The organism is Pseudomonas caricapapayae, from assembly GCF_001400735.1.
GTDB lineage: Bacteria > Pseudomonadota > Gammaproteobacteria > Pseudomonadales > Pseudomonadaceae > Aquipseudomonas > Aquipseudomonas caricapapayae.
Genome location: NZ_LJPW01000058.1, coordinates 1 through 43098, shown reverse-complemented (window position 1 = coordinate 43098; position 43098 = coordinate 1). Strand labels below are relative to the sequence as shown.

General features: G+C 58.0%; 51 protein-coding genes and 1 tRNA gene. 22 read left to right on the top strand and 30 right to left on the bottom strand.

What is annotated here, in order from left to right; genetic code table 11:
• Positions 1–1071 (top strand): DNA-methyltransferase (locus ALO80_RS08645; protein WP_055008676.1); only part of this gene is annotated, 1071 nt, incomplete at its 5' end.
• Positions 1072–1078: 7 nt separating this feature from the next.
• On the opposite strand, the gene ALO80_RS08640 is transcribed toward ALO80_RS08645, so the two are convergent.
• The gene (locus ALO80_RS08640; protein WP_055008674.1) at positions 1079–1726 is read right to left on the bottom strand and encodes a DUF2971 domain-containing protein; all 648 of its coding nucleotides are present in this window, start codon (positions 1724–1726) and stop codon (positions 1079–1081) included.
• A gap of 85 nt (positions 1727–1811) precedes the next feature.
• Here ALO80_RS08640 and ALO80_RS08635 point away from each other — a divergent pair, with 85 nt between their 5' ends.
• The 8 genes from ALO80_RS08635 to ALO80_RS08610 all read left to right on the top strand — a co-directional run bounded on the left by ALO80_RS08635 (position 1812) and on the right by ALO80_RS08610 (position 7149).
• Positions 1812–2669: a phosphoadenosine phosphosulfate reductase domain-containing protein gene (locus tag ALO80_RS08635; protein WP_055008673.1), complete on the top strand. Its 858-nt coding sequence runs from the start codon at positions 1812–1814 to the stop codon at positions 2667–2669.
• A 43-nt stretch (positions 2670–2712) separates the two neighbouring features.
• A complete protein-coding gene (locus ALO80_RS08630; RefSeq protein ID WP_055008672.1) occupies positions 2713–3270 on the top strand; it encodes a hypothetical protein in 558 nt (185 codons plus the stop codon).
• Positions 3271–3484: 214 nt separating this feature from the next.
• Positions 3485–4273 (top strand): hypothetical protein, encoded by a 789-nt coding sequence (locus ALO80_RS08625; RefSeq protein ID WP_055008675.1) that lies wholly within the window; start codon positions 3485–3487, stop codon positions 4271–4273.
• On the top strand, positions 4270–4458 hold the full coding sequence (locus tag ALO80_RS29270; protein WP_162491670.1) for a hypothetical protein: 189 nt from the start codon (positions 4270–4272) through the stop codon (positions 4456–4458). The genes ALO80_RS08625 and ALO80_RS29270 overlap by 4 nt, the downstream gene beginning before the upstream one ends.
• A 49-nt stretch (positions 4459–4507) precedes the next feature.
• On the top strand, positions 4508–4858 hold the full coding sequence (locus tag ALO80_RS08620; RefSeq protein WP_235812461.1) for a hypothetical protein: 351 nt from the start codon (positions 4508–4510) through the stop codon (positions 4856–4858).
• A gap of 48 nt (positions 4859–4906) precedes the next feature.
• Entirely contained in the window at positions 4907–5641 is a 735-nt protein-coding gene (locus tag ALO80_RS08615; protein ID WP_055008670.1) for a metallophosphoesterase, read from the top strand.
• A 39-nt stretch (positions 5642–5680) separates the two neighbouring features.
• On the top strand, positions 5681–6097 hold the full coding sequence (locus ALO80_RS31965) for a hypothetical protein (protein WP_235812460.1): 417 nt from the start codon (positions 5681–5683) through the stop codon (positions 6095–6097).
• A complete protein-coding gene (locus tag ALO80_RS08610; RefSeq protein ID WP_225231685.1) occupies positions 5998–7149 on the top strand; it encodes a tyrosine-type recombinase/integrase in 1152 nt (383 codons plus the stop codon). Before ALO80_RS31965 ends, ALO80_RS08610 begins: the two co-directional genes overlap by 100 nt.
• 82 nt (positions 7150–7231) lie before the next feature.
• On the opposite strand, the gene ALO80_RS08605 is transcribed toward ALO80_RS08610, so the two are convergent.
• The 9 genes from ALO80_RS08605 to thrS all read right to left on the bottom strand — a co-directional run bounded on the left by ALO80_RS08605 (position 7232) and on the right by thrS (position 14682).
• Positions 7232–7308, bottom strand: a tRNA-Pro gene (locus ALO80_RS08605).
• An 89-nt stretch (positions 7309–7397) separates the two neighbouring features.
• On the bottom strand, positions 7398–7754 hold the full coding sequence (locus ALO80_RS08600) for a MerR family transcriptional regulator (protein WP_055008669.1): 357 nt from the start codon (positions 7752–7754) through the stop codon (positions 7398–7400).
• The gene (gene ihfA, locus ALO80_RS08595; protein ID WP_002553164.1) at positions 7735–8037 is read right to left on the bottom strand and encodes an integration host factor subunit alpha; all 303 of its coding nucleotides are present in this window, start codon (positions 8035–8037) and stop codon (positions 7735–7737) included. Before ihfA ends, ALO80_RS08600 begins: the two co-directional genes overlap by 20 nt.
• Positions 8038–8040: 3 nt before the next feature.
• Complete coding sequence (pheT, locus tag ALO80_RS08590) at positions 8041–10419, bottom strand: phenylalanine--tRNA ligase subunit beta (RefSeq protein ID WP_055008668.1); 2379 nt, start codon at positions 10417–10419, stop codon at positions 8041–8043.
• A 27-nt stretch (positions 10420–10446) separates the two neighbouring features.
• Positions 10447–11463 carry a phenylalanine--tRNA ligase subunit alpha gene (gene pheS / locus ALO80_RS08585; protein WP_055008667.1) on the bottom strand — a complete coding sequence of 339 codons (1017 nt, stop codon included), beginning with the start codon at positions 11461–11463 and terminating at the stop codon, positions 10447–10449.
• Between the two features lie 104 nt (positions 11464–11567).
• A complete protein-coding gene (gene rplT / locus ALO80_RS08580; protein WP_002553161.1) occupies positions 11568–11924 on the bottom strand; it encodes a 50S ribosomal protein L20 in 357 nt (118 codons plus the stop codon).
• Between the two features lie 29 nt (positions 11925–11953).
• Positions 11954–12148, bottom strand: coding sequence for a 50S ribosomal protein L35 (gene rpmI, locus ALO80_RS08575; RefSeq protein ID WP_002553160.1), 195 nt, complete (start codon positions 12146–12148; stop codon positions 11954–11956).
• 60 nt (positions 12149–12208) lie between these two features.
• Positions 12209–12760 carry a translation initiation factor IF-3 gene (gene infC / locus ALO80_RS08570; RefSeq protein ID WP_170846037.1) on the bottom strand — a complete coding sequence of 184 codons (552 nt, stop codon included), beginning with the start codon at positions 12758–12760 and terminating at the stop codon, positions 12209–12211.
• Positions 12760–14682, bottom strand: a complete 1923-nt coding sequence (gene thrS, locus ALO80_RS08565; RefSeq protein ID WP_010433481.1) for a threonine--tRNA ligase — start codon at positions 14680–14682, stop codon at positions 12760–12762. The genes infC and thrS overlap by 1 nt, the downstream gene beginning before the upstream one ends.
• 350 nt (positions 14683–15032) lie before the next feature.
• Here thrS and ALO80_RS08560 point away from each other — a divergent pair, with 350 nt between their 5' ends.
• Positions 15033–15341: a hypothetical protein gene (locus ALO80_RS08560; RefSeq protein WP_055008666.1), complete on the top strand. Its 309-nt coding sequence runs from the start codon at positions 15033–15035 to the stop codon at positions 15339–15341.
• A gap of 295 nt (positions 15342–15636) precedes the next feature.
• Positions 15637–15849: a cold-shock protein gene (locus tag ALO80_RS08555; RefSeq protein WP_002553156.1), complete on the top strand. Its 213-nt coding sequence runs from the start codon at positions 15637–15639 to the stop codon at positions 15847–15849.
• Positions 15850–15914: 65 nt separating this feature from the next.
• On the opposite strand, the gene ALO80_RS08550 is transcribed toward ALO80_RS08555, so the two are convergent.
• Positions 15915–16250 (bottom strand): I78 family peptidase inhibitor, encoded by a 336-nt coding sequence (locus ALO80_RS08550; protein ID WP_055008665.1) that lies wholly within the window; start codon positions 16248–16250, stop codon positions 15915–15917.
• A gap of 292 nt (positions 16251–16542) precedes the next feature.
• Here ALO80_RS08550 and ALO80_RS08545 point away from each other — a divergent pair, with 292 nt between their 5' ends.
• Positions 16543–16737 carry a hypothetical protein gene (locus ALO80_RS08545; protein WP_055008664.1) on the top strand — a complete coding sequence of 65 codons (195 nt, stop codon included), beginning with the start codon at positions 16543–16545 and terminating at the stop codon, positions 16735–16737.
• A gap of 27 nt (positions 16738–16764) precedes the next feature.
• On the opposite strand, the gene ALO80_RS08540 is transcribed toward ALO80_RS08545, so the two are convergent.
• The 8 genes from ALO80_RS08540 to ALO80_RS08505 all read right to left on the bottom strand — a co-directional run bounded on the left by ALO80_RS08540 (position 16765) and on the right by ALO80_RS08505 (position 24159).
• Positions 16765–17790, bottom strand: coding sequence for a nucleoside hydrolase (locus tag ALO80_RS08540; RefSeq protein WP_054985118.1), 1026 nt, complete (start codon positions 17788–17790; stop codon positions 16765–16767).
• Between the two features lie 23 nt (positions 17791–17813).
• Complete coding sequence (gene rbsD, locus ALO80_RS08535) at positions 17814–18218, bottom strand: D-ribose pyranase (protein ID WP_055008663.1); 405 nt, start codon at positions 18216–18218, stop codon at positions 17814–17816.
• Positions 18215–19135 carry a ribokinase gene (rbsK, locus tag ALO80_RS08530; RefSeq protein WP_055008662.1) on the bottom strand — a complete coding sequence of 307 codons (921 nt, stop codon included), beginning with the start codon at positions 19133–19135 and terminating at the stop codon, positions 18215–18217. Before rbsK ends, rbsD begins: the two co-directional genes overlap by 4 nt.
• Positions 19136–19165: 30 nt before the next feature.
• Positions 19166–20182, bottom strand: coding sequence for a LacI family DNA-binding transcriptional regulator (locus ALO80_RS08525; RefSeq protein ID WP_055008661.1), 1017 nt, complete (start codon positions 20180–20182; stop codon positions 19166–19168).
• Between the two features lies 1 nt (position 20183).
• Positions 20184–21176 carry an ABC transporter permease gene (locus tag ALO80_RS08520; RefSeq protein WP_055008660.1) on the bottom strand — a complete coding sequence of 331 codons (993 nt, stop codon included), beginning with the start codon at positions 21174–21176 and terminating at the stop codon, positions 20184–20186.
• Positions 21173–22726: a sugar ABC transporter ATP-binding protein gene (locus ALO80_RS08515; protein ID WP_055008659.1), complete on the bottom strand. Its 1554-nt coding sequence runs from the start codon at positions 22724–22726 to the stop codon at positions 21173–21175. The genes ALO80_RS08520 and ALO80_RS08515 overlap by 4 nt, the downstream gene beginning before the upstream one ends.
• Positions 22727–22779: 53 nt before the next feature.
• Positions 22780–23700, bottom strand: a complete 921-nt coding sequence (locus tag ALO80_RS08510; protein WP_375233046.1) for a sugar ABC transporter substrate-binding protein — start codon at positions 23698–23700, stop codon at positions 22780–22782.
• Positions 23701–23934: 234 nt separating this feature from the next.
• Positions 23935–24159: a YgdI/YgdR family lipoprotein gene (locus ALO80_RS08505; protein WP_054984056.1), complete on the bottom strand. Its 225-nt coding sequence runs from the start codon at positions 24157–24159 to the stop codon at positions 23935–23937.
• A 132-nt stretch (positions 24160–24291) separates the two neighbouring features.
• Here ALO80_RS08505 and ALO80_RS08500 point away from each other — a divergent pair, with 132 nt between their 5' ends.
• The 3 genes from ALO80_RS08500 to ALO80_RS31575 all read left to right on the top strand — a co-directional run bounded on the left by ALO80_RS08500 (position 24292) and on the right by ALO80_RS31575 (position 25718).
• Positions 24292–24543: a DUF1654 domain-containing protein gene (locus ALO80_RS08500; protein ID WP_082427560.1), complete on the top strand. Its 252-nt coding sequence runs from the start codon at positions 24292–24294 to the stop codon at positions 24541–24543.
• Between the two features lie 4 nt (positions 24544–24547).
• Positions 24548–25249 (top strand): endonuclease, encoded by a 702-nt coding sequence (locus ALO80_RS08495; protein ID WP_055008657.1) that lies wholly within the window; start codon positions 24548–24550, stop codon positions 25247–25249.
• 232 nt (positions 25250–25481) lie between these two features.
• Positions 25482–25718, top strand: coding sequence for a DUF6555 family protein (locus ALO80_RS31575; protein ID WP_061447412.1), 237 nt, complete (start codon positions 25482–25484; stop codon positions 25716–25718).
• Between the two features lie 75 nt (positions 25719–25793).
• Here the strand turns inward: ALO80_RS31575 and map are convergent, their stop codons facing one another.
• The 4 genes from map to ALO80_RS08470 all read right to left on the bottom strand — a co-directional run bounded on the left by map (position 25794) and on the right by ALO80_RS08470 (position 28271).
• Positions 25794–26585 carry a type I methionyl aminopeptidase gene (map, locus tag ALO80_RS08485; protein WP_055008655.1) on the bottom strand — a complete coding sequence of 264 codons (792 nt, stop codon included), beginning with the start codon at positions 26583–26585 and terminating at the stop codon, positions 25794–25796.
• Entirely contained in the window at positions 26582–26839 is a 258-nt protein-coding gene (locus ALO80_RS08480) for a ParD-like family protein (protein WP_055008654.1), read from the bottom strand. Before ALO80_RS08480 ends, map begins: the two co-directional genes overlap by 4 nt.
• 88 nt (positions 26840–26927) lie before the next feature.
• A complete protein-coding gene (locus ALO80_RS08475; RefSeq protein WP_054984061.1) occupies positions 26928–27137 on the bottom strand; it encodes a hypothetical protein in 210 nt (69 codons plus the stop codon).
• Positions 27138–27239: 102 nt separating this feature from the next.
• Complete coding sequence (locus ALO80_RS08470; RefSeq protein WP_055008653.1) at positions 27240–28271, bottom strand: Ldh family oxidoreductase; 1032 nt, start codon at positions 28269–28271, stop codon at positions 27240–27242.
• Between the two features lie 239 nt (positions 28272–28510).
• On the opposite strand from ALO80_RS08470, the gene ALO80_RS08465 reads away from it, so the two are divergent.
• Both ALO80_RS08465 and ALO80_RS08460 read left to right on the top strand, forming a co-directional pair.
• A complete protein-coding gene (locus ALO80_RS08465; protein ID WP_055008652.1) occupies positions 28511–29539 on the top strand; it encodes a FecR family protein in 1029 nt (342 codons plus the stop codon).
• Between the two features lie 227 nt (positions 29540–29766).
• Entirely contained in the window at positions 29767–30159 is a 393-nt protein-coding gene (locus tag ALO80_RS08460) for a hypothetical protein (RefSeq protein ID WP_055006733.1), read from the top strand.
• A gap of 34 nt (positions 30160–30193) precedes the next feature.
• Here ALO80_RS08460 and ALO80_RS08455 read toward each other — a convergent pair whose 3' ends face one another.
• Positions 30194–30382, bottom strand: a complete 189-nt coding sequence (locus ALO80_RS08455; RefSeq protein WP_003393013.1) for a hypothetical protein — start codon at positions 30380–30382, stop codon at positions 30194–30196.
• 245 nt (positions 30383–30627) lie between these two features.
• Between ALO80_RS08455 and ALO80_RS08450 the strand changes: the two genes are divergently transcribed.
• Complete coding sequence (locus tag ALO80_RS08450; RefSeq protein ID WP_055008651.1) at positions 30628–32436, top strand: monovalent cation:proton antiporter-2 (CPA2) family protein; 1809 nt, start codon at positions 30628–30630, stop codon at positions 32434–32436.
• Between the two features lie 35 nt (positions 32437–32471).
• Here the strand turns inward: ALO80_RS08450 and ALO80_RS08445 are convergent, their stop codons facing one another.
• From ALO80_RS08445 to moaB, 3 genes are all read right to left on the bottom strand, one after another.
• Positions 32472–33398 (bottom strand): glycosyltransferase, encoded by a 927-nt coding sequence (locus tag ALO80_RS08445; RefSeq protein WP_055008650.1) that lies wholly within the window; start codon positions 33396–33398, stop codon positions 32472–32474.
• 89 nt (positions 33399–33487) lie between these two features.
• Complete coding sequence (locus ALO80_RS08440; protein WP_055008649.1) at positions 33488–34699, bottom strand: molybdopterin molybdotransferase MoeA; 1212 nt, start codon at positions 34697–34699, stop codon at positions 33488–33490.
• 6 nt (positions 34700–34705) lie between these two features.
• Entirely contained in the window at positions 34706–35245 is a 540-nt protein-coding gene (moaB, locus tag ALO80_RS08435) for a molybdenum cofactor biosynthesis protein B (protein WP_055008648.1), read from the bottom strand.
• A 75-nt stretch (positions 35246–35320) separates the two neighbouring features.
• On the opposite strand from moaB, the gene mobA reads away from it, so the two are divergent.
• Both mobA and ALO80_RS08425 read left to right on the top strand, forming a co-directional pair.
• Positions 35321–35920, top strand: coding sequence for a molybdenum cofactor guanylyltransferase MobA (mobA, locus tag ALO80_RS08430; protein WP_055008647.1), 600 nt, complete (start codon positions 35321–35323; stop codon positions 35918–35920).
• Between the two features lie 104 nt (positions 35921–36024).
• Positions 36025–36249 carry a YgdI/YgdR family lipoprotein gene (locus tag ALO80_RS08425; RefSeq protein ID WP_002553129.1) on the top strand — a complete coding sequence of 75 codons (225 nt, stop codon included), beginning with the start codon at positions 36025–36027 and terminating at the stop codon, positions 36247–36249.
• A 77-nt stretch (positions 36250–36326) separates the two neighbouring features.
• On the opposite strand, the gene ALO80_RS08420 is transcribed toward ALO80_RS08425, so the two are convergent.
• Positions 36327–37217: a pseudouridine synthase gene (locus ALO80_RS08420; protein WP_055008646.1), complete on the bottom strand. Its 891-nt coding sequence runs from the start codon at positions 37215–37217 to the stop codon at positions 36327–36329.
• Between the two features lie 184 nt (positions 37218–37401).
• Between ALO80_RS08420 and ALO80_RS08415 the strand changes: the two genes are divergently transcribed.
• Positions 37402–38256, top strand: a complete 855-nt coding sequence (locus ALO80_RS08415) for a shikimate dehydrogenase (protein ID WP_055008645.1) — start codon at positions 37402–37404, stop codon at positions 38254–38256.
• 3 nt (positions 38257–38259) lie between these two features.
• On the opposite strand, the gene ALO80_RS08410 is transcribed toward ALO80_RS08415, so the two are convergent.
• Positions 38260–38943 carry a TetR/AcrR family transcriptional regulator gene (locus tag ALO80_RS08410; protein WP_054984072.1) on the bottom strand — a complete coding sequence of 228 codons (684 nt, stop codon included), beginning with the start codon at positions 38941–38943 and terminating at the stop codon, positions 38260–38262.
• 107 nt (positions 38944–39050) lie between these two features.
• Positions 39051–40958: a 3-dehydroshikimate dehydratase QuiC gene (quiC, locus tag ALO80_RS08405; protein WP_055008644.1), complete on the bottom strand. Its 1908-nt coding sequence runs from the start codon at positions 40956–40958 to the stop codon at positions 39051–39053.
• A 617-nt stretch (positions 40959–41575) separates the two neighbouring features.
• Here quiC and ALO80_RS08400 point away from each other — a divergent pair.
• The gene (locus ALO80_RS08400; RefSeq protein WP_054984075.1) at positions 41576–42904 is read left to right on the top strand and encodes an MFS transporter; all 1329 of its coding nucleotides are present in this window, start codon (positions 41576–41578) and stop codon (positions 42902–42904) included.
• Positions 42905–43098: the final 194 nt, after the last annotated feature.

Genomic DNA, 43098 nt, shown 5'->3' with positions numbered 1-43098 from the left:
GTCGACGTGTTCCGCGAAGTGCGCCGAGTGCTCCGCGCTGACGGCACGATTTGGGTAAACATGGGCGACAGCTACGCCGGCAGCTGGGGCGCGCACGGCCGGGACGACATGGGAGTCGGTGTTTCGACGATCAGCCAGCGCCAGGTGATGGCGAGCCAGCGCAAATCGAAAGCGACAACACATGCCGAGTACAAGCCGAAAGACCTGATGGGCATGCCCTGGCGTCTGGCCTTCGCGCTGCAGGACGACGGCTGGTATCTGAGGCAGGACATCATCTGGCACAAGCCAAACCCCATGCCGGAGTCGACGCGCGACCGCTGCACGAAAGCTCACGAATACCTTTTCCTGCTCAGCAAGTCGCGGCGGTACCACTACGACAGCGACGCAATCAGAGAGCCCGCCAATCTGACCGGTAAGGGAAACGCCAAAGGGTACCGCGGCGGGGCCTACGTGAATGGCTCGACCTTTGACAACGCTGAAGGCGGAAAGCGCACCACCTCTGGCAAAACGGTACCGAATAACGGCGTCGGCTGGGGCCACGGCACAGACAAAGCCTCGCGGAACCGCCCGCGGGTGACCGTACCTACCGGCTGGGACACGTCCACAGGCGAAGTTGGCCACGGCGCCTTCCACAAGGATGGTGCTGAACGGAAGCGGCGGGACAGTTTCAAGCGTGAGGACTCGAAGCGCGAGCAAGCCATTCCCGGCCAGTTAAAAGGCACGCACCGGCCTGACCGGGATGAAAGTACCCACGACACAGCGACGCGCAACAAGCGCAGCGTCTGGACCGTGGCGACCCACGCATTCAAGGAAGCCCACTTCGCGACGTTTCCGCCCGAACTGATCAGGCCATGCATTATTGCAGGCGCGCCGCGCGGCGGTGTGGTCCTGGACCCATTCGGCGGTGCCGGTACCACGTCACTGGTTTCGATGCAGGAAGGTCGCCGGTCGATCATCTGCGAGTTGAACCCAGAATATGCGGCACTCGCCCGCGCCCGGATAGACGCAGCTTGGCTGGATGGCGCTGCTCAGATGGACGTGTTTCGGGACTCGGTACACGGGGCGGGATAGCTGATTGTCACCATTTTCCATCACGGTTTCTAACCATTGCGAAAGATTTGAATGCCGGTCTTACTTTATAGCACTCGATCTTAGATAAGTTGTGGCCCAAAATATCTTGTATTTCCTTGCGACTGATATCTGAAGCAAAACCAACCACGACTTCAGCAAGGCAGATGTCGTCGCTAAATGACTCAAAATAAAGACCTGACTCTGGATCAGGTTTTCCTAGCGAGCCGAACAAACGGACTTCTTCTTCGTATCTCCAGTGGTCAAATTTCGTGAGAAATGCCTCCTCGACCCTCTGGTCTACTTTCTCTGAGTCCCAAGGACGATCTGGTCTGAAGTCAAGACGCTCGGAGACATAGTTTACAGCTGTAACGAACTTGTCGGGAATATCAAATCCCAAGCATATTCCATTGTGCCTATCTGCGTAGTGTGCCCACTGAACCGGGCTGCTCATTGCTCGACTAAAACAGATCATGCCAGCTTCGGCAGCGGTAGACTTTTTGAATGACCCCATGCGTTTACGAAGTTCACGATTATCTAGAGAGTGACAGAACAGCTCAAAGGGATCATTTACCGAGTCAAAAGTGGAAACTTTCAACCTGTTTTTTTCGAGAGCTTCGAGTCCGTATTTTTTGTTGAGAAAGTGATAGCAACGCATTTCGAACTCTCCTGACTAAGAATATTGTCCTTTACAGACTAATACCCCACTTCAACGGCTCACGCCACCCCGGCGAGGAATTCCCATGTCCCCCTACAAAATGTCCGGGACGACGGTTGTCAGCTTTTCCGGTGGCCGGACCAGCGCCTACATGCTGCGCCAGGTGCTGGACGCCAACGATGATCTGGACGATCTGATCGTCGCGTTCGCCAACACCGGCAAGGAACACCCCGCCACCCTCGACTTTGTGAACGAATGCGCGCAGCGCTGGCAGGTGCCCATTGTCTGGCTGGAGTACCGCGATGATGATCGAGGCTTCGCCATCGTCACCTACGAAACCGCCAGCAGGGACGGCGAGCCGTTCGAAGCGCTGATCCGCAAGCGCAGCTATCTGCCCAACCCGGTCACACGGTTCTGCACTATTGACCTCAAAATCAGGGTTATCCACAAATATCTGCGGATGGTTGGATGCTCCACAGAGGAAACCCCGGTCGACATGATGACCGGGATCAGGGCAGACGAGCCACGGCGCGTGGCGAAGATCCGGCACCGCAAGACCACGACAGAGAGCAAGCACGCGACGATGGTGATGCCGCTCGCAGATGCCGGTGTCGGCGTGCAGCAGATCGGAGAGTTCTGGAAGGCTCAGCCGTTTGATCTGGAACTACCGACGATCAATGGCCGCACCCTGGAAGGCAACTGCGACCTGTGTTTTCTCAAAGGTGCAAAGCAGGTCTACTCGATCATTGCCAGCGACCGGAGCAAGGCCGACTGGTGGGCTCGGATGGAACGCACCGCCACCCAGAGCAGCGCCGCCACAACTGACGGCGCGCTGTTCCGTTTCGACCGACCGAGCTATCAGCAGATGCTCGATTACTCGGACACCCAGTTCGATATGTTCGCCGACCACGACGAAGCCATAGCCTGCTTCTGCGGCGACTGACCCCAAATTTCAACGACTCACGCCACCCCGGCGAGGATGAACCATGCTCAATCTCTTCTGGCGACTGCTCGCCAAGGTACTCGCGCGCCCGGCAATCGCTGCCTGGCTCATCACCCGCGCCCAGCGCACCCCATACCTGCACATCCGGTCAGCTGATGGCCAAGAGGTGTACATGGGCCGCTGGTGGCTGTTCAACCCATATGACCGGGAAACGCACCTCGGGCGCATCCGCTGGTGCCCTTGGTCGATCCGGGTACACCACATCATGCGCCCCGACGCCGACCGCGACCTGCACGACCATCCGTGGGATGCGCGCACTGTAATTCTGCGCGGCTGGTACACCGAACAGCGCCTGCTTGAGCACGATGATCCTGTGCTGAGCGGCTTGAACGTACCAGCCAGCGCCCAAGCAACTGAGTACATCGACCGCCGGCCGGGCGACACAGCCCAGCTCAAGCACGGCGAATACCACCGCATCGACGAAGTGTCGCCCGGCGGCGTCTACACCCTCTTCATCACCAGCCGCTGGAAAGGCGACTGGGGCTTTCTGGTCAACGGCGTGAAGGTCGCTTGGCGTGACTACACAGGCGAAAAGTCATGACTGGCAGACCAACCTGCTGGCGTACAGCGGCCCAGGCAGTGCCGAAACAACCGAGTATCACCGCCGAAAGGCCGATACTTGAACTCATAAAGCGCTTCTCCAAGGGTTTGACAGGACCTCACTTTTGCCCGGTGCGCCCGAACACCCCGCAGTAACCACCCCCTCTCAATCAATTCAATGTCAGCCGCGTGTGCGGTATGGCGGAGCTATGCCAATGGAACTTGAAGCCATAACCAGTGAGGCCCAGCTGTGCGCGGTCTTCATGATGGAGTTCAATAGCCTGCCGGGATGGACCTGCCATCCCGAGGCGGCAGGGTTTGATGTGCTTGTTGTCCACGAGGACGGCCGCCAAATAGGCGTCGAAGCGAAGCTGGCTCTGAATGCCAAAGTAGCTGACCAGATTCTGCCCTCGCTTGGGGACGAGTTCTACGGACGTCCCGGTCCCGACCACCGCCTCGTCATTGTCAGCAAGATCACCGACGCCAGCGCGGGAATCAAAAAAATGCTGGAGCACTTGGGCATCCGGGTATTGGTCGCAAGCAAGTACTCCAGGGTGAAAGGTTGCTCCCACGGCTTCAGCATTGACTCGGAGCTGTTCTGGCCAGAGAAGAAACTCCCGAGCTGGGGCTATTACAACCGGATGTTCGACTGGTGGCCTGAACAGCGCTGCAAGGTGCCATCAGTTGTAGAAACCCTGCCCGCCGGTGTCCCCTCGCCCATCCGACTTACCCCATGGAAAGAGTCGGCCCTGCGGGTAATTGCGCAGATGCGGCTTCAAGGCTTTATCACTGCAAAGCAAATTTCATCATTCGGCATTGGCGTGACGGTCTGGACGCAGGCACCCGGAAGTAAGCCTGCATGGCTGGCCCGGGGACCCTCGCGCGGGCAGTGGCTTGAAACAGAGCACATGCCAGCTTTTGACAAACAACACCCTGAAGCTTATGCGCTGGCCGTCGCCGAGGTCGCAGCCAAAGCTAGCGCACCATTGGAGCTGGCGCAGTGATTCCGCGCAAAGGCTGGCTGCGCAGGAGGCTTGAGGCTGGGATGATCCGGATCGCGGCGCGCATCCTCATCGGCCGCAACGTCCAGCGCTCCGCTGTCGTCTCCCGCCGCGACAACAACGACATGTGGTACATGGCCGAGCAATTGGAAGGCATCGCCGAACGAATCTCCTGCCAGTACCCATAACCCCCTTTCCTACAGAGCCTGCCGGTGATCGGCGGGCGGAGCTATGTGCATGAAAATCAGAACAGGCGGATCAAGCGTCACTATCGACGGGCGAACGTTTACAGGCAGTAGCGTAAGCATCGTGGGCGACAAGGTTGTCGTGGATGGTGTCGAGCAAAGCGGCAATCTGGTTGGACCTGTCTTCGTCACGGTAAACGGCAACGCAGAATCAGTGGAGACAGCATCGGGCAAGGTCGAGATTTCAGGCTCTGCAGGTCGAGTGAAGACAATGAGCGGCGACGTTGAATGCGGAGATGTCACCGGCGACGTCGGAACCATGTCCGGCGATGTGAACTGCGGCTCGATTGGCGGCAGCGTCAAGACGATGTCTGGCGATATCAAAGGCAGCGCCAAGCGCTAACCCCCTTCCCTACAGAGCCTGCCGGTGTTCGGCGGGCGAGGAATCCGCATGCTCGAAACAATAGAGGTGGTGCGCATCAAGCGCTTCGCCGAGAACACGGCTGGCCGGGATTTCGCGGTTGGCGACATACACGGGCACTTCACCCGGTTGCAGGCCGCACTGAATGCTGCAGGCTTCAACCCCGCCGTAGATCGGCTATTCAGCGTCGGCGATCTGGTTGACCGCGGCCCAGAGTGCGAAGACGTGATCAAGTGGCTGAACAAGCCGTGGTTTCACCCGGTGCGCGGCAACCATGACGATTACGTCTGCCGGTTCGATACCTGTGACATCGGCAACTGGATGTACAACGGCGGCACCTGGTTCGTTGGCTTGCCGCTGGACGAGCAGAAGAACTATCAGGTCATGTTCGACGAGCTGCCAATCGCGATTGAGGTGGAGACAGCAGGCGGCCTGGTCGGAATCGTCCACGCTGATTGCCCCTTCCCGTCATGGGATGAGCTGCGCGCGGAGCTGGAAAGCCCGTTGACGCGCAAGCGCTTGAAGCAGGTGCACAACAACTGCATGTGGTCGCGCAACCGGATTCAAGATGCTGACGCCTCTGGCGTGTCAGGCATCAAGGCGCTGGTCGTCGGCCATACCCCGCTTCGCCAGCCAGCCATCTTCGGAAACGTTTACCACATCGATACAGCAGGCTGGATGGACGGCCATTTCACGCTGCTGGACCTGGCAACGCTTCAGTGCAACCCGCCGATCAACCCTTTGCTCAGTCACGACTGGGAATAACCCCTTCAGCCGCCCTGCGCGGCCCGGAGCAGTACCTCTATGGCAAACAAATCTGCCGCCCAGGTAGCGCCAATCCTGCCCCGGTTCATCCGGGCAGGTGATGCCTACGGCTATCTGGGCATGTGTCGTGACGAATTTAACAAGACCGTGCGCCCAAACGTTCGGGAATTTCCCATTGGAAAACAAGGCGTCGGCTTTGATCGGCTGGAGCTGGATGCGTGGGCGGATGCCTACGTCGAGAGCAAGGCGATTGAAAAGGCAGTCAATCAGGACAACAATCAGCCTCGCAGCGAGCGTCATGCCGGGGCAACAGGAGCAACGGCATGGCCCAAAAAGCAATCACCGGCCTCCAGAAAATGCCTAACGGCATCTGGAAAATCGACAAAAAATACCGAGGAGAACGAATTCAAGAAAGTACTGGCACTTGTGACCGGGCGGAAGCCGAGCAATACCTGATCCACATGCTGGAAAAACTGAGGCAGCGAAAGGTGTACGGTGTCCGACAGGTTCGGACGTGGAGGGAAGCGTCAATTCGCTTCCTGATGGAAGTCAGGAATCAGCCATCAATCCACATATCAGCCACTTACATGGCGCAGCTCGATCCGTTTATTGGGCACCTGCCGATCACTCATGTTGATGATGATGCGCTGGCACCCTACATCAGATCGAAGCTTGAGCCGGAGAGTGGCAAGCCGGTCACGAATAGAACCGTGAACATCGCGCTGCAACGCGTTATCAGGGTTCTGAATTTGTGCGCAAGGAAATGGCGGGACGAGGAGCGGCGTCCGTGGCTGGACGTTGTTCCGATGATTTCGCTGCTGGACGAGAAGACGAACTGCCGCAAGCCATACCCGCTTTCGTGGGAGGAGCAGTCGATCCTTTTTGCTGAGCTGCCATCACACCTGCAGACAATGGCGATGTTCAAAGTGAACACCGGCTGCCGCGAGCAGGAGGTTTGTAAGCTGCAATGGGATTGGGAGATTGCGGTGCCGGAGCTGGGAACGAGCGTGTTCCTGATCCCGGCTGGCTTTGGTGGGCGAAGCGCGAAGGCCGGCGTGAAAAACCGGGATGAGCGCTTGGTAGTACTGAACGACGTTGCGAAATCGGTTATTGAGCAGCAGCGTGGTAAGCACAAGCTGTTCGTGTTTCCGTTCGGCAAGCCGGATGGTGAAGGTAATGAAACGACGGTTCATCGCATGAATGATTCGGCCTGGAAGAAGGCTCGGATCAGGGCGGCGAAGAAGTGGCAGGAGAAGTACTTGAGGCCAGCGCATGACGGTTTCGCGAGAATCCGCATCCACGACCTCAAGCATTCATTTGGAAGGAGGCTGCGTGCCGCCGGTGTGACCGAGGAAGACCGCAAAGCTTTGCTCGGGCACAAGAACGGAAGCATCACCAGCCACTATTCGGCAGCGGAGCTTGATCAGCTTATTGCAGCGGCAAACAAGGTATCAGTAACCGACTCGCGCGCACCAGCGCTGACGATTTTGAAGAGGAGGCAAGTGTAGGTTCAAAACCCAAGGTCACTCGAAATGTCACTGGCGTAGAAATGAAAAAGCCACCAAAAGGCGGCTAAGTCATTGAATTATATGGTCGGGACGGAGTGATTCGAACACTCGACCCCTAGCACCCCATGCTAGTGCGCTACCGGACTGCGCTACGCCCCGACTAGGCGTGTATCTTTTTTTGCAACCTGCGAAAACGTTGAGGAATATACCCTAAGCATTTGAATTTTGGAAGTATCCTGGCTGATCAATTACGCCTTGAGCATCGCCAGTACGTCTTCCAGCTCGGCAATCATCTCCCTAATCATCTGCTTGTACTGCTGGGTATCATCCTTCGGTTCGCCGCTGGTAAGACGAAGACGGGCACCACCGATGGTGAAGCCCTGATCGTAGAGCAAGCCGCGGATCTGGCGGATCATCAGCACATCCTGGCGCTGATAATACCGACGGTTTCCGCGTCGCTTGACGGGGTTGAGCTGAGGAAACTCCTGCTCCCAATAACGCAAAACGTGCGGTTTTACCGCGCAGAGCTCGCTGACCTCACCGATGGTGAAGTAGCGTTTGCCGGGGATCGGCGGTAGCTCGTCGTTATGACTTGGTTCCAGCATATGCCTCAACTCGGGCCTTCAGCTTCTGCCCTGGACGAAAGGTGACCACACGGCGCGCCGTAATCGGAATCTCTTCACCGGTCTTGGGATTTCTCCCAGGCCGCTGGCGCTTGTCTCGAAGGTCGAAGTTGCCGAAACCTGACAACTTCACCTGCTCGTTATCTTCCAGAGCGTGCCTGATTTCTTCAAAAAACAGTTCGACCAGTTCCTTGGCTTCCCGTTTATTCAGGCCCAGCTCTTCGTACAGACGTTCGGCCATCTCAGCTTTCGTCAGAGCCCCCATACGCTACTTCCTTAACGTGGCGTTTAACCTCTCCTCAAGCGAGGTGAGGATAGCAAGTGTCGTTGCGTTTACCTCATCGTCATTAAGAGTGCGCGATGGATGCTGCCAGGTCAAGCCGACTGCAAGGCTTTTTCTATGTGGATCAATGCCTTTACCCTGGTAAACATCAAATAACCTGAGGTCTGTGAGCCACTCGCCTGCATTTTCACGAATAACGTCCAGAACCGCACTGGCCGAAACCGCCCGATCAGCCAGCAATGCCAGGTCGCGACGTACTTCCGGGAAGCGCGACAGCTCGTGGAATTTCGGCAGACGACCGGTCGACACTTCCGCCAGCACCAGCTCGAAAACAAACACCGGACGGTCCAGGCCTAACGCCTTCGACAGTTCAGGGTGGATGGCACCGAGGAAACCGACTTCACGGCCATCACGTTCGATACGGGCAGTCTGCCCCGGGTGCAAGGCAGAATGCTGACCCGGCGTGAAAGTGAACTCACCCAGCGCACCGGCAAAACCCAGAACCGCTTCGACATCAGCCTTGACGTCGAAGAAGTCGACCGCGTCGCGCCCCTGCGCCCAGCCTTCCGGCAGCCGGCTGCCACAAACAACACCCGCCAGCATCGGCTCTTGCTTCAAGCCGTCGAGCTGACCGACAAAGCGCAAACCGCTCTCGAACAGACGCACTCGATCCTGCTGACGGTTGAGGTTGTGCTGCAAGGCCTTGACCAGACCGGGCCACAGCGAGGCACGCATTGCGGCCATGTCGTTGGAGATAGGATTGGCCAGCAACAATGGTTTGGCGCCCGGCGTGAACAGTTCGAACCATTTCGGATCAATGAAGCTGTAAGTGATCGCTTCCTGATAGCCGCGGGCAACCAGCAGACGACGCAGCTCAGGCAGATCGCCTTTGGCTTCAGCCTTGGCCTGAGGGGCCAGACGGGCCTGCGGGTAACGAACCGGTAGACGGTTGTAGCCGTAAAGACGCGCCAGCTCTTCGATCAGATCGACTTCAAGGCTGATATCAAAGCGATGACTTGGCACTTCAACACGCCATTGCCCGTCAGCCTCGGCAGTGACGGCGAGGCCAAGCCCGGTGAGCAGACGCTCGATTTCGGCGTTTTCGATAACCAGGCCGAGCATCTGCTCGACGCGGCTGGCGCGCAGCGTAACCGGAGCGATAGAAGGCAGATGCTGCTCGCTGACCACTTCGATCACAGGGCCCGCGTCACCGCCAGTAATTTCCAGCAGCAGACCTGTCGCCCGCTCCATCGCTTCACGGGCCAGTTGCCAGTCGACACCTCGCTCGAATCGGTGCGAAGCGTCGGTATGCAAACCATATGAACGCGCCTTGCCAGCCACCGAAATGGTGTCGAAAAATGCGCTTTCCAGGAAAATGTCGCGAGTACCGGCGGTTACGCCGCTGTGCTCGCCACCCATGACACCGGCGATTGCCAGCGCTCGCTGGTGATCGGCGATGACAAGCGTGTCGGCACGCAGGCTGACTTCCTGGCCGTCGAGCAGAACGAGCTTCTCGCCCTCCTCGGCCATGCGCACGCGAATCCCGCCGTTGATTTCAGCCAGATCGAACGCGTGCAGAGGCTGCCCCAGTTCCAGCATCACGTAGTTGGTGATGTCGACAGCAGCGTCGATACTGCGCACGTCGGAGCGGCGCAGACGCTCGACCATCCACAGCGGAGTCGGACGTGACAGGTCAACGTTGCGGATCACACGCCCCAGGTAACGCGGGCAGGCTGCCGGAGCCAGAACTTCAACCGGACGCACTTCATCGTGTACCGCGCTGACCGCAGCTACTTGCGGGCGGGTAACTTCAGCGGCATACAGCGCACCGACTTCACGTGCCAGACCAGCCACCGACAGGCAATCGCCACGGTTCGGGGTCAGGTCGACCTCGATACTGGCGTCATCCAGATTCAGATAGACACGGATGTCCTGACCGACTGGCGCATCGGCGGCCAGTTCCATCAAGCCATCATTGCCCTCACCCGCCTGCAACTCGGCAGCGGAACACAGCATGCCGTTGGACTCGACGCCGCGCAGCTTGGCCTTCTTGATCTTGAAGTCGCCCGGCAGCTCGGCACCGATCATGGCGAACGGGATCTTCAGGCCCGGGCGTACGTTTGGCGCGCCGCAGACGACCTGAAAAGTTTCGCTGCCATTACTGACCTGACACACGCGCAGCTTGTCGGCATCTGGATGCTGTTCGGTGCTCAGCACCTCACCGACCACCACGCCGCTGAAAACGCCGGCGGCCAGCGTCACGCTGTCAACCTCAAGACCGGCCATCGACAGACGAGCAACCAGCTCGTCGCGGGAAACCTGCGGGCTTACCCAGCCACGCAGCCATTGTTCACTGAATTTCATCCTGCTCTCCTGAAAGTTCGTTACGACTTAGCGAAATTGCGCGAGGAACCGCAAATCGTTGTCGAAGAACAGGCGCAAATCATTGACGCCGTAACGCAGCATGGCCAAGCGCTCTACGCCCATGCCAAACGCGAAGCCCTGAAAGTCTTCAGGATCGATACCGGACATGCGCAGCACGTTCGGGTGGACCATGCCGCACCCCATGACTTCAAGCCAGCCAGTCTGTTTGCAGACGCGGCAGCCCTTGCCACTGCACATCACGCATTCCATATCCACTTCGGCCGATGGCTCGGTGAACGGGAAATACGAAGGACGGAAGCGCACAGCCAGCTCTTTTTCGAAGAACACCCGCAGGAACTCTTCGATGGTGCCTTTCAGATCGGCAAAATTGATGTCGCGATCGACCAGCAGACCTTCGATCTGGTGGAACATCGGCGAGTGGGTGATATCGGAGTCGCTGCGGTACACACGCCCAGGGCAGACGATGCGGATCGGCGGCTGCTGCGATTCCATGGTGCGGACCTGTACCGGTGAGGTATGAGTGCGCAACAGCATGTTCGCATTGAAATAGAAGGTGTCATGCATCGACCGGGCCGGGTGGTGGCCTGGGATGTTGAGCGCCTCGAAGTTATGGTAATCGTCTTCAACTTCAGGGCCTTCGGCAATGCCGTAGCCAATGTGCGTGAAAAATTGTTCGATGCGTTCCAGAGTCCGGGTAATCGGGTGCAGACCACCTGAGGTCTGACCGCGACCCGGCAGGGTCACATCGATGCACTCGGCGGCGAGTCTGGCAGTCAGCTCTGCCTGCTCGAACGATGCCTTGCGTGCATTGAGAACCTCTGTGACACGCTCCTTGGCCACGTTGATCAGCGCGCCGACCTGCGGGCGCTCTTCAGCCGGCAGGCTCCCCAGGGTCTTCATCACCTGACTCAACTCGCCTTTCTTGCCAAGGTAGTGAACCCGGATTTGCTCCAGGGCATTGATATCTTCGGCGCTTTGCACAGCCTCAAGAGCTTGAGAGACCAGCGCGTCCAGGTTTTCCATGTACAGACTCCAGATACAAAATAGGGGAAGAGCTGAAGGCTCTTCCCCTATTTATGACGTTTAACACCGACCCCGGCGAACCGGGGCAAGTGATTGTCGGGGACTTAGGCCAAGGTGGCTTTAGCTTTCTCGACAATCGCAGCAAACGCCGCTTTTTCGTTCACTGCCAGATCAGCCAGAACCTTACGGTCGATCTCGATGGACGCTTTTTTCAGGCCGGCAATGAAACGGCTGTAGGACAGACCGTTAACACGAGCACCAGCGTTGATACGAGCGATCCACAGAGCGCGGAACTGACGTTTTTTCTGACGACGGTCACGGTAGGCGTATTGGCCTGCCTTGATTACCGCTTGCTTGGCAACACGGAATACGCGTGAACGCGCGCCGTAGTAGCCTTTTGCAAGTTTCAGAATTTTTTTGTGACGCTTACGGGCAATGACGCCACGCTTTACACGAGCCATGAGTTACTTCCTCTATATCTTGATCAAAATTAACGAAGGCGCAGCATGCGCTCGACTTTTGCCACGTCAGACGGATGCAGCAAGCTGCTACCGCGCAGTTGACGCTTACGCTTTGTCGACATTTTGGTCAGGATGTGGCTCTTGAAAGCGTGTTTATGCTTGATGCCGTTGGCGGTTTTCAAAAACCGCTTAGCTGCACCACTTTTAGTCTTCATCTTTGGCATGTTCGGATACTCCGCATTCAGTTGATAAATATAACCGCAAGGCCTGCCGTGCCCTGGTGGTTATTTCTTCTTTTTCGGGGCGATGACCATGATCAGCTGGCGTCCTTCCATCTTAGGATGCTGTTCGACGGAACCGTATTCGAGCAGGTCACCTTCAACCCGCTTCAACAGCTCCATACCCAGCTCCTGGTGGGCCATCTCACGACCGCGGAATCTCAACGATACCTTGGCCCTGTCCCCGTCACTCAGGAAACGTACCAGGTTGCGTAGTTTTACCTGGTAATCCCCTTCCTCCGTCCCTGGACGAAACTTGATTTCTTTAACTTGGATCTGCTTCTGGTTCTTCTTCGCTGCAGCCACCTGCTTCTTCTTCTCGAAGATCGATTTGCCGTAATCCATCACACGGCAGACCGGAGGGACTGCGTCGGCAGAAATCTCTACCAGATCCAGCTTAGCCTCTTCGGCAATACGAAGCGCTTCATCAATCGAGACGATGCCAATCTGCTCGCCGTCAGCGCCAATTAAACGAACCTCGCGGGCCGAGATATTTTCATTGATCGGGGCCTTGGGTGCAGCTCGTTTATCTTGTCTCATTTCACGCTTAATAATAATTACTCCGTATCTTGGCGACCACGCCGGGAAACCGCTTGTGCGAGGAATTCAGCGAATTGGGCGACCGGCATCGAGCCAAGGTCAGCGCCTTCACGTGTACGCACAGCGACAGTTTGCATTTCAACCTCCCGATCTCCAATCACGAGGAGATAAGGAACCTTGAGCAAAGTATGCTCGCGGATTTTAAAGCCGATCTTTTCATTTCTCAAGTCGGACTTGGCACGAAACCCGCTTTCAGCCAGAGTTTTTTCCACTTCAAGGGCAAAATCGGCCTGTTTGTCAGTGATATTCATGATCACTGCCTGGGTAGGTGCCAGCCAGGCCGGGAACGCGCCTTCGTAATGCTCGATCAGGATTCCGATGAAACGCTCGAAGGAGCCCAGAATCGCACGGTGCAGCATGACCGGATTCTTGCGACTGTTGTCTTCCGAAACGTATTCGGCGCTCAAGCGAATCGGCAAGTTGAAGTCGAGCTGCAAGGTGCCGCATTGCCATACCCGACCGAGACAATCCTTGAGGGAGAACTCGATTTTCGGACCGTAGAACGCGCCCTCGCCCGGCTGCAGGTCGTAAGGCAGACCTGCGCTGTCGAGCGCGGAAGCCAGCGCCGATTCGGCACGATCCCAAAGCTCGTCGGAGCCTACACGTTTTTCAGGGCGAGTGGACAATTTGAGTTCAATGTCCTTGAAACCGAAATCGGCGTAGACATCCAGCGTCAGCTTTATGAATGCGGCGGACTCGGCCTGCATCTGGTCTTCGGTACAGAAGATGTGCGCATCGTCCTGGGTGAAGCCACGTACACGCATGATGCCGTGCAAGGCACCCGACGGCTCGTTACGGTGACAGGCACCGAACTCGGCCAGACGCATCGGCAGCTCGCGGTAGCTCTTCAGGCCCTGATTGAACACCTGCACGTGGCAAGGGCAGTTCATCGGCTTGATCGCGTAGTCGCGGCTTTCAGACTCGGTGGTGAACATGTTGTCGGCGTAGTTGGCCCAGTGCCCGGATTTTTCCCAGAGCGAGCGATCGACAACTTGCGGGGTCTTGATCTCGAGGTAGCCGTTCTCACGCTGCACTTTGCGCATGTACTGCTCAAGCACCTGATACAGAGTCCAGCCCTGCGGATGCCAGAACACCATACCCGGCGCTTCTTCCTGGGTATGGAACAGACCGAGGCGCTTGCCAATCTTGCGGTGATCACGCTTTTCGGCTTCTTCGATGCGCTGGATGTAGGCTGCCAGTTGTTTCTTGTCTGCCCAGGCAGTGCCGTAGACGCGCTGCAATTGCTCGTTCTTGGCATCGCCGCGCCAGTAGGCACCCGACAGCTTGGTCAGCTTGAATGACTTCAGGAAGCGGGTATTCGGCACGTGCGGACCGCGGCACATGTCGACGTATTCTTCATGGTAATACAGGCCCATAGCCTGCTCGTTCGGCATGTCTTCGACCAGACGCAGCTTGTAATCTTCGTGACGGGCGGTGAATACCTCGATCACTTCAGCGCGCGGGGTGACTTTCTTGATGACGTCGTAATCTTTTTCGATCAACTGCTGCATGCGCTGCTCGATCGCCGCCATATCGTCAGGCGTGAACGGGCGCTCGTAGGCAATATCGTAATAGAAGCCGTCGTCGATCACCGGGCCGATGACCATTTTTGCAGTCGGATACAACTGCTTGACCGCATGCCCTACCAGGTGAGCGCAAGAGTGACGGATGATTTCCAGTCCTTCCTGATCCTTGGGGGTGATGATCTGCAGGCTGGCATCGTTCTCGATCAGGTCACAGGCGTCGACAAGCTTGCCGTCGACCTTGCCGGCCACGGTGGCCTTGGCCAGTCCGGCACCGATTGAAAGCGCGACATCGGCTACGGAAACCGCATGATCGAATGAACGTTGACTACCGTCGGGAAGAGTAATAGTTGGCATGGCGCCTCCTCTCCTAGTGGTGACCCCTACCAAAGGTCACGTGGGTTGGGATGAGCCAGTACGTGATCCGGTGGTATGCCTGCCTCACAGTGGCAGGAGCCTTGGGGCCAACCTTGAACCGGACCAGATGACTGGAATGTACGAAAAAACCTGCCTGCGCGGCACCTTAAAGCCATTGACCAAGGGGCGCTTGAAAATAACAGGACGCGCATCCTACCACAGCCAGGCCGGTCAGGACGCACATCAGGGGAAATGAAGCAGAAATAGCACGCCACCTGAACTGGCAGGCGTGATGAGCGTCAGAACCCATCGAGACCCCCGTTCGTTTTTCCAGCAATAAGGAGAACACCATGAAGCTTTCAAATCTGACCAGCCTCCTCGTCTGCGGCGCCGCTTTGATCCCTCTGGGCGCTCACGCCGCGATGGACAGCGCCACACGCAACACCTTTACCAAGGAATGCGTTGCTGCGGCTACACAACAGGGCGTGAATGACAAAGCGGCTGTCGCAGCTCATTGTGAATGCGGTGCAAAACAGGTAGAGGCTCATTTCACCGATAAAGAGATAGCGTCGCTCAGTGATACCAACGCTACCCCTCCTGCCGCCCTGACGGCGAAAGTAGAGAAACTGGTCAGAGAAAACTGCACCGGAACAAAATAATCATTTTTTTCAGTCGGGGTAGAACGAGCCCATCAGACACCTGCAAGGCTCGACCCCGACTGGCCTGAAAGCCATTGAAATCATGGGTTTCGGAGCGAACGCCAGCCACCGGCCAGCGCTGTGTCCAAGGCGTCGGACAGCCGTTTCCAGAGTATGACGCGCTGCATATACGGGACCTTTACTCAATGCACCCACCTTAGTAGCTGTTTTTTTGCGCATTTCGACTATGATAGCCCGGTGTGCCCAGTTGGCCTGAGCAGCACGTTATTGAAAATTATGTTTCTGGAGATACACCATGTCTAATCGCCAAACCGGCACCGTAAAATGGTTCAACGATGAAAAAGGCTTCGGCTTTATCACTCCACAAGGTGGCGGTGACGACCTGTTCGTACACTTCAAAGCGATCGAAAGCGACGGTTTCAAAAGCCTGAAAGAAGGTCAGACCGTTTCTTTTGTTGCTGCTAAAGGCCAGAAAGGCATGCAAGCAGAGCAAGTTCGGGTTGACTGATTCACCTGAAACAAAAAAACCCCGTCACTGACGGGGTTTTTTATGCGCAGACTAAACGTAGCGATTCAGCCGCAATTGATACGCGTAACCTTCCCCGAAGCGTCGGTGTTGACATTTACCCGCTCGGATCGATATTCCAGCGTGACCATGTCGTCAGGGCCAAGAATGCGTGCATCCTGAGAGCCGGAACGGGCGCGCACTTGAGAAAGAAGGTCTATTGAGGCTGGCTTGCCGATTGCGAACTGGGCAAGCCCTGCATCACAGCGGCCCGGTATGGCATTGCTGGCCGGCGCATCCGCCTTTACGGACGCTTCAGCGCTCGAATCAGAGGCTGTGCTACTGCATCCGGCCACCAACGACGCCACGACCACAAAACCCAATGTTGCGAATTTCCGGGGCATACACCCTCCTCTGCCTATAAACATTTCCAGACCTGTCCGACCGCATTCAGGCGCGTTGGTTGCACGTCCGGGCATAGATGGTAGCTGTAACCTGTTGATCTGCCTCGGCTTCACACAAGGCGTGCGACGAAATCGTCACAAAACGTTTACCGATGGCATTCATCGAATGGGCTATCAAGATGAGATGTAAGTAGAAGTGTCAAAATGCGCGCGGAATGGTTTACTGCCAGAGACGCAAGCGCCGGGAAGCGAACAGCGTGGTGCGTGACCCTTCACTGGAGATCAGACAGACATGACAGCCATAACCCTGGACGCGGACATCAAGGCCAGGTGGCCTCAGGGCCACTGCTCGCATAGCCCTGGAAACCCGGAAGAGCTGATGATCATCGCAGTCGACCTGCTGATCAAGGAACTGGGCACCGAGGGTGCCCGAGCCTTCATCAGTCAGGTGCTGAGTCGTTATTCTGCGGCAGGGCTACCCGTCTGAAATGCCCTGTCGTGCAGGCATGACGGGTTACTTCAGTCGCGCCAGACGCTCGGTCAGCAGATCGAAGAAACCCTGAGCATCGCCATTCTCGACCCAGAATACGTTTTGTGGCTGCTTGAGCGTGCCGTACCAGTCAGCCACCGTCTGACCGAAACCAATGCCCTCACGGGTATCGACCGCAACGTTGATCTGCCGCCCGGAAAACAACTCGGGTTTAAGCAACCAGGCCATGACACTGGCATCGTGCACCGGCCCACCAGGCAGACCGTAATGCTCCATATCAAGCTTGACGTATTCGTTGAGAATTCCGTCGACCAGTTTGCCAGCATTATTGCCCAATGCAGCGATCTGTTTGAGACGCTGTTCGCTGGTCAGTATCTTATGGGTCACGTCCAACGGTATGTACGTGAGTTTTACACCGCTGGCCAGGACGATCTGCGCGGCATGCGGGTCGGCGAACAGATTGAACTCGGCAACCGGCGTGATGTTGCCGCCGTTGAAATGAGCACCGCCCATGACCACGACTTCCTTGATGCCCTGAGTGATTTCCGGTGCCTGCACCAAAGCCAGCGCAAGATTGGTCTGCGGACCCAGCATGGCGATGGTGATGCTGTGCGGCTTAGCCTTGCTCAAGGTACGAATCAGGTAATCGACAGCGTTGCCTTCGGCCAGCCCCTTGGCCGGCTCATGCACGGGCACGCCCGGCAGGCCTTCCTGACCGTGAACATTCTCGGCGTAGATTGGCGTACGCACCAAAGGCTTGGGCGCTCCCGCATACACCGGCACTTCCTCGCGCCCGGCCCATTCGCGTGCCAGCCTGGCGTTACGCGATGTCTTGTCCAGACGGACATTGCCGGCCACAGTCGTGATAGCCATCACGTTCAGTTCTTCGGGTGACGCCAGCGCAAGCAACAGCGCAACGACGTCGTCCGCGCCCGGGTCGGTATCGATGATCAGATCACGCTTTTCTGCCGCCTGAACGGCCGCGGTACTCAGTATGGACAAGAGCAAGGCTCCACGAATGAACTGCCTGGAAAACTGCATCAACGTCATATGAAACTCCCTTTCTTGAATAGCTAGAACACAACTCCGGACACCAGCGCCACATTACTGTACGGCTGACATTCTCCGGTACGGATGATTGCCTTGGCCTTGCGGCTCAGGACTTTCAGGTCTTCATGGCTTATCCAGCGCTGCTGACCCAATTGATCATCGAGGTTCAGACTTTCGATAACCTGCAATGCAGGCGGCTTGATCTCGGCCATTTCGCTGGCGAGCACATGACTTTCAACCTGCATTTCACTCAGCACGACATCCAGCACACTGATGAAATCCGGCACGCCACGGGTGAGTGCCAGGTCGATCAGTTCGACGCCTGCCGGCACTGGCATTCCCGCGTCGACGATCATCAGGATGTCGCCGTGGCCCAGCGAAGCAATCACGCGGGACAAGGCAATATTGAGTAACGGCGTCTTTTTCATAGCGAATTGAATTCCTGTACTTCCTCGAATGCAGGGATGGACGGCTGCGCACCTGCCCGGGTGACGGAGATGGCAGCGGCAGCCTGGCCGAAACGAATTGCCTGCAATTCACTTTGACCGCCAGCCAGCGCTGCGGCAAAACCGCCGACAAAGGTATCACCTGCGGCGGTGGTGTCCACGGCTTGTACGCGACGCGCAGGAATGTGCTCCACGCCAGCAGCACTGGCGAACAGGGTTCCGCGCTCGCCAAGGGTAATGATCACGTTGCGCGCCCCGGCCGCCAGCATCGCGGCTGCCGCCTTTTCAGCCGCAACCGAGGAGTCGACGGTCACGCCGGTCAGGGTCTGCGCTTCGCTTTCATTGGGGATCAGGTAATCAATCAGGCCATACCAGTTTGCCGGCAAGGGCTCGCCGGCCGGAGCAGGATTGAGGATGACGGTCTTGCCCAGCGCACGAGCACGGGCCAGGGTGTGAAAGACTGTGTCGGTCGGCACTTCAAGCTGACAGATGACGATGTCTGAATCCGCCAGCAGCGCATCAAAGCGCTCGATCAGCGTCGGGCTGAGGCAGCCATTGCCGCCCGCAACAATAACAATGGCATTCTGACTGCTGGCGTCGACCACAATCGAGGCAATCCCGGTAGGCACTCCCTCTACGACCGTCACGGCCTGGCAGTCGATACCCTCGGCCAGCAGCGCTGCGCGCAATTGCTCCCCGTAGGCATCGGCACCCACACAGCCGATCATTGCCACGCGGGCGCCCAGACGCGCTGCGGCAACCGCCTGATTGGCCCCTTTACCGCCAGGCACCGTGTCGAATGTTTCCCCGCTCAACGTTTCTCCCGGGCGCGGCAGACGCTGGGCGCGGATGACCAGGTCCATGTTCAGACTGCCCACTATCACTACTTTTGCTTGCATGGCTCATTAATCCGTTGCTGTGCGTGCGCGTCATTCGTTGGACAAAGTGTTCGGCGCTGCCGTGGACTCGCGCACCACGACGCAGGGCGTCACGAGTCTTTTTTCGACAGGAAGTGCATGAGGTGCGGCGATTCTGCCTAACAGCATTTCAGCGGCGGTTTCGCCCAATTGCATGATCGATTGCCCCACAGTGGTAAGGGCCGGATACACATAGCGGCTCATCTGGATATCATCAAAACCGATCACCGAGAGATCCTGTGGTACGCGAATCGAGCGCTCGGCTGCAGCGCGCAGCACACCGATGGCAATGACATCGTTGCCGGCAAAGATCGCTGTCGGTGCATGCCCGGCAAGCAGCAGCCCCGCAGCCTCGTGGCCAGCTGAACTGGTAAATTCGCTGTGCACCGCCCAACCGGCAGCGACCTCTATCGAAGCCTGCTGCATGGCGCGCCGGTAACCGGCCAGGCGCATTTCGGCAACCATGCTCTCGCGTGGCCCGCCAATGCAGGCGATGTGGCGATGCCCTAGGTCGAGCAAATGTCGGGTTGCCAGCCAGGCGCCTTGCTCATGATCGATGCGTACCATATCGGCTTCAAGGCCCTGCAACTCGCGGTCAACGATTACCAGCGGCGTACGCACCTCGGTCAGGCCACAGGCAACGCTGGCATCACCTGCCACAGACGAAACAATCAGCCCGTCGACGCGCTTTTCAAGCAAGACACGCAGGTAGCTGCGCTGTTTGTCCGGGTTATCGTCGGAGTTGCAGAGGATCACGCAAAAACCGTTGCGCTCGCAGTAGTCTTCGATGCCCCTCGCCAGCTCGGCGAAATAGGGGTTCATGCCATTGGGAATCAACAGGCCGATGGTCGACGTAGTCTTGGCTTTCAGCGAGCGCGCCACTGCGCTGGGCACGTAATCGAGCTGGGCAATGGCGGCTTCGACCTTGAGCCTGACCGGCTCGCTCACCGGCCGGGTCTTGTTCAGCACGTGGGAGACCGTGGTGTATGAGATCCCCGCCAGCGCGGCCACATCCTTGATGGTCGCCATATCAGCCCTGGCGCCGTGCCCGATGGCTGCGATAGGTGTCCAGTATCACAGCAATGACGATAACGGCACCGGTGATGATGCGCTTGGTCGGCTCGGTCGCGCCGATCTGCGCCAGGCCTGCCGCGAGCACCGAGATGATCAACACCCCGAAAAAGGTGCTGATGATCGAACCGCGCCCGCCCATCAGGCTGGTGCCACCGATGACGACTGCGGCAATGACTTGCAGCTCCAGCCCGGCACCGGCATTCGGGTCGGCAGCCTCCAGTCGGGAAATCTGAAACAGCGCCGCCACGCCGGCCAACAGCCCCATCAGTGAAAACACCAGAATCTTGTAGGGTTTGGGATTGATACCCGCCAGACGTACGGCCTCTTCATTGGTGCCGATGCCGATCAGGTAGCGACCGAAAACGGTGCGGGTCAGCACTGCCTGGGCGACGAATATGACCAGCAACGCAATGATAAAAGACGGCGCAATGCCGAACGCGATCGGGTCGGACAGCCATGCGAACGAATCACCGATGTAAGCCGTGCGCGAATTAGTCATCTGGTAGGCCGCGCCACGAGCCATCTCCAGCACACCTAGCGACACGATGAACGAAGGAATGCGCCAAGACACGGTGATGGAGCCGGTAATGGTGCCCGCCAGCGTCGCACAGGCGATGCCCAGCAACGCAGCCGGAAACACGCTCCAGCCCCATCCCAGAATTGCCACACTCACGGCCGAAGCAGCCAGCGCCAGCACAGACCCGACTGACAGATCGATACCGCCAATGATGAGAATCAGCGTCATACCGACCGACAAGACCATCAGGTCCGGGATCTGGTTGGCCAGCATGCTGAATGTCTGATAGGACAGGAAATGGTCGCTGAGCAATGAAAACAGCACGATCATCACCAGCAACGCACCCGCCAGCCCGAGGTAAGTACCAAGACCGAAGTAATTGCCGCCGCGACGGACCGGCACTGTCAGTGTCGGAGAAGGAGTATTTTTCATGAGTCGTTCCTGGGCGCGGCGTCATTGAGCAGCGCATCACGTTTCTGATAACCGGCGAAGGCAGCGGCAAGCAATTGGTCCTGGGTCCAGCTGTCACGCTCAAACGTATCGATCAGCCGACCGGCAGACAGCACGCCGATCCGGTCGCAGATCAACATCAGTTCGCGAAGATCACTGGACACCACTACCAGGGCCCTGCCCTGACGGGTCAATTCGGCCAGCAGCGTGTAGATATCGAATTTGGCACCGACGTCGATGCCTCGCGTCGGTTCGTCGAACAGCATCACCGGGCAATCACGCTCCAGCCAGCGACCGATCACAACCTTCTGCTGGTTGCCGCCTGACAGCTCGGAGACCAATTGACCGGGACTGGAACTGCGAATACGCATGGCAGCGACCTGCCGCTGCGCCAGCTTGTGTTCGTCGTCGGTATTGACCACGCCTGCTTTGGAGATCGAATGCATGTTGCCCAGCGCGATGTTGGCGCTGATTGATTGCGACATCAGCAGGCCCTCGCCCTTGCGGTCCTCCGTGATCAGAGCAATGCCATGCTCCACAGCGTCCGCCGGCGAGCGGATGCTGACAGGTTGCAGCGGCCTCCCCACTTCAATAGCACCACTGTCGGCAACGTCTGCGCCGTAGATCAGGCGCAGCAACTCGGTGCGCCCGGCACCGATCAGCCCGGAAATACCGAAAATTTCGCCACGTCGCACATCAAACGAAACATCCTGAACCTTGCCGGCACGACTGAGCCCCTTGACTGAAAGCGCCACGTCACCAATCTGCCGGGCCCCCATGTCCATGTGTTCGCCAAGTTCACGGCCGACCATCAAGGTCACCAGTTGCTCGCTGTTGTAACGAGCAATCGGCTCGACGCACACCAGTTTGCCATCGCGCAGCACAGCGATGCGCTGAGAGACTCTGGCAAGCTCTTCAAGCCGGTGGGATATGTAGATGATCGAAACGCCACGGGCCTGCAATCGAGTGATCTGCTCAAAGAGCATTTCCACCTCGCGGGAGGTGAGCATGGCTGTCGGCTCGTCGAGGATCAGCACATGGCAGTCGCCGACCAGATTGCGAGCGATCTCGACCATCTGCTGATGACCGATGCCCAACTCACCGACCAGCGTGTCAGGATCGATGGCGTCCAGACCTACTTGAGCCATTGCCTTGATTGCGTTTTCACGCAGGCGTTTACGGTCGATCCAGCCAGCGCGCCGCGGCAGGTCGTCAAGAAACAGGTTTTCGGCAACGGTCAGGGTCGGTAACAGGTTCAGCTCCTGCATGACCATGCGGATACCGAGTTTTTCGGCCTGGGTGCGACTCGCAGGCTCATATGGCCGACCCTGAAACTCCATGCGCCCGGTAGTAGGCGTCACCAGCCCGCCAATTATTTTCGACAAGGTGCTTTTACCAGCACCGTTTTCCCCGGTCAGGGCCAGCACTTCACCGCGCATCAACGTCAGATCGACGTCGCCAAGCACGGGTTGAGCGTAGGTTTTACCGATGCCACTGACCGAAAGAACAGCTGTCTGAGCAGACGCTGACATACATTTCTCCCAGTGCCCGCCCTCTGCGGACGGGCACCTTTACACGGCGTGGTTCAAGGTTTGGTAACGAGCTCTACCGGTGTTTCGATCACGCCCTTGTCGTTGGTGTCGACCTTCTCGCCTTTGACTTCCTTGAGCGCGGCTTCAATGCCGAACACCGCTTGCCTGGCCGCATACTGATCGGCCGTGGCGAGAACGCGGCCGTCCTTGAGCATCGGCTTGATCGCGTTGATGTTGTCGTAACCCACCACCATGACCTTGCCAGCCTTGCCTGCTGCACGCACTGCGGAAACCGCTCCCAGCGCCATGCTGTCGTTACCGGCCAGCAAGGCTTTCAGGTTCGGGTATTCATTGAGCATCGCCGAAGCGACGGCGTTGCCCTTGTCGATTTCCCAGTTGCCGGACTGCACGGACACAACCTTCATCTGCGCCTTGTCCATGGCGTCCTTGAAACCGGCGGTACGTTGCTGAGCGTTGGTAGTGGTCGGCACGCCTTCGATGATGCCGACTTCGTCACCGGCCTTTAGCTGTTTGGCCAGATAGTCGCCTACCAGCTCGGCCCCCTTGCGATTGTCCGGCCCCACGAACGGGATCAGCAGGTTTTTGCTTTTAAGCACATCAGGATCGAGCTGGTTGTCGATGTTGACGACCTTGATACCTGCGTCTGCAGCTTTCTTGAGCACCGGCACCAGGGCCTTGGAATCCGCTGGCGCGATCACCAGAGCGTCGACTCTGGAGACGATCATCTGCTCGACGATACGAATCTGGGCGGAAGTGTCGGACTCGTCCTTGATCCCGTTGGAGATCAGGTCAAATTCGTTGGCATGCTCTTTTTGATAAGTCTTGGCACCGTCTTCCATGGTCAGGAAAAACTCGTTGGACAGCGACTTCATGACCAGTGCGACCTTGGGTTTTTCAGGCGTCTGGGCGTAGGCAGCAGAGAGGGGCATGACTGCCGTAACGGCAGCAAACATGGCGACAGCGAGAAGGCGTCCAGCAAATGGCAGCTTCATGAGTTCATATCCGATCTTGTGATTATTGTTCGGGCGAACGACGCAGGGTCGATACAAAGCATCGACGCGCAAACGTTTGCGAGGAGCGAACTATGGAAAAAGCTACAGGCTTTGTCAATCCGTCGAAAATGAAAATCTACGCGTAGTGCCTGTTACCTGCGTGCAGGGAACAGGCATCATACGGCCAGTCGGATTTCACTCCTCCGGCCTGACGGTGGCCACTTCGTCAGCCTTGATCCGGACCGTCTTGCCAGAGATATCCTCGAACTCGTAGAAACCATCACGCGTCTTGGTCCTGGGCATGTCTTTGGTAACGTACTGCGTACCATTCTGCAGAGTAACGACCGAGGGGGTAGAGCAGCCTGACAACAGTACCGCGGCTGCGACCAGTAACGGGAATGCCAGTGGCTTGATGTTCATATGCAACTCCGGGAAGGTTGGTTTTCAAGAAAATAATGTGCCACTTGAAGCGCTTTATCTTACATAGATGTTGCGAAAGATCCGACAGTGAAATACTGTATGCCCGTACAGCTAAAATCAGGAACCCTTTCCGTGGCCAAACAAACCGCAGCGACTGCTTCCATTCCCGGCCCTTACGAGCGCATGGGCATGCGGGTACAGAAGATCATCAACTCGCCTACCGCACAGAAGTCCAGAGCCGCCCTGCTTTTTCGTCAACCGGACGAGTCAGAGGACGACTGGGCACAGCTCCTTGAAGAAATAGCCGAGAACGATAATGTCACCCTCGCCTGGCGCGACGATGGTGGCGTGCAAATATTCTGGACGTTGCCGAAGGAAGACTGACGGCATGACGTTTCGATTTTCTGCACTGCTTTGCACTACCCTGCTCATCACCGCTTCATTCACCGCCCAGGCCGAAGCCCCGCGTACCTTCAGCGAAGCCAAGAGAGTCGCATGGGGTTTGTATGCGCCACAGTCGACCGAATTTTACTGCGGCTGCAAATACACCGGCAACCGGGTCGACCTCGCTGGCTGCGGCTATGTCCCGCGCAAGAGTGCCAAGCGCGCCAGCCGCATCGAATGGGAGCATATCGTTCCGGCCTGGCAGATCGGCCACCTACGCCAATGCTGGCAGCACGGTGGACGCAAAAACTGCACAAAGACGGACGCCGTTTATAAACGTGCCGAGGCCGACCTGCACAATCTGGTGCCCAGCATCGGAGAGGTCAATGGCGACCGCAGCAACTTCAGTTTTGGCTGGATACCCGAGCAAAAGGGCCAATATGGTTCGTGCCTGACGCAGGTAGACTTCAAAGCCAAAAAGGTCATGCCTCGCCCGTCGATACGCGGCATGATCGCACGCACCTACTTCTACATGAGCAAGCAATACAACTTGCGTCTTTCGCGCCAGGATCAACAGCTTTATCAGGCCTGGGACAAAACCTATCCTCCCCAGACATGGGAGCGCCAGCGTAATCAGCAAGTCGCCTGCGTCATGGGCCGCGGTAACGATTTCGTAGGCCCTGTTGACCTCAAGTCGTGTAAGTGAGGCTTATTTCAGGACAGAAATAACTTCGTTTGGATGATCGTCCGATCATCCATTCACGCGTTCGAATGAAGTGAAAACCACTCATCGGACAACTGTTAACCTAGCCTCGAACCGACGCTATTTTCGTTCTACGCTCTGAAAACACTGGCGTGATCGGGTGATATCCCGGTGCATACACAGTAAGAATAATCACACTCTTCATGGCATAACGTCATGCACGCGGGCAGGGAAGATGAATCACCAAACGGAATTTGAAATTCACTATCAGTTCAATGGCGAACTTCGATGCTTCCTGCACAAGACCCGGCAACTCTGCCAAAGCGACGCACTGCACTGTGCGACGCTGCATGCGGGTGTCGGGACGGTGAGTGGCAATGTGTCTGCTGGCCCGATAGCGATGGCGACATTGAAAGCCGAACGCTTTGGCGTGACGAAAGTGCACTGGAAAAGGTCTTCGCTCCAGGACTGAACCATCGCCTTTCATGAAAAATGACTTTCCGAAGAGGCCATTTTTCATGCACACACATCACCAGATCATCTATAGCTAGATGGCGGGATAATCACCCGTCCCATCAGGCCAGGGCGTCAACAGCTCGAAACCTGTCGAGGTGACTGCGACCATATGCTCCCATTGTGCAGACAATGAAAGGTCGCTGGTCAGGACAGTCCAGCCGTCTGGCAGGGTACGAGTACCGGCCCTCCCCGCATTGATCATCGGCTCGATGGTGAACACCATGCCCGGCTTCAGCCTGAGACCTTTGCCCTGCGTGCCGTAGTGCAGAACCTGAGGCTCTTCATGGTATTTGCGGCCGATACCGTGTCCGCAATATTCACGCACCACACTGAAGCCTTCACGATGAGCGACGCTCTGAATGGCATAACCGATATCACCCAGCGTCGCACCCGGGCGCACGGCGTGGATGCCGGCGCGGGTTGCCTCATAGGTGGTCTCGACAAGTCGCCGGGCCAGAGGGCTGACTTCTCCGACCAAATACATACGGCTGGTGTCGCCGTACCAGCCATCCTTGATGACCGCGACATCGATATTGACGATATCACCCTCTTTCAGAATATCGGTGGCAGAGGGTATGCCATGACAGACGACCGCATTGGGAGAGATGCAGGTGGTCTTGGTAAAACCGTGATACCCCACATTGGCAGGAATCACTTTCAGCTCTTTGACGATGTATTCGTTGCAGATATCGTCGAGCGCTTCGGTGCTGACGCCCGCCTTGACGTAAGGCGTGATCATCGCAAGTACGTCGGCAGCGAGCCGGCCAGCTATGCGCAACTGCACGAGATCCTGTTCGGTCTTGATACCGGTTGCGCTACTCATAAGGCCGCCTTGGAAACGCTTGAGACAGATAGCTCCGAGACGTTGAAATTCGACGCGGTTAGCACAGTTTCACCGGCATTTTCGACACGGATCAGCATCTGGCAGATCTCGCTGTAATCCAGTGCCGGGTGCAACTCGGCGAGCATACCGATCCGCATCCAGTGCTCAGCCTGCGCATTGATGGAGCGACTGAGTGCAACGCTGGCAGAACGCAGGTTGGCGTGCATGTTTTCGGAAATTTTTACCAGGCCCATGGTTCACCTCACATTGAATATATGAAGCATATACGTTACGTATACTCATAAGCAACCCGAGACGTGCCCTGCCCGATAACGACTCTCACTATTCCATCGCGCCGGCCTGCCGGTATTCGCCACCCGCGCGGGCTGCCACGATGGATATCGATACCTCCGGCTCGTAGGCATTGAACTGACGCAGACCCGCCGCCAGTCTGAGAAAATCCTCACGTTGCATTTCATTGACCGTGGAGAGAGTACGATGCTGCTGGGCAACCGGGCTCTGCACTGACTTTTGCATTGATTCAAGGGACATGACAGACCTCATTGGCTCTTTACTGTTCATGCATACAGTATTTAGAACCGGGCACCGATACAAGACTGACGGCGACGAATGGTCAGCGAATTTGTAAATGCCTCAATGGCCCGCAAGACCCTGCAAGCGCTCCAGGTCAGCCTGGGTGATCTCTATACCGTGCGCCATCGACCGTGCGCGCTCGAGGTAACGGCGATCCCCCGGCAAGCGCTCCTGCCCTGCCCCGCGGAGCTGCCGTACCAGCTCCTCGCTACGCTGTGCGAACTGCTGACCGCTGCCTTTATCCGGATCGATGACGATCAACAGTTGGCCGGTCCAGGGCGTCTGCGCACCAGGGTACTGGTGCCAGTCGAACTCGAACGAAAAATGACCACCCGTCAACGCCGCAGCCAGCAGCTCGACCATCATCGATAAGGCCGAGCCCTTATGACCGCCGAAGGGCACCAGAGCCCCGCCATCGAGAATGGCGCGAGGGTCTTCAGTCGGCTGACCGTCGCGATCGACCCCCGTCCCTGCCGGCAACAATCGCCCTTCGCGCGCTGCGATCTGTACATCACCATGGGCAATGGCGCTGGTTGCCAGGTCGAATACCAAAGGTTCACCCTCTTGTCGCGGTGAGGCGAAGGCAATCGGGTTAGTGCCGAACAAGGGCTGACGCGCACCATGAGGCACAACGCAGGTCATGCTGTTGACCATACTGAGTGCAACCAGCCCCTGCCTGGCGAACGGTTCGACATCCGGCCATAACGCGGCGAAATGGTGAGAGTTGCGTATCGCCAGAATCGCGATCCCGGCACTGCGCGCCTTGTCTATCAGCAATGATCGGGCCGCCGCCAGCGCTGGCTGGGCAAAACCGTTGGCGGCGTCGACCCGGACAAACGCAGCGCCGACATCCTCGACCAGCGGCACTGCCTTGCCGTCTACCCAGCCGCTGGAGAGCGATGAGACATAACCGGGGATGCGGAAGATGCCATGACTGTGCGAGCCGTCACGCTGAGCGTTTGCGCAGTTCTCGGCAAGGACGTCGGCCACCTCCGGAGAGGTGCCATGTGCCAGGAAGATTTGCCGCAACAAATCTGTCATTTCCTGGCAGGAAATAGTCCGGGTCGGCTGATTGATGGGGGTGGCGCGCATCTGAGGCTCCTGTGCATGGCAAGGCATCGGAAAAATGGCAGGCTTCGAGAGTAGCGCCACAGATCCTGCAAAGACACTCCCGGAGCATTACACTTACTTGATTGTCGCAGGCAATTTCAATGAGAGCAGCTTGCATTCACAAGGAAATACGCGGCACGTTGATGGGTAATGGCCTGCAAATGTTCTCTCTGCCTGAAATCAAAGGGTAGAATGCAAAAACGGTATAGGCCGGAGCGCCCATGAGCGACCCTCTTTTCAGCAAGGCAGAACACGACGCGATCACCGATGCCGCTGCGCATTGGTGCATGCGCCTGCATGCCGAGGACTGCACGGCCGCAGAACGAAAAGCGTTCGAGCAATGGCTGAAGGCCCATCCGCTGCATGCAGTGGAATATGAGGCGATGCGCGAAGTGTGGGACATCACCGGGCAGATCGAACCGCTCAATCCGCTGCCTGAACTGCCGCCTCGGGCTGCACTGAACACCCCGTCAGGTCCGCGCCGCACGCGTCGCTGGGCACCGCTCGCAACCGCCGCAGCCGTCATTGCCCTGGCGATACCGGTGGCCGGATATGTCGGCTGGAATCAGGGTTGGCTGCCGGACACCTACGAGACCTACAACGCCGATACCGCCACACGTCTGGTCGTATTGGCAGATGGCAGTCGCGCCGAGCTGAATCTGGGTACCGAGCTGACCTACGCCAACTACAGGGATCGACGCAACGTCACGCTGAAAAAGGGCGAAGCTTTTTTCGAGGTCAGCCACGACAGCACGCACCCTTTCGTGGTCGACGCCGGCGAGGGCAGCATCAAGGTCACGGGCACACGCTTCAATGTGTGGATGTATCAGGATCAGGTACGCGTGACGCTGGTCGAAGGCTCGGTTCAGGTCAACAGTGATCGGGCACATCCCTCTTCAAGTCACACGCTTGATCCTGGCATGCAGGCCAGCTACAAGTCGGGTGACGACGCGCCCTTGATCAGTCATACCGAGGCAAAAGACACGAGCCTTGCGTGGCGCAACGGCAAGCTGATCTTCAACGATCTGCCGCTCAGTCAGGCGCTGCCGCTAATCAATCGTTACCTGAAGACGCCTATTCTGCTGGCAGACAACGCAACCGGCACCATGCGCCTGGGTGGCAGTTTCAACACGCGTGACCTGGCAAACCTGCTGGCTTCTCTGCCCCGAGTGCTGCCGGTCTATGTGACGCAGAACCAGAACGGCAACCCGGTGCTCAACCGCCGGATATCCGACGCCCCGAAAGGCTGAGCGCGCTGGCGCACCCGGCTGACGCAATGCGATTTTGCATCCACCGGTAGCCGGATCAATCACCCTCGCGACCGGCTCATCTTCATCTAACCTGAACACGCACAACGTTGCGGTGATCCTGCGCGCGTTGGACTTTGTATTTTTTTCTATTGATAGCTGAGGTTTTACGGCGCTCGTTCGTCTTAGTAATTGAGAGTGTTTAAAAAAGCCTGAAAAGGAGTTTGCGGATGTTCAATCGCCAAGGAGTCACGACTCGCACACTGCTGCGGCAAACAGCACTGGCTGCGCAGGCAGAGTCACCGGCCCTGGAGACAGAAAGGCCTGGAAACGAGCACATCCGGCTGCTCCTGAAAAGCTTTGGGCTGCGCACCAGCCTGGTCAGACTCAAGGTGCTTGATGCGCTTCTGGTCTCAAGCGAAGAAGGCCAGCCATTAGGAGTGCGAGGCGTGCACAGCCAGTTGCTCAGGCTTGATGTGCCCCTCTCGTTTCTGAGCGTGCGCGAGGTGCTGAAGCGTCTGTGTGATGAAGGTGTGATTCACCTTAATGACGATAAAACCTACAGCCTGCATCCTCGCGCACAGGAATGGCTTGGTGAAGCGGGTAAAGATCGCGCCCAATGAAATCGGCTTCTTCACCCCCTGCCATCTTCAACGCTTATCGCTTGACCTTGCGACGCATGATCCCGTTGAGGATCACGACCAGAACGGCCACGCTGATGGCGATGTACTGAAAGGTCTTTTCAGTGATGGCACCACTGTTTTGCAGGTGCGACAAGCCCAGCATGATCGCCAGAACGCCGAGGGCGATCAGAATCGAGTAAATCAAACGCTGCTTGTTGGTCATAACGGTTTCCTGAATGCTCATGAGCGGGCAGTTTGCACTGCCTGTTTGCGCGCATAGTTTACGCCGATGCGCGACGAATGGCATCGTCAGCCTGCCCTGCTACCCTCCTGCGCATCCGTCCTTCGCGCGCTCCATCAACCGCGTTGATTATTGTCATGCCGCGATGAACGTTGCCGTGTAAAACTCCCGTGCTTTAATAACGCCCTGCTTAAACAGTGTGTTCAATTATTACCAAGGAGTTTTACATGCCCCATGAAGGCAGCCTGCTGCAGGCCGCAGTAGTATTTCTGCTTGCCGCCGTGTTGACGGTACCGCTGGCCAAGCGTCTGAAGCTGGGCGCGGTGATCGGTTATCTGTTCGCGGGTGTGATCATCGGCCCTTCGGTGCTGGGGTTGATAGGCGACACGGAGAGCGTCAGTCACATTTCCGAACTGGGCGTGGTGTTGCTGCTGTTCATCATTGGCCTGGAGCTTTCGCCCAAGCGCTTGTGGGTCATGCGCAAATCGGTGTTCGGCGTAGGCATGGCGCAGGTGTTGCTGACGGGCCTGGTCATTGGCGGGGTTGCGCTGTTTGCCTTCGGCCAGTCGCTGAACACGGCGGTTATTCTGGGTCTCGGCCTGGCGCTGTCGTCCACCGCCTTTGGCCTGCAGAGCCTTGCGGAGCGCAAGCAGTTGAACAGCCCACACGGCAGAATGGCCTTTGCCATCCTGCTGTTTCAGGACATTGCGGCGATCCCGCTGATTGCCATGGTGCCGTTCCTGGCCGGAGCCGATCACGCGATGGACACCGGCGAAAGTATCAACCACGGTCTGCGCGTGCTGGGCAGCATTGCCATCGTGGTGATCGGCGGACGCTATTTGCTGCGTCCGGTGTTTCGTATCGTTGCCAAGACCAGGATCCAGGAAGTCTCGACCGCCACTGCCTTGCTGGTGGTGATTGGTACGGCATGGCTGATGGAACAGGTAGGCGTTTCCATGGCGCTGGGCGCTTTTCTTGCAGGCCTGTTGCTGGCTGATTCCGAGTACCGCCATGAGCTGGAAGCACAGATAGAACCGTTCAAAGGGTTGCTGCTGGGTCTGTTCTTCATCAGTGTCGGCATGGGTGCCAATGTCGGACTGCTACTCAGCTCGCCTCTGGCAGTGCTGGGCCTGACGCTGCTGTTGATCGGAATCAAACTGCCGATGCTGTTCCTGATCGGTCGCACCGCTGGCGGCCTCAATAACCGCAGCGCGCTGCAGTTAGGTCTGGTGCTAGCCGCAGGTGGCGAATTTGCCTTTGTGGTGTTCAAGATCGGCAGCGCGCAGGGGCTGTTCGAAGTGGGGCTTTACGACATGCTGGTGTTGACCATCACGCTGTCGATGGCAATCACGCCACTGCTGTTCATTGTTCTGGCGCGCTGGATAAAACCCAGGGTCAAGCCTGTCGATGTACCGGATGAGTACCGCGACATCCAGACCGACAAACCGCGAGTGGTCATCGCAGGGATGGGCCGTATGGGGCAGATCGTCGCGCGGATCCTGCGGGCGCAGAAGATCCCCTTCATCGCTCTGGATACTGCAGTGGAATCGATCGAGTTCTCGCGCAGCTTCGGCAATGTCCCGGTGTTCTATGGTGATCCGCTACGCCCGGAAATACTCCGTGCAGCCAAAGTTGATGAAGCGGAATACTTTGTCATCGCAACGGATGACCCGGACACCAACATCAAAACCGCCGAGCTGATCCGCAAGCTGTACCCCCACATGAAAATCATCGCCCGTGCACGTAACCGCCAGCACGTTCATCGACTCATGGACATCGGCGCTCATGCCGTTCGAGAGACGTTCTATTCAAGCCTGGAAATGAGCCGTCAGACCCTCATGGGTCTGGGTCTCAGCGAAACGCAGGCCGATGCGCGCATCAGTCGCTTCAAACGGCACGATGAACAGGTACTGGCCGCTCAGCACGAGGTGTATGACGACGACGCCAAGGTCCTGCAGACGGCCCGCGAGGCCAGAGCGGATCTCGCGCAACTGTTCGAGGCCGACCGTCTCGACGAAGAGGCTGCGAAAAGCTGACCTGCTCGCGCCGGGCGCCTAGCGTCCGGCGCACATCAGGCGTAAGGACTGTCCCAATAACGCTTGTACATCCCGAGTTTTTTCTTCAAGGACCGGGGCAGGCGCTTTTCCTGTTTGCTCAACTTGTAGGCCAGCAGCTTCAGCGCATTACGCACGAACGACATGGGCCACCAGAGAATTCGCCGAGGCCCGAGGAATTTCAACTCGGACTTGACGTAACGCATCCCCTCCCCGCCGATACCGCCGAAGGTTTCATAGATCCACGCCTCACGGGACTGGAACACACCGATATCGAAGTAACGGCAAAATTCTTCGCGCAGGCTGTAGTTGTGCGAATGACGGCATACAGCCGAACCTTCGTAGGCCGCCTTCCAGCCATCGATCAGCATTTTGGCAGTGACGTACATGTCTTCGGAAAGAATCACATGCCGGGGAAAGCCACCAATTGCCCGCAACGCGTCACCCCGATAGGCCGCGAACGAGTTGGACATGAAGGGGGTCTTGATGCCCAGCGTACCGGCATCGTTCAGCGTCTTGATCTGCGACGTCGGCGGATAATTGAACAACCGCGCATGCTGGGCCAGCAGGTTGGCATCCTTGTGAGGCAGTTGCCGCCCGCACACTGCACCTACCTTCGGGTCGGCGAAAGGCAGCAGAATATTGGCAATGGCGTTGATGTCTTCAACGTAAGCGTCCTGGGTCAGATAGACATAGACGTCATAGTCGGGATGCAGATCGATCATCATCTGCCGGGTGCCGCCGTGGTTGAAGTCCTTGCTGTCGATGCGCATCACATTGGCACAGCGGGCTTGCGCCAGTTCCAGCGTGCCATCCGAAGAACTGGAGTCCACAATCAGCGTATCGAAGTTCGCAGTCTGCGTAGCCAGTGAATCCAGCAGACGCTCCAGATCCTTGCGTCCGTTGTAGGTCGGGATCACACAAGCCACTCTCAATGGCGCCATAACAATACTCCAGGGCGAAGTCCGGTTGCCCAACTTGTCAGCGTTGTTGAGAGTAGCTTATGCGTACCCGTCCCACCATTCGAATGCACTCAGCCCAGCACTTCACTCAACGGGATGAAGGTGACCCAGTCCCCTTCGGCCACGGTTGTGCCTTCGCGCACCTCAATCAGGCCATCAGCCCACGCGGCGCTGCGCAACACGCCGGAACTCTGGTTGCGATAGACCACGGCCCGACCCTGCTCAAGACGTCCGCGCAGGTATTCGCGACGATTGCCCGGACGCATCCAGACGAACCCGGCGGGCACCGGAAACTGCAACGGCGCGACGTCGATCACGCCCTGACGGCGCAGCAGGTAAGCACGCGCCAGCAGAGCGAAGGTAACCAGCGTGGACGCAGGATTGCCGGGCAGCCCGATCACCGGCACGCCACGAAAATGCCCGAAGGTCAGCGGCTTGCCTGGCTTGATTGCCAGCTTCCAGAGCGTCAGCTCGCCTTCTTCGCGCAAAGCGTGACCGAGGAAATCCGCTTCGCCCACCGACACACCACCGGTGGAAAGGATCAGATCGACATCGTGCAGATTCGCCAGCGCAATGCGAGTCTTCGGCAGATCGTCCGGCAGAATGCCGGCATCCACGACCTCGCATTCGAGCCGCTTCAGCCAGCTGCACAGTAAAACGCGGTTGCTGTTATAGATCTGTCCAGGTCCCAGTGGCTGGCCGGGCTCGATCAATTCATCGCCCGTGGATAACACCGCGACCCGCACGCGACGGATCACTTCAAGCTCGGCCAGCCCCAGCGATGCGGCCAGGCCCAGCTCGACAGGACCCAGCCGTGTACCGGCCGCCAGCACCGTATCGCCGACCCGGGTTTCCTGCCCCTGCGGGCGAATGTTCTGCCCGACGTTCAGCGGTTCGTTGAAGCGCACTCGCTGATCCGCCAGCACCTCGGCGTTTTCCTGCATTTCAACGCAATCGGCGCCTTCCGGCATCGGCGCGCCGGTGAAGATACGTGCACAGGAGCCGGGGGCCAGTGGCTCGGGAGCCTGTCCAGCAAAGATGCGCTGACTGACGGTCAGCGGCTCGCCGTTCCAATCCGACACGCGCAAGGCATAACCATCCATGGCACTGTTCGGCCAGGGCGGCAGATCCAGCGTGGAGACCAGGTCCACCGCCAACACGCGACCTTCGGCATCGGCCAGCGGAACCCGCTGGCGATCATTGATCTGTGTAGCGTCAGCCATCGCCAACAGTCGCGCGATGGCTTCTTCAACAGGCAACAGGGTTTTCGGCTCGTTGTTCATGAGCACTCAACCACGGGTCGCACAGGGCTCGGCCTGCTTGAGGTGCGGCACGAAGTTGCAGGGCCGGAAACGCGAATCCAGTTGCTGAGCGAGAATACCGTCCCAGGCAGTACGCACCGCATTGGTGGAGCCCGGCAGGCAGCACACCAGGGTGCCGTTGGACAGGCCTGCCAGCGCGCGTGACTGAATGGTCGACGTGCCGATGTCCGGCACAGAAATCTGCCGGAACAGCTCACCGAAACCATCGACCTGCTTGTCCAGCAGACATGCCACGGCTTCCGGCGTGCTGTCACGACCGGTAAAGCCCGTGCCGCCAGTGATCAGCACGACTTGCACCTCATCGTTGGCAATCCAGGTCGCTACCTGAGCGCGGATGTTGTACAGGTCATCCTTGAGCAGCACGCGTTCGATCAGACCATGACCGGCCTCGGTCAGGCGGTCGACGAACATCTGGCCCGAGGTATCGGTTTCACGGGTACGGGTATCGCTGACGGTCAGCACGGCGATATTCAGGGGTACGAAAGGTGTGTCAGCCTTGGCTTTCATGGCCTCATCCAGTTGTTAAGGAAACAGGCCGGTGTTATATCACAGCACTCCTTTTGACTGCCCGACGAGTGTTCGATGATTGTTCCTGCCACGCTGCCTCCCTGCTCGATTCTGCTGCTGGCCGGAGGCCGCGGGCAGCGGATGGGCGGACGTGACAAAGGACTGATCGAATGGCAGGGCTCGGCGCTGATCGAGCACCTGCACCGGCTGACCCGGCCGCTGACTGACGACCTGATCATTTCCTGCAACCGCAATATCGAGCGCTATGCACAATACGCCGATCAGTTGGTGCAGGACCACGATAGCGAATTCAATGGCCCTCTGGCCGGAATTCGCGCCGCCCTGCCGCGCGCCCGGCATCAGTGGCTGCTGATCCTGCCTTGCGACGTGCCTTTGGTCGACGAGCCGTTGCTGCAAGCACTGCGCGAAAAAGCCCGTGAGCACCCGGAACGACCAATAATGGTGCGCGAAGGCCAGCACTGGCAGCCGCTTTTATGTATGATCCCCACCGCTCACGCTGCAACGCTGGAAGCCGCGTGGCAGGCCGGCGAACGCAGCCCGAGACGGGCCCTGGAACCGCTGCAGCCAGTTGCCCTGCAGCTGGAAGCAGGCGATCCGCGTCTGGCCAACCTGAACACCCCCTGTCTGTTGACCGGGATCAGCGAGAAACCATAGCAAGTAGCTGGCTATTGAACTTGCTGCGGGTGTATACGGAACTTTGCCGACGGTGTATCCGTCTGAGAGTTCAGTAAATCAAGAATCCATCTGGAGACACAGTAATGAAACAACGGACCCTTCCCGCTGCCTTCCTGCTTGCATTGAGCATTGCCTCCCTCGCCGGCTGCGCATCGCCCACTGTGATCACCTTGAACGATGGTCGTGAAATCCAGGCTGTCGATACGCCGAAGTACGATGAAGAGTCGGGCTTCTACGAGTTCAAACAGCTCGACGGCAAGCAGACCCGCATCAACAAGGATCAGGTACGTACCGTCAAGGATCTGTGATCCGGGCGTAACGTGACTGATTGAAAAAACCCGCCGAGTGCGGGTTTTTTTTGGCCTGCCAGCTCATTATCTACGGCTTACCAGTCAAGCTTGAGCAGGCTTTCGAAGTGACGCTGTTGGCCATTGAGCGGGTCGACGAAGCGCAAGCTCTTGGCCAGCAGCTTAAGAGGGTTTTGATAATCGTCGACAGGGTCTTTTACCACGTCCGGATAGAACGGGTCGTTGCAGATCCCAGCGCCCAGTGCCGCCATGTGCACACGTAACTGATGCTTCTTGCCGGTCACCGGATAGAGCCCGTATCGCCACAAGTTATCCTGCCGTTCGAGTACCTCGATCTGCGTGCGGGTATTGCTGGTGCCTGCGCCTTCCTGCATGCGAAAGAACGGCTCGCCTTCGACCAGACGGCTCTCGTGCAAGCGCGGAAACGTCAGCCCCGGCAGCGCCGGCGCGATGGCTTCGTAGAACTTGTCGATCTGTCGGGCAGGAAACAGTGCCTGATAAGCCGAGCGCATCTGACGGTTGGCTGAAAACAGCACCAGCCCGGCGGTGTGCCGGTCGATGCGGTGCAGCGGCACCAGATCGGCGTTGCCCAGACGATGGATCAAACGGCGCAGCAACGTCTGCTCGACGTACTCGCCTGCGGGTGTCACGGGCAAAAAGTGCGGTTTGTCAGCCACTACCAGATGATCGTCAGCGTAGAGGATCGTTTCGAGCACCGGAATAGGCGTTTCATTGGGCACCTCACGGAAATAGTGAATGCGCAGGCCCTCCCGATATGCGAGGTCTGGCGCTACGGGCTTGCCGTTTTCGTCCAGCACCCGCCCGCGGGCAATACGATCCAGCCATTGTTCGCGGCTAATAGCGGTGAATTTCGCACACAGGCAATCGAGCACAGTGGCCCACGCGCCCGGCGGCAGGTACAGCGTGCTGGCTTGTTGCTGTGCAGCATTGAAAACGGAATCGGACATGTGCGGCGTGAACTCTGGCTGATCTGAAGCGGCTGGCCGTGGATTATCCCTGATTAGGGCGATCACCGCACAACATCGCTGCATAGCAATCACCTGCCACCTGCGGCACTATTAACCATCTGGTACATTCCGCTCAACACCTGCCCTGGACCGGGCAGTGGCACAAAAACAAGAGACGTATCCTATGACTCATGCTGAAAATACATCCGTCCTCGCCGGTCTTATCGGCTCGGGCATCCAGGCCTCGCGGACCCCAGCCATGCACGAGCACGAAGGCGATGCACAGGGTATACGCTATCTGTATAGGCTGATCGATATCGACGCCCTGCAACTGGACACCAGCGCCCTGCCAAGACTGCTTGAAGGCGCTCGAGCGTGCGGTTTCACCGGCTTGAATATTACGTTTCCCTGCAAGCAGGCAGTCATCCCTTTGCTGGACGAGCTGTCCGATGAAGCGCGCGGTATCGGCGCGGTAAATACTGTGGTCTTCAAGGATGGTAAGCGCATCGGTCACAACACTGATTGCCTGGGCTTTGCCGAGGGCTTCCAGCGTGGACTGGACAAGGCGCCACGCCGCCATGTGGTGCAAATGGGGGCAGGCGGCGCTGGCGCTGCCGTAGCGCATGCGTTATTGGCCGCAGGCGTCGAATGCCTTACGGTATTCGAAGTCGAGCCGCAACGCGCTCAGGGGTTGGTGGACAATCTCAATGCTCACTTCGGTGCCGCAAGAGCACAAGTGGGCCAGGACCTGGCGGCAGCAATGGCCCGGGCCGACGGGCTGGTCAACACCACGCCGGTCGGCATGGCCAAACTGCCGGGCACGCCGCTGCCGGTCGAGTTGCTGCGGTCAGAGCTGTGGGTCGCGGAAATCATTTACTTCCCACTGGAAACCGAACTGCTCAAGCAGGCTCGTGCACTGGGCTGCCGAACCCTGGATGGCAGCACCATGGCCGTGTTTCAGGCGGTGAAGGCCTTTGAACTGTTCAGTGGCCGGAGCGCCGATGCCGAACGCATGATGGCGCACTTCCACACCCTGTGAGCCTCAGCGCTTGAGATACCGCAATACAGCGTCGCAGATCATCGCTTTGTGACGCTGCTTGACCTCCTCGCTCCACAGCTCGATCTGGAAGATTTCACTGAAGGTATGGCGGTTGGAGATTCGGTAGAAGCAGAACGAACTGATCATCAGGTGCAGGTCCACAGGATGGACGCCATCGCGGAACAGGCCACTGGCCTCACCGCGACGCAGAATGCCGTCGAGCGCCTTGATGATGTTCTGGCTTTTGGCCTGGATCGAGTCTGACTGTTTGACATTCTCGCCGTAATGGATGTTTTCGATGCACACGATGCGGACGAAATCGACGTTGCTATCGTGGTGATCGAAGGTGAATTCAACCACCCGATGAATTGCCTCGACAGGCTCGAGTTCGCCCAGATTCAACTCGGCCTCGGTATTGCGAATGGCGCCGTAGAGTTTTTCCAGCACCTCGACGTACAGCTGCTCCTTACTGCCGAAGTAGTAATAAATCATCCGTTTCGAGGTCTTGGTGCGCTCGGCAATGGCATCGACACGCGCTCCCGACAGGCCATGAGCGACGAATTCGGCGACGGCTGCCTGAAGAATATCCTCGCGGGTCTTTTCCGGATTGTTCTTGCGCCCCTTGGGAACCACATCGGGCACGACAGAGGCAGGTTCAACGGCAACGGCGGAGTCGATTGTTTTCATTATTGGCTCATGACCACGGGTGATACGCGAAGTATGAAGCCGACCGCAGATGGAGGGAAGCTGCGAGGGACGAGAACCCCTCGCGGCTGCTCTGCCGTCAGCTGGCGCTACAGTCGCGCCTGACGCGCCGCCACATTGCGCGCCTTGGCCATCGCGGCCAGACGAACCGGCACGTTGGCCGCGCCATACCCTACGTAGCCATTCTTGCGTTGCAGAATCTCGAAGAAGAAGCGTCCGTCAAAAGCATCGGTGTAGACATGGAACAGCTCACCGCCTTGCGCGTCGCGGTCATAGAGCACGTTGTAATAAGCCAGTTCGCTGAGAAACTCCTCGTCGAAATCAAAGCGGGCTGCCAGGTCGTCGTAATAGTTGAGCGGGATGTCCAGCAATGGCACGCCAGCTTCCTTCGCGCGACTGACTTCGGCAAAGATGTCTTCACAGGAAAACGCGATGTGGTGCACCCCGGAACCGCGGTAGCTCGACAGCGCATGGGAAATGGCGGTGTTGCGATTTTCGGAAATATTCAGCGGCAGGCGCACAGTGCTGCAACGACTGCGCAGCGCACGGCTCTTGACCAGACCGTACGGGTCGGGCAATACCACTTCGTCGTCAGCCTCGAAATCGAGAATGCTTTTGTAGAACAGTACCCAGCTGTCCAGGCTGTCGGCTGGCAGCGCCATGGCCATGTGATCGATGCGCTGCAAACCGCCCTTGGCAACCGCTTGCGGATCGACGACAAAGTCGCTGTCGTAAATCGATTCTCCAGGCGCGGCTTTGTCAACCAGATAGATCAGGCTGCCGTCGGGCGCGCGGACCGATGGAATCTCCCGCTCATTAGGGCCGACCAGTCCACGATACGGCTGGCCCTTGAATGCACGCGCACGCTCCAGCGACTGATGACCATCGTCGACGCGCAAAGCGGTGGCGCACAATGAAGGCCCATGCGCCTCGAAAAAACTGTGGGCAAACGAATAGGGTTCGGCGTTGAGTACAATCTTGATGTCGCCCTGCCCCAGCAGACTGACCGCCTTGGACCGGTGCTGACCCAGCCTGGCGAAGCCCAGCCGTTGCAGCCAGCCCGACAGACGAGCACCGTGGCTCTCGTCGACCGCGAACTCGAGGAACTCGACGCCGTTGTAGGTGCTGGCAGACGGCGGATTGAACAGAATCTCGGGAGCTGCGGCAGACGCGTCGCGTGCCATCAACTGACGGGTTTTTTCTTCGAGATAGAGCAGCGAACGCAAGCCGTCTTCAGCATTGGCGCGAGTCGGCGCGGCACGGAAGCCATCGTTGAACACCTCCAGCGATAACGGACCGTCATAGCCGCTGCGCAGGATTGGTGCGAGGAAGCCGGCGAGATCGAACTCCCCCTGACCGGGGAAGCAGCGAAAATGGCGGCTCCACTCCAGCACATCCATCGCCAGAATCGGTGCGTCGGCCATTTGTACGAAGAAAATCTTGTCACCCGGTATCTGCTCAATCGCACTCGGATCACCTTTCAGCGACAGGGTATGAAAACTGTCGAGCAACACACCCAATGCCGGATGGTCGATCTGACGCACCAGGTTCCAGACCTGTTGCCAGGTGTTCACATGCTTGCCCCAGGCCAGCGCCTCATAACCGACACGCAGATTGCGGGCACCGGCACGCTCGGCCAACAGGCTCAGGTCATCCAGCAGCACGTTTTCATCACCCACTGAATCAGCGGATGCATTGCTGCACACCAGCACCAGATCGGTGCCCAGTTCCTGCATCAGATCGAATTTGCGTTCGGCACGGTCGAGATTGCGCTGCAGGCGGTCACGGCGGCAGCCTTCGAAATCGCGGAACGGCTGGAACAGGGTGATGGCGATGCCCAGATCGGCACACATCTGCCTGACGTTGCGTGGGCTACCATCGTAATACAACAAGTCGTTTTCAAAAATCTCGACGCCGTCAAAGCCGGCTGCGGCGATAGCTTCGAGCTTTTCGGGCAGAGTACCGCTCAAGGATACGGTAGCAATTGAACGCTGCATGCTTTTCAGCTCCTGGATGAGCGCGACCTGTTCCGGGCGCGACTGGACAGCACCGCATTCCTGGCCTTTCCCGGCCTTATTCAGAGGTGCGAGTAAAGTATTTGCCTGTCAAAATACTACAGCAACATAAAGTGTACGAACCGGTTAGTTTTACGTTCGATTATCGAACAAAAGCCGTTTTACTCAATTGACGCTGTATCTCGCAATGCGCAACATCAGCATCACATTGCAGGATAGACCCGCAGTCAAACGGTTTGATCTTTTGCTTCATCAGCAGCAACCCATAACAATTCAAAAAACAGGAACATTGCTCATGTGCACCCTTCTCGCTTTGCTCGCCCGCTCCCCCGTCCGTCTTACCAGACGTCATGTTCGACGAACTCATCCGGCCAAAAGCCTGATCCAGGTACGCGTCGCCTGAAACATTCCAACACACTTGCGCGGCCCAACCTGTAAATTGTCGGCCCGACGGATCGTCTCGATGGGAACCTGAGTCACCAGGCCAGTCGAATCACGGTTCTACGACTTCACTTTACCTGCACAACGCCTGCATCGAGTGGACTTCTCAGTCCGACTGTTGCCAGCAGCACAGTCCTGGAACGGATGGTTAGAACATCATGCTTAACACCCAGACCAACCCAGTCGCCCAGGCCGCCCGTGCCGGGATGGGCGAAAAGATTCGCGGCGCGCTCGCCGTGGGCAAGACGCGCTGGGGCATGCTCGCCCTGGTGTTCTTCGCCACTACGCTGAACTACATCGATCGGGCTGCGCTTGGCGTCATGCAGCCCATCCTTGCCAAGGAAATGAGCTGGACGGCGATGGACTACGCCAACATCAACTTCTGGTTTCAGGTCGGTTATGCGGTGGGCTTCGTGCTGCAAGGCCGTTTCATCGACAAGGTCGGCGTCAAGCGCGCGTTCTTCCTCGCGGTGCTGTTGTGGAGCCTGGCGACCGGTGCTCATGGCCTTGCCACTTCCGCGGTGGGCTTCATGGTCTGCCGGTTCATCCTGGGCCTGACCGAGGCGGCCAACTACCCCGCCTGTGTAAAGACCACCCGGCTGTGGTTCCCGGCGGGTGAACGAGCAGTGGCAACCGGCATCTTCAACGCCGGCACTAACGTGGGTGCCATGCTCACCCCGGCATTGCTGCCGCTGATCCTCACCGTATGGGGCTGGCAGGCTGCCTTTGTGGCGATGGGTTCGCTGGGACTGATCTGGGTGATCATGTGGCGCCTGAAGTACTACAACCCCGAAGAGCATCCGACGGTCAGCAAGACCGAGCTGGATTACATCAATCAGGAAGTCGAACCGACCCCGGTCAAGGTGCCGTTCTCCGGCATTCTGAAAATGCGTGGTACCTGGGCCTTCGCGCTGGCTTACGCGATCACTGCACCGGTGTTCTGGTTCTACCTGTATTGGCTGCCGCCGTTTCTCAATCAGCAATACAACCTGGGCATCAGCGTGACGCAGATGGGCATCCCGCTGATCCTGATCTGGCTGACCGCTGACTTCGGCAGCATCGGCGGCGGTATCCTGTCGTCCTGGCTGATTGGTCGTGGCATGCGTGCGACCACTGCACGTCTGGTGTCGATGCTGATCTTTGCCATCACGATCTGCAGCGTGGTGTTCGCCGCAAACGCCAGCGGTCTGTGGGTGGCGGTACTGGCCATCTCGCTTGCAGTGGGTGCGCATCAGGCCTGGACCGCGAATATCTGGAGCCTGGTGATGGATTACACACCCAAGCACATGATGAGCACGGTTTTCGGCTTTGGCGGCATGTGCGCGGCCATCGGTGGCATGTTCATGACTCAGATTGTGGGGGCCGTCCTGACCGCCACCAATAACAACTACAACGTGTTGTTCACCATGATCCCGGCGATGTATTTCATTGCACTGATCTGGATGTACTTCATGGCCCCTCGCAAGGTTCCGACGCTCAGCGAGTAATCGTCTGACGCCATCAGAAAGGCCCGGCTCACTCAGTGAACGGGCCTTTCTGCCATTGTCCCCACGCTCTGCGCATAAGTGACGAGCAGTCTCCCAGACCTGTCGTTCCTTCTCCGCGTGGGCATGCGGTTCGTGAGGCTCTGCGTCACAAAGCGGTTCTGGGATGTCAGGTGGATTGGGGTTCGGCTCGGGTC

Excerpts from the sequence above, each read along its gene's own strand:
- rbsK (WP_055008662.1), bottom strand. The coding sequence starts at position 19,135 with ATGCAAGCAAAAGTAGTGATAGTGGGCAGTCTGAACATGGACCTGGTC.
- ALO80_RS08555 (WP_002553156.1), top strand. The coding sequence starts at position 15,637 with ATGTCTAATCGCCAAACCGGCACCGTAAAATGGTTCAACGATGAAAAA.
- ALO80_RS08420 (WP_055008646.1), bottom strand. The coding sequence starts at position 37,217 with ATGTCCGATTCCGTTTTCAATGCTGCACAGCAACAAGCCAGCACGCTG.
- ALO80_RS31965 (WP_235812460.1), top strand. The coding sequence starts at position 5,681 with ATGGCAAACAAATCTGCCGCCCAGGTAGCGCCAATCCTGCCCCGGTTC.
- ALO80_RS08560 (WP_055008666.1), top strand. The coding sequence starts at position 15,033 with ATGAAGCTTTCAAATCTGACCAGCCTCCTCGTCTGCGGCGCCGCTTTG.
- thrS (WP_010433481.1), bottom strand. The coding sequence starts at position 14,682 with ATGCCAACTATTACTCTTCCCGACGGTAGTCAACGTTCATTCGATCAT.
- ALO80_RS08525 (WP_055008661.1), bottom strand. The coding sequence starts at position 20,182 with ATGGCGACCATCAAGGATGTGGCCGCGCTGGCGGGGATCTCATACACC.
- ALO80_RS08475 (WP_054984061.1), bottom strand. The coding sequence starts at position 27,137 with ATGTCCCTTGAATCAATGCAAAAGTCAGTGCAGAGCCCGGTTGCCCAG.
- ALO80_RS08540 (WP_054985118.1), bottom strand. The coding sequence starts at position 17,790 with ATGACGTTGATGCAGTTTTCCAGGCAGTTCATTCGTGGAGCCTTGCTC.
- ALO80_RS08545 (WP_055008664.1), top strand. The coding sequence starts at position 16,543 with ATGACAGCCATAACCCTGGACGCGGACATCAAGGCCAGGTGGCCTCAG.
- ihfA (WP_002553164.1), bottom strand. The coding sequence starts at position 8,037 with ATGGGGGCTCTGACGAAAGCTGAGATGGCCGAACGTCTGTACGAAGAG.
- pheT (WP_055008668.1), bottom strand. The coding sequence starts at position 10,419 with ATGAAATTCAGTGAACAATGGCTGCGTGGCTGGGTAAGCCCGCAGGTT.
- ALO80_RS08610 (WP_225231685.1), top strand. The coding sequence starts at position 5,998 with ATGCCTAACGGCATCTGGAAAATCGACAAAAAATACCGAGGAGAACGA.
- ALO80_RS08415 (WP_055008645.1), top strand. The coding sequence starts at position 37,402 with ATGACTCATGCTGAAAATACATCCGTCCTCGCCGGTCTTATCGGCTCG.
- ALO80_RS08465 (WP_055008652.1), top strand. The coding sequence starts at position 28,511 with ATGAGCGACCCTCTTTTCAGCAAGGCAGAACACGACGCGATCACCGAT.
- rplT (WP_002553161.1), bottom strand. The coding sequence starts at position 11,924 with ATGGCTCGTGTAAAGCGTGGCGTCATTGCCCGTAAGCGTCACAAAAAA.
- ALO80_RS08635 (WP_055008673.1), top strand. The coding sequence starts at position 1,812 with ATGTCCCCCTACAAAATGTCCGGGACGACGGTTGTCAGCTTTTCCGGT.
- ALO80_RS08515 (WP_055008659.1), bottom strand. The coding sequence starts at position 22,726 with ATGTCAGCGTCTGCTCAGACAGCTGTTCTTTCGGTCAGTGGCATCGGT.
- ALO80_RS08505 (WP_054984056.1), bottom strand. The coding sequence starts at position 24,159 with ATGAACATCAAGCCACTGGCATTCCCGTTACTGGTCGCAGCCGCGGTA.
- ALO80_RS08640 (WP_055008674.1), bottom strand. The coding sequence starts at position 1,726 with ATGCGTTGCTATCACTTTCTCAACAAAAAATACGGACTCGAAGCTCTC.
- ALO80_RS08425 (WP_002553129.1), top strand. The coding sequence starts at position 36,025 with ATGAAACAACGGACCCTTCCCGCTGCCTTCCTGCTTGCATTGAGCATT.
- rbsD (WP_055008663.1), bottom strand. The coding sequence starts at position 18,218 with ATGAAAAAGACGCCGTTACTCAATATTGCCTTGTCCCGCGTGATTGCT.
- ALO80_RS08495 (WP_055008657.1), top strand. The coding sequence starts at position 24,548 with ATGACGTTTCGATTTTCTGCACTGCTTTGCACTACCCTGCTCATCACC.
- pheS (WP_055008667.1), bottom strand. The coding sequence starts at position 11,463 with ATGGAAAACCTGGACGCGCTGGTCTCTCAAGCTCTTGAGGCTGTGCAA.
- ALO80_RS08450 (WP_055008651.1), top strand. The coding sequence starts at position 30,628 with ATGCCCCATGAAGGCAGCCTGCTGCAGGCCGCAGTAGTATTTCTGCTT.
- mobA (WP_055008647.1), top strand. The coding sequence starts at position 35,321 with ATGATTGTTCCTGCCACGCTGCCTCCCTGCTCGATTCTGCTGCTGGCC.
- ALO80_RS08480 (WP_055008654.1), bottom strand. The coding sequence starts at position 26,839 with ATGGGCCTGGTAAAAATTTCCGAAAACATGCACGCCAACCTGCGTTCT.
- quiC (WP_055008644.1), bottom strand. The coding sequence starts at position 40,958 with ATGCAGCGTTCAATTGCTACCGTATCCTTGAGCGGTACTCTGCCCGAA.
- ALO80_RS08520 (WP_055008660.1), bottom strand. The coding sequence starts at position 21,176 with ATGAAAAATACTCCTTCTCCGACACTGACAGTGCCGGTCCGTCGCGGC.
- ALO80_RS08470 (WP_055008653.1), bottom strand. The coding sequence starts at position 28,271 with ATGCGCGCCACCCCCATCAATCAGCCGACCCGGACTATTTCCTGCCAG.
- ALO80_RS08600 (WP_055008669.1), bottom strand. The coding sequence starts at position 7,754 with ATGCTGGAACCAAGTCATAACGACGAGCTACCGCCGATCCCCGGCAAA.
- ALO80_RS08445 (WP_055008650.1), bottom strand. The coding sequence starts at position 33,398 with ATGGCGCCATTGAGAGTGGCTTGTGTGATCCCGACCTACAACGGACGC.
- ALO80_RS08625 (WP_055008675.1), top strand. The coding sequence starts at position 3,485 with ATGGAACTTGAAGCCATAACCAGTGAGGCCCAGCTGTGCGCGGTCTTC.
- ALO80_RS08620 (WP_235812461.1), top strand. The coding sequence starts at position 4,508 with ATGAAAATCAGAACAGGCGGATCAAGCGTCACTATCGACGGGCGAACG.
- moaB (WP_055008648.1), bottom strand. The coding sequence starts at position 35,245 with ATGAAAGCCAAGGCTGACACACCTTTCGTACCCCTGAATATCGCCGTG.
- ALO80_RS08615 (WP_055008670.1), top strand. The coding sequence starts at position 4,907 with ATGCTCGAAACAATAGAGGTGGTGCGCATCAAGCGCTTCGCCGAGAAC.
- ALO80_RS08550 (WP_055008665.1), bottom strand. The coding sequence starts at position 16,250 with ATGCCCCGGAAATTCGCAACATTGGGTTTTGTGGTCGTGGCGTCGTTG.
- ALO80_RS08510 (WP_375233046.1), bottom strand. The coding sequence starts at position 23,700 with ATGTTTGCTGCCGTTACGGCAGTCATGCCCCTCTCTGCTGCCTACGCC.
- ALO80_RS08400 (WP_054984075.1), top strand. The coding sequence starts at position 41,576 with ATGCTTAACACCCAGACCAACCCAGTCGCCCAGGCCGCCCGTGCCGGG.
- ALO80_RS08460 (WP_055006733.1), top strand. The coding sequence starts at position 29,767 with ATGTTCAATCGCCAAGGAGTCACGACTCGCACACTGCTGCGGCAAACA.
- ALO80_RS08410 (WP_054984072.1), bottom strand. The coding sequence starts at position 38,943 with ATGAAAACAATCGACTCCGCCGTTGCCGTTGAACCTGCCTCTGTCGTG.
- rpmI (WP_002553160.1), bottom strand. The coding sequence starts at position 12,148 with ATGCCAAAGATGAAGACTAAAAGTGGTGCAGCTAAGCGGTTTTTGAAA.
- ALO80_RS08440 (WP_055008649.1), bottom strand. The coding sequence starts at position 34,699 with ATGAACAACGAGCCGAAAACCCTGTTGCCTGTTGAAGAAGCCATCGCG.
- ALO80_RS08630 (WP_055008672.1), top strand. The coding sequence starts at position 2,713 with ATGCTCAATCTCTTCTGGCGACTGCTCGCCAAGGTACTCGCGCGCCCG.
- ALO80_RS08455 (WP_003393013.1), bottom strand. The coding sequence starts at position 30,382 with ATGACCAACAAGCAGCGTTTGATTTACTCGATTCTGATCGCCCTCGGC.
- map (WP_055008655.1), bottom strand. The coding sequence starts at position 26,585 with ATGAGTAGCGCAACCGGTATCAAGACCGAACAGGATCTCGTGCAGTTG.
- ALO80_RS31575 (WP_061447412.1), top strand. The coding sequence starts at position 25,482 with ATGAATCACCAAACGGAATTTGAAATTCACTATCAGTTCAATGGCGAA.